The sequence below is a fragment of the Alistipes communis genome, assembly GCF_006542665.1.
GTDB lineage: Bacteria > Bacteroidota > Bacteroidia > Bacteroidales > Rikenellaceae > Alistipes > Alistipes communis.
In genome coordinates, this window is record NZ_AP019735.1 from 2,996,401 (window position 1) to 3,054,071 (window position 57,671).

Sequence of the window (57,671 nt, forward strand, 5' to 3'; positions counted from 1 at the left end):
CAACATGCGCTCTTCCCGACCTTGTTCGTGCTGATCGTCCCGACCTATCTGCCCAACCTGATGCTCAACTATGCGCTCAAAACGGTGCAGCCGACCGTTTCGAGCATCTACACCTACCTGCAACCCGTGCTGGCCATCGCCATATCGGTGGCAATGGGGCTGGACAAGCTGCACCTCGACACGGTGATCTTCGCCCTCGTGATCTTCACGGGCGTGGCGCTGGTGCTGCGTTCCTACGCCGCGCATCCCGACGCGCCCGCCTCGCGGACGCACTGAGAGGCCCGGCGGCTCCGCCGTTCTACCGCGAACCGATCCAGAGGAAGACCATACCGACGAGGATCAACGCCAGATCGATCGCCTTGGCGCGCAGGTTGCGTTCGCGGAAGAGCAGCGCGCCGAATCCGAACGAGACGACGACCGAGCCGCGGCGGATCATCGAGACGACCGAAATCATCGCTTCGGAGTCGCTCAACGCATAGAGATAGCAGAGATCGGCCGCCGACAGAAAAAGCGAAATGAAGGGAATGGCCCAGCTCCAATGGAAGGGCGTCGTACGCCTCCGGCGCGGCCACCAGATCAGCAGCACGGCCGCGGACATCATCCAGAACTGATAGAAGGTATACCAGCTCTGCACGAAGACAGGGTCGAGCCGGCGCGTGATGAACTTGTCGTACAACCCGCTCGCAGCCCCCAGCACGGCGGCCGCGGCGATGCAGTAGATCCAGACGTCGTGACGGAAATCGACCCCTTCCCTGCGGCTCGACCGGCTTAGCAGAAAGAGCGATCCTATGGCCAGCACCACGCCGACCCACTGATACCCGTTGAGCCGCTCGCCGAAGATCAGCATGGCCCCCACGAGCGTCATCACCGGCCGTGTGGCGTTGATCGGCCCGACGATCGTCAGCGGCAGATGTTTGATGCCGAAATAGCCGAATACCCACGAAGACAGCACGATGCACGATTTCAACACGACGAGCAGGTGAGCGTGCAGATCGCCCGCAGGACAGCGCAGGGGCGTCGCGTCGAACCATCCCCAGCCGCCGGCCGTCGAGAGGATCGTCGGCAGGAACAACAGCGACGAAAAGAGGGTATTGAGCAGCAGCACCGGCAGCACGGCATTGTCGCGCAAAGCCTGCTTCTTCGCCACGTCGTACAATCCCAGCAGCAGCGCCGAGGTAAAAGCCAGCAGCAACCACATGGGGCGGCTACATCAGGTCTTCGCCGTAGACGGCGCCGGGCAGGTCGTGGAGGTTGTAGCGCGACGCCATCGACATGCCGTAGGCACCGGCCGACTTGATCGTCAGCAGGTCGCCGCGCACCGAACGGCGCAGGCTCACGTTCTCGTCGAACCGGTCGGTCGACTCGCAGGCCGTGCCGACGACCGTGTACTTGTCCGTGCGGTCGGTTTCGGCCGTGATGTTTTCGATGTTGTGGTAGGAGCCGTAGAGCGCGGGGCGGATCAACTCGGTCATCGAGGCGTCGACGATCAGCAACTTGCGCCCCGTGGCGGTCGTCTTGTTGAAGAGCACGCGCGTGATGAGTTCGCCGCACTCGCCGACGATCGACCGGCCGAATTCGAAATGCACCTCGCGGTCGCCGACCCGCAGATGGTTGTGGACGATGGCGAACAACGACGCGAAGTTGGGGATCGGCTCGTTTTCGGGCATGTCGTAGTTGATGCCCAGACCGCCGCCCACGTCGACGAAACGGAACGAAAAGCCCAGCCGTTCGAGGTTCTCGACGATGACGTTGACCTTCTGGCACATGTTCTCGAAGACGTGCAGTTCGCGGATCTGCGAACCGATGTGCAGGTGAACGCCCACGATGCGCAGGTGTTTCAGCGAACGGATCCGCTCGGCATTGTCCAGAATCTCTTCGTAGGAGATGCCGAACTTGCTGTCGGCCTGACCCGTATCGATGCAGTGGTTGGTCTTGGGATCGATGTCGGGATTGACGCGCAGGGCGACCTCCACCGTACGTCCCGCCTCGGCGGCCATCGCGTCGAGCACGAGCAGCTCCTCGATCGACTCGCAGTTGATCGCCATGATCTCCTGCTCGATGGCGTAGCGCAGCTCCTTGTCGCGCTTGCCCACGCCGGCATAGACGATGCTCTTCGGGTCGAAACCCGCCTCGATCGCCTTCTGCACCTCGTTGCCCGACGCGCAGTCGACGCCCAGCCCGTATTCGCGGATGATCGCAAGCAGACGGTCGTCGTAATTGGCCTTGATCGCGTAGTGCACCTTATAGTTGTACCGTTTCGACTCGTTGACCACGCTTTCGAGCGTCTGGCGCAACAACTCCGTGTCGTAAAGGTAGAAGGGGGTCTCCATGTCCCGCAAGCGGGAAGCGATACGTCTGCTTAACATAATCCGAATCTATTTAAATTAACTAACCTGCAATCAATTGGGCGATCACGAAGAGCGCCAGCGTGAGACTCGCCAACCCGTTGAGCGTGCCGAAGGCGATGCCGATGTTGCGCTGGCGCGAGGGGGTCACCAGCAGATGTTCCGCCGCGAGAATGGCCACGAACAACGCCTCGCCCGTCCACAGCAGCGCCCCCTGCGGACAATAGCTGCCGAACCACAGGAGCGCGCCCACGCTGACCGCATGGAGCGCCACGCTGATCGCGAGCGCCGTGCGCAGCGAAAACCGCTGGGGAATGGAGTGCAGGCCGTGCGCGCGGTCGTAGTCGGCGTCCTGCAAGGCATAGATGATGTCGAATCCCCCGCACCACGTCAGCACGAGCAGCGCCAGCACGCACGGCTCCCAGTCGAAACGCCCCGTCAGGGCGATGTAGGCACCGACGGGCGCGATCGAGAGCGACAGCCCCAGCACCAGATGCGCCGCCCAGGTGAAGCGTTTGCAATAGCTGTAACCCATGATGACGGCCAGCGCCACGGGCGACAGCAGCGCCGTCAGGCGGTTGATCGTCGCAGCGCACGCCACGAAGAGCAGAGCGTTGACCGCGACGAACGTCAGCGCCCGGCGGGGCGAGATCACGCCGGCGGGAATCTCCCGACCGGCCGTGCGGGGATTCGCGGCATCGATGCGCCGGTCGGCCCAGCGGTTGAATCCCATGGCCGTATTGCGTGCGAAGACCATGCACAGCACCACCTGCACCAGCGGCACGCACCACCACAGCGGTACCGGATAGACCTCCGCCAGCGCATATTTCCACATGGCATAGGCAAAGGCCATGAGCGCGAAGGGCATGGCGAAAATCGTGTGCTGGAACTTCACCAGACGCATATAGTCGGCAAATCGGGGCATTTCCGTAAGGGTTAACTCCGGCAAAGGTATGCAAAATAGCGATTCGGACGACCGTTCGACGGAAGAAAATCGCGCGGAAGGCCGGAAAAGACCGCCGGCATTTGGCGATTTTAAATCCGTATCGTATCTTTGTCGTGGATAAACCGCCCGCAGCGACGGCCCCGACCGAACCGATATACGCGGTTCCGCGATCCGGCCCGCACGCCCCGAAGCGGGAGAGACAAAACAAGCGGATTTACATGAAGAACATACGCAATTTTTGCATCATCGCCCACATCGACCACGGCAAAAGCACGCTGGCCGACCGGCTGTTGGAAAAAACCAACACCCTGAACCAGCGCGAGATGCAATCGCAGGTACTCGACGACATGGACCTCGAACGCGAGAAGGGCATCACCATCAAGAGCCACGCCATCCAGATGGAATACGCCGCGCGCGACGGCGAGCGGTACGTGCTCAACCTGATCGACACGCCGGGACACGTCGACTTCTCCTACGAGGTGTCGCGCGCGATCGCCTCGTGCGAAGGGGCGCTGCTGGTGGTCGACGCCACGCAGGGCATCCAGGCACAGACGATTTCGAACCTCTATCTGGCCGTCGGGCACGATCTGGAAATCATCCCCGTACTCAACAAGATCGACGTCGACTCGGCGATGATCGACGAGGTGACCGACCAGGTGATCGACCTGATCGGTTGCAAGCGCGAAGACATTCTGCTCGCTTCGGGCAAAACGGGCCAGGGCGTCGAGGAGATACTCGAAGCCATCATCGCCCGCATCCCCGCACCGAAGGGCGACGACAACGCCCCGTTGCAGGCGCTCATTTTCGACTCGGTATTCAACCCCTTCCGGGGTATCATCGCCTATTTCCGTGTCTTCAACGGCTCGATCCGCAAGGGCGAGCACGTCAAATTCATCAACACCGGCGCTGAATACGACGCCGACGAGGTGGGGGTGCTCAAACTCAAAATGTCGCCGCGCGACGAGATCCGCTCGGGCGACGTGGGCTACATCTGTTCGGGCATCAAGAACTCGGCCGAGGTGAAGGTCGGCGATACCATCACGTCGGTGGCGCGCCCCAGCCGCGAGGCGATCGCCGGCTTCGAGGACGTCAAGCCCATGGTCTTCGCAGGCGTCTATCCCGTCGTAGCCGACCAGTACGAGGATTTGCGCGCCTCGCTCGAAAAGCTGCAACTCAACGACGCCTCGCTGACCTTCGAACCGGAGAGCTCGCTGGCGCTCGGCTTCGGCTTCCGCTGCGGATTCCTCGGACTGCTGCACATGGAGATCATCCAGGAGCGTCTCTACCGCGAGTTCGACATGGACGTCATCACCACCGTGCCCAACGTCTCGTACCGCATCACCACCACCTCGGGCGAGGAGTTGGAGGTACACAACCCCTCGGGACTGCCCGAAATCACGAAAGTGGCCAAGATCGAGGAACCCTATATCCTGGCGCAGATCATCACCAAAGCCGACTTTCTGGGCAATGTCATCAAGCTCTGCATCGACAAGCGCGGCGTACTGAAAAACCAGACCTTCATCACCACCGACCGCGTGGAGATCAATTTCGACATGCCGCTGTCGGAGATCGTCTTCGACTTCTACGACAAGCTCAAATCGATTTCGAAGGGCTACGCCTCGTTCGACTACCACCGCACGGGCTATCAACTCTCGAAGCTGGCCAAGCTGGACATCCTGCTCAACGGCGAGCCGGTCGACGCGCTCTCGTCGCTCATCTACGCCGACCACGCCTACGACTTCGGCCGCAAGATGTGCGAAAAGCTCAAGGAGCTGATCCCGCGCCAGCAGTTCGACATCGCCATTCAGGCGGCTATCGGCGCCAAGATCATCGCCCGCGAAACGGTGAAGGCCGTGCGCAAGGACGTGACGGCCAAGTGCTACGGCGGCGACATCTCGCGCAAACGCAAGCTGCTCGAAAAACAGAAGGCGGGCAAGAAGCGGATGCGGCAGATCGGACAGGTGCAGGTACCGCAGTCAGCCTTCCTCGCCGTGCTGAAAATGGACTAACCGGCGTCTCCGGCCGCCGCGGCCGGCGCGATACCATAACACGCCTTCGCTATGAAAAAGACCATCATCGATCTCTTCGAGGATTCCGTCGGGAAATACGGCGGGAAAACATTTCTGCTCGAAAAACGCCACCACAGGTTCGAGCCGACGACCTATGCCGAAACCCGCGAACTGGCACTCGAAGTGGGTGCGGGACTGGCCGCCTCGGGCATCCGCCCGGGCGACAAGGTAGCCATCCTGGCCGAGGGCAGCAACGCATGGATCATCTCCGAACTGGGCCTTTTCTACGCCGGAGCCGTCAGCGTCCCCCTCTCGGTCAAGCTCGAAGAGTCGAACGACCTGCTCTTCCGGCTGCGGCACGCCGAAGTCAAAGCGCTCTTCGTCTCCAAACACCAGCTGCCCAAGATCCGCCGCATCCGCGCCGAACTGCCGCAGATCGAGCTCGTCGTCGTATTCGGCCACATTGCGCTGGAAGCGGGGGAGACGGCCTACGGAACGCTCCGAAAACTCGGCCGCGACTACCTCGCAAAACACCGCGAGGAGTTCCTGAAAATCGGGCAGGCGATCCGCAACGACGATTACGCCACGATCACCTACACCTCCGGCACGACGGCCGATCCCAAAGGCGTGATCCTCACGCACCGCAACTATACGGCCAACGTCGAGCAGTCGCTCACGCGCATCGACATCCCGCCGTACTACCGCACGCTCATCATTCTGCCGCTCGACCATTGTTTCGCCCATGTCGTGGGATTCTACATCATGATCGCCTGCGGCGCCACGGTGGCCACCGTGCAGATCGGCCGCACGCCGATGGAGACGCTCAAAAACATACCGGTCAACATCCGCGAAGTCCGGCCGCACTTCCTGCTGTCGGTTCCGGCGCTGGCCAAGAATTTCCGCAAAAGCATCGAATCGTCGATCCGCGCCAAAGGCCGCATGACCGAAGGGCTGTTCCGGCTGGCGTTGAAGACGGCATACGCCTACAACGGCGACGGTTACCGCCGCGGACGCGGCTGGCGATGCGTCCTGCGACCTGTCGTAGCACTGTTCGACGTCACGCTCTTCCGCAAGGTGCGCAAAGCCTTCGGCGGAGAACTGCGTTTCTTCGTCGGCGGGGGAGCGCTGCTCGATGCGGAACTGCAACGTTTCTTCTACGCCGTCGGGATGCCGATGTTCCAGGGCTACGGTCTCTCGGAAGCGACACCCGTCATCTCGACCAACTCGCCCCGGCCCCGCAAATGCCGCTTCGGCTCGTCGGGCACGCTGGTACAGCCGCTCGACTGCCGCATCCTCGACGAAGAGGGTCGCGAGGTTCCTCACGGTCAGAAAGGCCAAATCGTCGTCCGCGGCGAGAATGTCATGGCCGGTTACTGGAAAAACCCCGAAGCGACGGCCGACACCGTGCGCGACGGCTGGCTCCATACGGGCGACATGGGCTACCTGACCGACGACGGATTCCTCTATGTGCTGGGACGTTTCAAAAGCCTGCTGATCGCCTCCGACGGCGAAAAATACAGCCCCGAAGGCATGGAGGAGGCGATCGCCGACGCATCGCGGCTGATCGACCAGATCATCGTCCACAACAACCAGAATCCCTACACGGTCGCCATCGTCGTTCCCAACCACGACGAACTGCGGCGGCGTTATCAAACCTGCGGGAACGATCTCGCCGCATTGGCGCGGGAGGTCGCAGGCGAGATCGACGCTTTCCGTGCGGGTGGAGTCCATGCCGGCGAATTCCCCGACCGCTGGCTGCCGTCGGCCGTCGCCATCGTCGACGAAGCGTTTACCGAGCAGAACGGACTGGTCAACAGCACGATGAAGGTCGTTCGCAGCAGGGTAGAGGAGCACTTCCGCGACCGGCTGGATGCGCTTTACACTCCCGAAGGAAAACGTCCCGACAGCGCACAGAACCTCGCTTCGCTGAAAAAACTGGTGGAATAAAGCCTCCCTTACCGAAATACGGGGACGGATCGTTGCGGTTCGTCCCCGTTCGGTTTACCGGCGAAGCCTGCCGCACACGATCCGGCGGCGCGACCGCTCCCAGAACAGGAATAGCCGTCCGGCAAAAATTTTACGACATCGGACCGTCCCGTCGCAACAGCCGGTCTTCTCACGCCCCGTCCCGACAGACCGCGACATCGTACAAAAATTATGTGTCGAGAGACGGATTCTACCCGCAGGAACGGTACAACAAGATAACACCATACGATCGATTCAGATTTTTTTTTCGGGCGACGCCCCATAAAAATGCGAAACCAGTTGGAGATTCACCGTTTTTTTATTACTTTTGTCCTGCTTTCGGAGTTTTTCCATCGAAAAGTGACATGCAATGCGGGAGTAGCTCAGGGGTAGAGCATCAGCTTCCCAAGCTGAGGGTCGCGGGTTCGAATCCCGTTTCCCGCTCCGGGCTTCTTTGAAGGAAGAAGTAAATCGAGTAAAAAACCTTATGTATCAGCGATATGTAAGGTTTTTTCGTTTTTAGGCGATGTATTCGAGCGCATAAAAAAGCAGGTTACTCAGACCTAAATCGTGACCTGTTTCGCTCGAACCGAAAAGAGGTCACGATTTACGACCGATGCGTTGAATTACATCGTTTTGCGTCCAATAATCTCTATGCTGCATACGTTTAACCGATTCAACCCATGCAGCATGATGAAACGCACGACATTCAGCGTGGTCTTCTTCTGCAAGAAGACGAAACTCACGAAGAAGGGCAAAGCACCGATCTATGCCCGAATCACGACCTCCGGCCAAATTTCCGAAATCCACACGCAGTGTCAGGCCGTACCGGAATATCGGAACCAGCGTTTGGAACGCGGTCTCCACGCAGTTACCGCAAGGTATTCGCCCGAAAAACACGATCACCGAGCAGATCGAGAATCTGAAAGGGCAGCAAGAAACGCTGCCGGTAGATGTTAGATATTACAGCTTTGCAGGCGCAGTGGAAGGCCGTGCGGACGGACTATGACGCCATCGACGAACAATGACGAAAGAAGAAAGAGGAGCCGGCGAAAGCCGAGGAACCTGCGCAGCCCCGCCGCGGGATCGAAGCCGGCAAACTCAAAGGTATGGACGTAGATGCCACGGCCGAAGCCGTCGAGCGAATCGGAACGTTGTTCCACGATCCGAACCCTTGCAATACGAAAAGCAGATCACAGACTCGCAGGGGATAATTGCCGACAAGTACCAGCGAATCGGAAAACTGCAACAAGAGATTAAACGATGCACACCGGATATGAGAAAGAGGTCGCCAACCTTAAACAGAAGGCACAACAGCTATTGAAAACATCCGTCCGCATCGATAACCTGTTCCCGCACGAAAGGGACTGTCGAAATGGGAAAACTATTGCAAGACCATCGGGCCGAGCGGGGTCAAGTTCACAGCAAACGCAACAGACGCCCCGTGGTTCGAACAGCAACAAAAGGAATTTGACCAGAAAATCGGAACCGACATCGAACGAGCGGAGGAAAGGCCGGAAATGGAGATTTCACCACAAAGCGGGTCGGAACGAAAAGGCTGTCCCGCTTTCATTTTTCATTCAAACAAATGGCCCCAAATTGAAATAACATTGTTCAGAATCAATATTGATTTTCAGAATTTTTTTACCGAAATTTGCTTTCGCAACAGCTCGAAAAAAAAAGAAGACGGCAATTGCATTTTCCGGATATGTTTTCTACATTTGCATTGACATATTGGAACCACGGAAAGTGTAAGTTTATTCTTGACTGGACGAACGTAGGAAATTCATCAGTGAAAAGAATAGGCGAATATCTTCTTACGTCGTATCCTTCGGGGTATAGGCGTGGGGCTGTTGCTTATTTTTTCACGAAGGTAATCCTACGACCTGTCCAGTTGAAATAAGTTTTCGGCACCACGCTTTTCTTTTTGTTAAAGCCGCCGAGGTGCGGACGGCATTTTTCGAAACTTATGAAAAAATTGATTTTGTTGGCGTGCATCATATTGTGCGCCGGGAGTGCGTCGGCACGACGTGTGGGCGTCTACTGCTTCTTTGCCGACGGAGCGAATGCCGTCTATGAAGACGAGAATCTCAAAGTCATGATCGGAATCGACGGCGGACACCCCTGTTGGATAGTGGCAAACAAATCGGACCGAACGCTCTACATCGACAAAGGAAATTCATTTTCTTACAAAAACAATACGCCGACTTGCCTTTTCTCCAATGCATCCTACACGAGCGGTAAGGAGAAAAACTCGGGCGTCGGAATCAATCTGGGAAGTGTCGCCAATGCTGTCGGAATCGGAGGGATTGCCGGAACACTCATGAACGGCATGAACGTCGGCGGAGGACGTACTACACAAAATTCGACGACGATTCAAGAACAGCGTGTGTTAGCACTCGCCCCTAAGGCGGTCTACAAACTTTGCGATTGGACAATCGATGCTTCCGACTTCGCCCAGATAGGCTTCCGCCCCCGTAAAATCGGCCGGACATGGCATTTCGAGAATACGAACACGCCCTATTCGGTACGAGGCGTATTGCGTTATTCTCAAACGGAAGATTTCGCGGAAACACAGGATATAACAGTGTCGAACTATGTTAACGACATTGTGCTGGACAAACGCCAAAGCCTCCGTAAATTCAAAAAGGCCCGAGTCGTCAATAATCCTATTTATGCAAATCGTAGTTTTTGCGTTTTCCTTGAAGGGCAAAATTACGCTGCAACCGCATACCTCGTCGGAGGCTGCCTCGCTGTTGGAGTCATTGCAGGAGCAGTAGCAGCGTCCGCCTAATTCGAAGGTAGAGAGAGGTAGTTTAAGTCAACATATAAAACTCTTTATCTTCCCGATTACCTCCTGAGACAAAAATATAATACGGAAACCTCCAAAAACAGATCGGTTCAAAACGATTAAAATTATTTCCATCCATAAAAACAAATTCTTATTCTTATAACCCGTCAACGGAATCGAATCAGCGTATTTAGTTCCGTCGGCGGGTTATGGAATAATATCCGGCGAACGAATATTCCTGTTATCGTGATTAGTTATCCAGAGCGGTAAAGCACGGCGCTAACGGAAAGATGAACCGTCGCCAAATCATATAATCAGCAAGTAATATCCGTCAAACGGCTGTTTCAAAGAAACAGCCGTCGACTGAGCAAGAGGAGGGGGGGGGTGATAATTCTTCGAAAATCAAGATTCGGGAAACAGTCGGACAAGAAAACGCAAAAAAGCAGAGTTTACGACTGCGTTTCCATATCGTCACCTGTCCGATTTTACGAACGTATTCATACTATACGGACATTTATTTGCGCCCTATTCCACCGCGATAGGTTAAGATATTTACAGACCGCCACCCTGAATTTCAGGGTCGTCGGACGCACCGCCCCTTCCAAATCCGAAAAACACCGAGACCAGCTTCCGTCGCCAACCGTTATCGCGTATCAGCTACGATGCCCAGTCCCTGCGCCTCGCACCACAGCCACGCCTTCGTGTCGGCCGTCTTCACCACCTCGAATTCGGCACTGCCGGCTTTCAGAGCGAACCCCGTACCCTCGTAGCGTGCGACTATCGTCACGCCGCTCTGTGGACGGGAAGAGAAGGTGCACGCCAGCACGCTGCTCTGCTCCGTATTCTGGATGCGGAGCGTCGTTCCCTCGCTGTCACGCACCAGCTGATCCGCTGTGCGGCAGAATACCCGCACGGGCACACCGTCGCTGTAAAGTCCGTATTCGGTCGCCGCAGCGAGAAATGCCTCGCACTCGGGTGAACCGTTTTCCACGGTCTCACCGCCCTTCTCGCAGGCGGTCATCACTGCGGCGACCGCTAAAACAGCCGCAATTTCCATGCGGAACGCTATATTTCCCATCACTTATTCTACTTTGATATACTTCGTTATAATCTCCGTGCGACCGCCGTCGGTCACACGTAACTCGACTTCATGTTCGCCGGCCGCAAGCCGCACGACGCTCTCGGTAGTCGCCTCGCCGTCGACCGCCCAGCTCAACTGCGCCTCGTCGGAGACGTTGATCGCTTTCAGCAATACAGGCGCTCCGACGGCATACTCCGACTGCAAAGCCATGCCTGCATAACGGCCGCTCTGTGCCGCCGTCGTGAAATAGGCGATCCGATAGCTCCGCTCCGCCTGGCCGGAAAGCTCGGCGATCCGTACGACATAGTCCTTTTGCCGTTCCAGATCATCGATATCGAACTGCGCCTCGGCGACCGTCTCCGTACCGATATAGAAAGCCGAATCCATCGGCCGCCACTGCACGCGCCACGCTTCGGCTTTCGAAGCACTCCACGTCACGAAGGCCGAACGCTCGAATGGCTGCACGGCAACCTCGAACGTCCCGTCGCCCCGATCGAACTCGTCGGATCGGAGCAGCGGCACTTCGAGCAGCGTCATGCCCTCCGTTACCGTCGCCGGCACAGCCTGCACCGGATACCCCTCGCATGTGAGCAGCAGCGAATAGTCGCCTGCCGTCACTTCGTCCACCTCACTGGTGAAGCAGCCGTCGTCACCGCTGACGAAAGTCGCGACTCGCTCGCCGGCGGCGTCGGACATCTCGATCGTCGCACCGGCCGCTGCCTCGCCTTTCCCGTTACATACACGACCGCGCAGCATCCGTCCGTCGACCACCTCTATATCGAACGCCGCAGCCGCACCAGTCGATCCGGCAACGGCACGTACGGTTGTCATACCCGCCCGCAGGCAATGCACGACACCCTCGCCGTCGACCGAAGCGACCGTTTCGTCGGAACTGCTCCACGCCAGCTCCCCGACGGCACCGGAGGGCATCACGATAGCACGCAGGAGAATCGTGTCGCCCGCAACTGCCCGCTCGCGCCCCTCGATACGAACTTCCTCGATACTTCCTTCGGCCATACGCACCGAGAAACGGATGACGCCCTCCGGGGATTCCGAGATGTCGTACAGCTCGGCCGCCGGCGAGGCTCCCGACCAGCTCTGCGCTGCCGGCCGGCTGGCGGCCGAGAACTCCGTGTTTCCGGTCTCGCCGGGATAGGGCATGAACGCCTCATAGCCGTCACCCGAATCGGGACGCGCCGTCACGAGGCGGAAACAGGGATGGCCGGCCACGTCATTAGGCATATTGTAAGTCCAACGGTCGCGGGCCGAGTATCCTTCGACGATCCGCTGCGAACGGTCGACGTGGTAAATCAACATGCCGTGTCCTTTGAGCGCTCTGTCCCATCCCGTCTGCTGACGGTTTTCGAGCAGGAAAAATTCACCTTCGGTATCGGTCGCAATCAGGTAGGCCTCGTTTTGCTGAATGGGATTGAGTTCGTAGTCACCCGAACGGGTGAGCGTCGTCGGGGTCAGCCATCCCGCCATCATGCGCTCCATCGCCGTGAGCGACGGCGGCGTGCGGCCTCCGTCGTTCCGACTGCCCTGACACATGAGCGACCAGTTGAAGACGCCGACTCCCGTACCGAAATCGCTACCGTTCGTATCGTAGAAATCGGGCCAGCCGAGCACATGACCGAACTCGTGGCAGAAGGTTCCGATGCCGGCCATGCGGCTGTCGAAATCGGGCGAACCGCTCAGCTCCGACGTACAGGCGTAGACGCACAGCTCCTTGCCGCCGAGCATCTCGCCCGGATAGGATATTTCACCCCGGTGCGGCCACACGGTATTCATACCGCCGCCGTCGGATTCGTTGTGACCGGCATAGTAGACGAAGACGTTGTCGATTTTACCGTCATTGTCGAAATCGTACTGAGAGAAGTCGACGCCGGCACGCTCCGCCTTGCGGCAGGCCTCGATAATCATTCGTTCGGCATTCTCGTCGCGATAATCAGTATTGGCGCCGTAATAAGCGACGGGATGGTCGAGCGTCACAGGACCCACCACGTCGAAGGTCGGGCGGAACCGTCCTCCCGAGTTATCGAGGTAGTAGTCACGCGCACTGCCGAGCGCTCCGTTGTCAGAATACCCCTCCTCATTGAGCATCCGTTCGAAAGCACGCTGCGGATCGGGCACCGTGAAACCGACGTCACTGAACGCCGCCAGAATCACCACCGAACGGATTTCGCCCGTCGTAGGGAATCCCGTTTCCAGTCCGGCGCGCGTCTCGCTGCGCAGCATACGCGCGCGAGCGCGCAACGCCGTCGCCACCACGCCCGGGCGCAACGTCTCCAACAGCAGGCGTTCGTCGGCTGTGCGGCGGCCGCGCTCAGACACGCGGACATTGCTGCGCACGGGACGGCCGTCACGCTCGACCAGATAATAGTAGAAACCATCGGGACCTTGATCGACGGAATAACCATCGGAGGTGACAGCATAGTGGAAAAACTCGTCGCCGCAAATTCGCAGCGACAGCGTCGTGCCGTCCGCCTGCCGCACACGGGCAAGCCTGCCGGTATCCGCCGCCCATAGCGATGTCGGCACGCATATCATCGCGACGGCCAGCACGCATGTCGCAAACCGTACAATCGTTTCGTTCGCTCGATTCATAAATGACGATACATGATAGCAGCACGAGGAGTGCCGCATCGGTTCGAGTAGCTAATGTACGAAAAAAATTTGAAACGAACGTTTTTTATGATTTTTTATTATATTTGTGCGAAACGCATACCGACGCGACACCTCTGCCGGCGGTCGTCCCCAATGCCTGCGGAGAGTATGCGTTCCGTGTCCCTTGACAATATCTTCATATATTATATGTTATGAACAAACTGTACCCAAATCACCGGAGAACGTGGCGCCGCACGGTGACCCGTCTCTCCCTGAACGGCCTTGTTTCGTTATCGGCCGTTACAGGTCTGTTTATCGCCCCGTCATGTTCGACGACCGAACCGGAGGGGGGGGGTGTTGAAACGAACCTGCGCATCACACTGGCGCCGAGCATTACGACGCGCGTCACCGGAACGGCCTTCGACGAGGAGGACGCTATCGGCCTGAGCGTCGTGCCGTGGAGCGATGGCCGCGAACAACCTCTTTCAAGTTCACGCTGGGAAGACAACGTGAAGTTCGTCTACCGCGACGGACAATTCGTTTCATCGGCAACTGCCTACTTCCCCGATGCCACGACGGCCAATACCTTCTACGCCTACTATCCCTATAATCAGACCGGATTCCGGTCCAATACCTCGTCGCTCGCCGTCGCTGTCGCGACCGACCAAAGCGACGCCGCGAGCCGCACGGCTTCGGACTGGATGGTCGCTGTCACGCGCAACGTGAAGCCGGACGGGCAGGCTGTTCCCGTCGCATTCCGTCATATCCTGAGTCTCATGCAGATCCGTATGACGGCAGGCGACGGCGTCACTGCCGACGAGCTGCTCGAAGCCGAGGTGCTCCTCAAAGATTTTTGCAGTACGGCACTCTACGATGTCGATGCCGAGACATTCGGCGAGCCGGCCGACGTGACCGACATCCGTCCCTACGGCACGACGCGAATCGAGGGCGACTACGTCACCGGCCTTTCTGCCGTCGTAGTCCCGCAGACACGCGAAGCGGGCGAGACGGTCATCTATTTTACGTTCAAAGGCAAGACAATGGCCTACAAACCCAGTTCGGAATTCACCTTCGAGCCGGGCAAGAGCCATCTCTTCACCGCTACAATCGGCATGACGCCGCAGGGGCCGACGCTCGCCGTCAGCGCCCAAATCGACGATTGGCAGGAGGGCGGCGTCATTACGGGCGATGCCTCCAAACCCGAGTTGCCCTCTGTCAGCGACTACGATGGCAACACCTATCCCGTCATCGAAATCAACGGCGTGAAGTGGCTCGCCGCCAACCTCCGCACCACGCACTACAACGACGGCACGGAGATACCGGTCGTCGACGGCGGCACGGACGCATGGGACGCACTGACCGCGCCCGCCGCCTGCATCACGGAGAATAACGCGGACTATCGTGAAAAATACGGTCTGCTCTACAACTATTATGCGGTCGAGAAGGGCGACCTCTGCCCGAAAGGCTGGAAAGTTCCCTCCAAAGAGGAGCTGGGGCTGCTGCCGTTCAACGACGAGAAAGGTGCCTATTCGCTGATGGCGCCCGACGAGAATTGGAGCAGCGGTTACAATCCGACCAATACGACAGGCTTTTCCGCATTGCCGGCCGGCATGTCCGTCGGCAACGGCTGGATGACGGGCGACGCCTACTTCTGGAGCTCGACCTGCGACGATACGCAGACCTTTCCTGCATCCTATCTCTATCTGGCGATGTATTCTGGTATAGACACGCATTACAAATACGCAGGCATGTCCATCCGTTGCATCGAAGACGAAGATGTTCCGGAACCCGAGCCGGAACCCGAACCGACAGAGACGGTCAAGGACTACGACGGCAATGAATATCCCGTCGTGAAAATCGGCGACTTCTATTGGATGGCATCCAACCTCAAAACACAGCATCTGAACGACGGCACGCCGATTCCCGTCATCGAAGGCGGCTGCTCCGCATGGGACGGACAGACCGAGCCTGCCGCATGTATCTTTATGAACAAGAGCGAAAATGAGGAAAAATACGGTCTGCTCTACAACTTCTATACTGTTGCAACTGGGAAACTCTGTCCCGAAGGCTGGACAGTGCCCGACTGGGAGCAGACGGACGCTTTGCCTTACGGTTCTATTGCTCAGAATGTCGCCCTGATGGCACCCGACGATAACTGGACGGCACTCGCCTCCGACCCGACCAATACGACAGGATTCAGCGCACTGCCGGGCGGCAACTCGTCGTGGGCCTTCTGGGAAAGAGGCAGCGCCTATTTCTGGACATCCTACACAAGCGACAGCGGGCCGGCCAGTTTCACGCTCGGCGGAACGACCATGATTTCTCAGTCGTATTACGAAAGCGCCGGCTTGTCTGTCCGCTGCATAAAAAAGGCCGAACCCGAACCAGAGCCCGAACCCGCAGCGACGGTCAAGGACATCGACGGCAACGAATATCCCGTCGTGGAGATCGGCGGCCTAACGTGGATGGCTGCAAACCTCAAAACACTGCATCTGAACGACGGCACCGAAATTCCTATCGGCAAGGGACAGGAGGCATCGTGGGATACCTTTACGACTCCTACTGCCTGCGACTTCATGGACAAGACCGAGAACCGAGCCACTTACGGTCTGCTCTATAATTTCTACACCGTCGACACAGGCAAAATCTGCCCCGAAGGATGGACGGTACCCGACTGGGACCAGATGCAGTCGCTGCTCGACGCCGTACCCAAAGCGGCAGATCTTATGGCGCCCGACAGCCGGTGGAACCACTACAATCCTACCAACGCTTCCGGATTCGGCGCCCTGCCCGGCGGCATCCAATCCTATTATTATTGGCTGACATCCGATGCCGGCATCTGGACATCCTATAAAGGAGACGATAGCCCCGGATACCTCTATCTGTCCAACATGCCCTACATTGCGCAATCCTACCTCTACTCGGGCATGTATGTCCGCTGCATAAAATCAACGAATACAAGCGATTTATGAAACGATACAGCTATCATTTGCAACTACTCGCCCTCGCATGGGCGGGAGTCCTGCTCGTCGGCGCCACAGCATGTGGCGACGGCGACGATCCGAACGAAACGCCGGAGCCGCCCGCCACGCAGCCTATACTCATCGACGGCAAGTTCTCCTCATGGAACAGTACGTCGGCCGACGGCATCTTCGACGACGGTGCAGCCATCGGTCTCTTCGCCGTCGAGGGCGCATTCACGGCCGATGCACCGCGCTACATCAACAATGCGCGTCTCACGTTGAAGGAGGGCCTGTTCCGAAGCGCAGCCTCACTCATGCTCAAACCTTCGGCCGGTACGCTGGCAGCCTATACCCCTCATGCCGACCGGATGCCCCTCGCCGGCACGACGGCGACCGTCACGGCTGCGGCCGACCAATCGGCCGCAGCAGACTTCGCCGCTGCCGATTTCATGGCCGCGACGGCACTCGTTCCAGCCGACCAGCAGGGAGCCGTGCAGATGACTTTTCACCGCATGTTCTCGCGCATCGACCTTTCGTTCACGACGGCTGGAGAACCCACGCTCGATGAGTTGGCCGATGCCAAGGTCACTTTGACGTTAGACCTGTCCGCCGACGTGGACTTCGCGACGGGTAGCGTTACGGGATCGTCGAATCCACAAACAACGACACCCAATGGCACGCTGGTGCCCGACGGATCGACGATCAAGGGACTTTCGGCCATCGTCGCACCGCAGCGGATCGCAGCCGACGAAGCGGTGCTCAATCTCAAAGTCGGAACATTCGAAGCCTCCTACCCGTTGGGCAAGGAACTGACGCTCAAAGCCGGTATGCAGTACGACTTCGCCATTACGGTGGGGCAGGCCGTACCGGATATTACCGTCACGGTGGACGTCACCGAGCATGAATGGACGGAGGGTACGTCGGTCGAGGAGACTGTCGAAGTCGACGACAACATGCCCAAGTCAATCACCGACATCGAGGGCAACAGCTATCCCGTCGTGAAAATAGGCACGCAATATTGGATGGCCGCCAACCTCGCCACGACTCGGTATAACGACGGTACGCCCATCACGCGAATGGACGACGCCGAAATGTGGACGAACAACGGAACGACTCGCACGGACGCCTACTGCTACCCGAACGGCGAGTCGGCCAACGTCGAACGCTACGGTCTTATTTACAATTACTACGCGGTAGCCACCAACAAACTTTGCCCCGAAGGGTGGCATGTGCCCACCATCGATGAAATCCGCATGACCATCGAACTGTTGGGCGGTGAAGATATCGCCGGCGACAGGATGAAGAGCGACTCGGGCTGGAAATACAAGGGAGAAGAAAACCCCGCTTATCAGGGTACCAACAGCAGCGGCTTCAACGGGCTGCCTGCCGGTTCGCGCGAGGATAACGGCGCGTACTGGCAATTCGAAAGCTATGGCTATTGGTGGAGCAGTTCAGCAGTGGGGGCTTCACAGGCCAATGGGTTCTATCTCTACTACAACCGCCCGACAGTGTATGTCACCTCGCCGCAGCAGCGAACCGGCTACTCCGTCCGTTGCATCCGTTACAGAAACTAAACACCGCACGATTATGGACAAAAAACAATATAATAGCATTTGGGCAGGTTCGTTAGCCTTGCTCCTGCTTGCAGGCAGTTGCAGCAAGAGCGATGAAACAGCGGCGCCGGAGCCATCCGACGGTCGGATTGTCGTCCGCGCCCTTGCGTCGGACAGCGGGCAGGCGCCCTCGTTCGACCGCTTCGGTCTTTACATTGTACAGAAAGCGGCCGAGGGTTCAGAGGCGCTCGCCGGCGAACGCCTCCATGCGAACGTGGAGTTCACTCGCTCGGGCGACACCTATGTCTCGACACCCGCCATTGCGTTTCCAGGAGCAAAGAAGTTGCGGTTCGACCTCTACGCCTACGCTCCCTACCGTGAAACCGCACTCGAAGCCGGCGCCGTCACGTTGCCGCTGGCGCTCGCTGCCGACCAACAGGACGACGCAGCCTACACGGCAGCCGACCTGCGCTTCTCCAAGCGGACAAACTACGCTGCCGTCACGGGCGACGTGGCGATGGAGTTCGACCATGCGATGAGCCGTATCGACATCGTACTCAAAGCCGGTTACGGTTATACGCTCGACGACTTCGCTTCGGCAGGGGTCGTTCTGAAAGGGTTGAAGAACGAAGGTGCGTTCTCATTCGTCGACGGCGGCAGCACGACTTCCGGTGCGGCGGCCGACATCGCGCCGCACGGTACACTGACGCGGCAGGACGATTGTTTGGAGGGATTGTCGGCCATCGTCATTCCACAGAATGCCGCAGCAGGCGAACCGCTCGTCGAAATTACGGCGAACGGCGAACGCTTCGAGTATTCGCCTTCCGAAACGTTCGTCCTGCAAAGCGGTAAACGTCACACGCTGACGCTCGTGCTAAGCCGATCGTTCGAAGGCGTCACCGTACAGACCGACGTCACCGTCACCGACTGGCTGCCCGGCGGCGAGGAGTCGATGAACGGCGAGGAAATTCTGCCGCCGACGGGCACGACTGTCGAGGATGGCGACGGCAATAGTTACGGCATCATCCGCATCGGACGTCAGTATTGGATGGACGAGAACCTTCACACGACCAAATACAACGACGGCACCGCCATCGCCCATATCACCGACGGCAAGGAGTGGATGGCTGCTATCGAAGGCGCCTATTGCAGTTACGACAACGACGACGCCAACGCCGCACGTTACGGCTTGCTTTACAACCGCGCTGCCGTGAGCACGCACAAACTCTGCCCCGAAGGGTGGCACGTGCCCACCGTCGACGATTGGAACAAGCTGGGTTCCGCACTGGGCGGTACGCTCAACGACTTCGACTCCTGGGTCGGCATCGCCTCGAAACTCAAAGCGACGGCAGGCTGGCCTGCGGGCGAAAAGGCTACCGACGAGAGCGGCTTTGGCGGACTGCCCGGCGGTGCGTTCCGCGCCGACCCCAACGACACGGCGACGGCCAAGTTCTACTACGCTGAAACGAACGGCTATTGGTGGAGCGACAGCGACTTCTCAGGCGAAATGACCTATTACTACGGTCTGCGCACGCAGGGGGACAATCTCGACCAATACGTCGGTGACCGGTGCAGTGGGATGTCGGTTCGCTGCGTTCATGATTTTTAACCCTCAAACGAACACGTTATGAAAACAAGAGATATAGTGTTTTATACGACCCTCGCCGTAGCGGCGCTTGCAATGGCCGGCTGTGAAAAGTCGAACGACATGCCACAGGAGAGCGGCCCCGGACTCCCTGCGGAAATCCGCTTCGCGCCGGCCATCGTGCCCTTGACCCGTGCGACGGGCACCGCATTCGAGGAGGGCGACACCGTCGGCATCTACTGCGTCGAGTCGACCGACGATCCGGCCGCAGCCATTGTCGGCGAACGGTATATTGACAACAAACAGCTCACGATGACGGCGGGAACGCTCACCGGAACCACGCCCTGTTTCTGGCCGACGGAGTATACGGGACTCTCCGACTTCTACGCCTACTTCCCCTATAACGAAAAGGGGTTGAGCGACGACAAGCAGAGCTATGAGATTTCCGTTGCGCTCGACCAGAGCGACGACGAGGCTTTCCGCACGAGCGATCACATGCTCGCCCGTGCCCAGAATACAGCGCGCACCGAGAAGGCGATTCCGCTCGACTTCAAGCGTCTGATGTCGCTGCTCGATTTCGTGCTGCTGCCCGGCACAGGTTACGACGACGTCGACGGGATACTCGCCGCCGAGGTGCAGGTAATGAACATGGCGCAGGTGGCCAACGTCGATTTCGTGACGGGCGAAGTGTCATCGCCGGCCATCAAGGCCAACATCACGCCGCACGGATCGTTCCGCGCATCGGACGGCAAAGCCGTCGGCGTCGAAGCCATCGTCCCGCCGCAGCACATCGACGCCCGCAGCTACCTGTTCAACGTTCGTATCGGTGAGCGCAACTTCCGCTGCACGACCGACAAGGAACTGACCTTCGAAGCAGGCAGGCGCTACACCTTCACGCTGACAATCAACCGCGCCGCAGCGGGCGGCGAGGTTGCACTCTCTCCGACGATCGAGGACTGGACGCCCGGCACTGCATCGAGCGAGGAGACTGTCGAGGTCGACCCCGACCTCGATGCGAAAGTCGTCCGCGACATCGATGGCAACGAATACGCTATCGTGCGCATCGGCACGCAACAATGGACGGGTGCCAATCTGCGCACGACGCATTACAACGACGGTACTCCCATCACCCTGCTCGAAGATCAAGAAGCATGGGCGCAGTGCGAAAACAGCGAGGAAGCGGCCTACTGTCTGTACGACAACGACGCAACCAACAGCGAGCTCTACGGTATGCTCTACAACTGGCATGCGGCGAACACCGGAAAACTCTGCCCCGAGGGATGGCACATTCCGTCGGTTGAAGAGTGGAAGACACTCTCCGACTATCTGGGCAGCAACGCCGGCGCCATGCTGAAATCTACGTCGGGATGGAGCGACACATGGGGTGAATCGAAGCCCGAATATCAGGGCACCGACGACTACGGTTTCACCGCCCTGCCGGGCGGCGCCCGCAAATGGAACCAGTTCGAGACTCTCGGTTCGAAAGGGACATGGTGGACGACCGACGCCGTTCCTGACTATCCATTGTCGGCTTCCTACGCCCGTCTGGATGCCTCCGACCAGATTCTTTCGACCGGCAGTTCATGGGGCAAGGAGACGGGATGTTCGATTCGCTGTCTCAAAGATTAAACGTTAAACGAAAAGAATCATGAAAAACGAACTCATCATATTTGCGGCTGCGATCGCATTGCTGGCTGGATGTTCCAAAGAGGAGGGAGCTCCGGCGGCCGAACGTCCCTGCATTCGCCTCTCGACAGGCGTCGAGGCCGCCACGCGCGCGACGGATGTCGCATTCGAAGAGGGCGACAACTTCGGCCTCATCGTCCTCAGCCGCACGAGCGAGACAGCACCGTCGCTCGACGGCGCACGTTACCTGAACAATGGTTTGTGTACGCAAACAGCGGAGGGCGTCGAAATGCCGACAGTCAAATACCCCGAGAAATCGGCCGATTTCTACGCTTACTATCCCTACCGCGAGGAGTTTACCGCGGGGAGCAGTTTCACGTTCACCGTGCAGAGCGACCAGAGCGCAGGCCGCAACTACACGAACAGCGACCTGATGAGCGCCGTACGGCAGAATGTTGCCCCGACGGCCGATGCCGTCGAACTGATCTTTTCGCACCGGCTCACACGGCTCGACATCGAGCTGATGCCAGGCGAAGGATTCGCTGCGGCGGATGAGTTGAAGGGAGCGACAGTTACGGCCAAAAACGTCAAGAGCAGTTGTCTGTTCAACCTGAGCGACGGTTCTGTGAGCGAAGCCGGCACACCGGCAGATCTAACACCGCGAGGCAACGGCGCGAAGGTCACCGGCGAGGCAATCGAACCGATGCAACTCATCGTCGTTCCGCAGACGCTCGCCGCCGGCGAGATACTCTTCGAAATCGCGCTGGGCGACGAGACATTCTTCTATGCGCCCAACGAGGAGCTGGTGCTCGACGGCGGCAAATACTACCGCTTCGAGATTCGCCTCAACCGCACGAATGTCTCGGCTACCAGCATCCGCATCACCTCGATGCCGCTGTAACGACTCCGCCGCAGGCAGTCGTTCGATACACGCTTCCGAAAAATATCCCGTCCCGAATGGACGGGATATTTTTATGAAACCATACGCCTTCGGGTTCTTGTTTACCGTTTCGTATTCTTCCCCCGTTCTTCGCCTAAAATCGCAGAATGACAATCCGCGACCGCATGGTCGGGCACAGGAGGCTTTTGACTATTTTCATCAACCCGAGCGAACTGCAATGACCGAATGCAAACACATCAGATTTGCGAATTCAAAATCGGCGTATTGCAGTACCTCGCTTATTTTCTCCGGCGAACGGTTCCGCTTCGGAATCGCTTTCATCCGGATTGCCGGAGAACGGACGACACGGCCGCCTTCTTGCAACGTCGATCGGCGATAGCTACATCCTCCCATGCCGATGCGAAGTATCCGGAAACTGTCCCTTCCGGCAATGAAACTCATGCAGGCAATCCGCTACTTGCGTTGCCGGCAATCTCTTGACCAATATCACATAGAGTCTCAGCAGCTCCCTGAGTTTCCGAGGAATCACGACACCGGTAAGACGGTCGGAAGGGTAGTGCAGATAGTGGCGGAAAGTGTTCTTTCCGATACCGAACAGCTCCCGAACGATGAGCGAGTAGCATCGGCTGTGGCACCGGCAGGCGTCGCCGGGTTCGTAAAACAACGAATCGACATACCGAACGACGGCGATGCGGTAGAGACAATGTTTGTCCGTGAAGACTGCGCTCCCATGTCGGAGCGTCTTTTGTTTTGAGTTTTTCATGATGGCATATTGTTTGAAATGTTCGTTTCAACAATATGCGCGGTCTTGGCTCGCCAATCGTGAATTCAAAAGGTCTGGTAATCCTAAAAGCGACAAAAACTCGCCAAGAACCGCGCATATAACGGCCCTTAGCTGTTCATCTTTGTCGCTTAGTTTACCAGACCTTCTGATTGAATAAACAGCTGTCGAAATAGTCTATATCATAAATCTGATACTAAATTAACAAACATATTTCAAAATACAAAATTATATTGCTATTTAATTGCCCTCAATCAAATCCAGGGTCGCCGAGCCAAGCTGTCGTACAATATCGACGGAGTTCTGCTTCCGTGCATCCGGTCGTTCATCCGCCTCATTTATCCGGCAGGGATACTTCCAAACGTACGCTCGTACGTCAGCGGCCGGCGCCCGCCATCGAACGATAACCAGTTGCCGCTGTCGACATAGGCAATGCATTCACCACATACGGCAGCGCAAAAGCCGGCACCTCGGCCGGCGATGTTTCCGGCAGTTTCGTCAGGCCGCCTTCGGCTGCCCTTTCTTTTCCCGTTCGCCCGAAGGACTCCGCTTTCGAGATCCGCGTTTGGCCCCAGATTTGGAGTTTCGATCGAAGTCGTCCGCCGCTGACCCGACGGAATTTCCATATCGCAGATTTACCGGTAGCATAAACTCAAAATGATCAAAGGCTCTATCTTCATGTTCATATCCTCCTTCATGGCGCTGTTTCCTGTGGCGAATCCCGTAGGGGCGGGATTTCTCGTGAACGGATTCTTGTCGGGACTCGACCAGAAGACCCGCATGTCCATCATCCGAAGAATCGTCACCGACTACCTGCTGGTCGGCCTGGGAAGTCTGGCCGTCGGGCATTTCGTACTCGCGCTCTTCGACCTGTCGCTGCCGATCATCCAGTTGGGCGGCGGCCTGCTCATCTGTCGCACGGCGCTGCAATGGCTCGGCGACTCCGACGCTTCGGCCGGCCGCGTATCGAAAAGAAACGCCGACCCCATCAGTCTGCGGGCGGTCGAATCCCGGATATTCTATCCCATTACCTTTCCGATCAGCATCGGCCCCGGCAGCGTCTCGGTCATTCTCACGATGATGGCTTCGGCCAGCATCCGCGGCGACTGGGTCCGTAGCCTGCTCAACTACGCGATCATCGCCGTCGTCATCGTATTGATGTGCTCGATCCTCTACCTGTTTCTTACACAGGGACAAAAGATCATCCGAAAAATCGGCGACAACGGCAGCATCGTCATCAATAAAATGGTCGCGTTCTTCACCTTCTGCGTCGGCATCCAGATCGTGGTGACGGGCATCGCCAAAATATTCCACCTGACGGCACTGTAAACCGCCGGAAAATCATTCGTCGTATGGACTCGCAGCTCTTACTGAACAACGTCGAAATTTTCAACGGAAAGGACGCACGCACCTTCTCCGGCAACCTCCTGATCCGGAACAATCGGATCGAGACGATCTCGGCCGCTCCCATCGAAACGCCGTCGGAAAGGCCCGTCACGGTGATCGACGGAAAGGGACGATTTCTGATGCCCGGTCTCATCGATGCGCACTGGCACGCCTATCTGTGCTGCAACACGATGACGGACCTGCTAGCAGGCGATCCCTCGTATACACATCTCATGGCAGGACGGGAGGCTGCGGAGACCCTGCAACGGGGATTCACCGCCATCCGCGACGCCGGAGGTCCCGTCTTCGGACTCAAACGGGCCATCGACAGCGGGACGCTCCGGGGCCCGCGCATCTATCCGAGCGGAGCCATGATCTCCCAGACCTCGGGACACGGCGATTTCCGAATGATCTATGAACACGCCCACGGAGGTTGCGGCTGCGAAATGGCGCACGTCGAACAGATCGGAGCCTCGAAAATCGCCGACGGCGCCGACGCCGTGACGGCAGCCGTCCGCGAGAACCTCCGGCAGGGCGCATCGCAGATCAAACTGATGGCCGGCGGCGGTGCCGCATCGCTCTACGATCCGCTCGATGTGACCGAATTCTTCGAGGAGGAGCTCCGTGCGGCAGTCCGTGCTGCCGAGGATTGGGGCACCTATGTGATGGTTCACGTCTACAACCCGCGGGGGATCGCCCGGGCCCTGAAAGCCGGTGTGCGAAGTATCGAACACGGGCACCTGATCGACGAGCCCACGATGGCCCTGCTGGCCGAAAGCGGCGCATGGCTCAGTATGCAGGCCTTCGCCGTCGAGGACAACACCTATCCGTCGCCCGTCCAGCAAGCCAAACACCTGCAAATCTGCAACGGAACGGATCGGACATACCGCCTCGCCAAAAAACACGGCGTAAAATTGGCTTGGGGAACCGACCTGTTGTTCGATCCCGCCAATACGAAAAATCAGAATCACGGGATCGTCAAGTTGCAGAAGTGGTTCACCAATTTCGAAATTCTCAGAATGGTTACTTGCGACAACGCCCGTCTGCTGGCGCTTTCCGGCGCACGCAACCCTTATCCCGGCAATCTCGGCGTTATCGAAGAGGGTGCGTTGGCCGATCTTCTGGTAATCGAGGGCAATCCGCTCGAACGGATCGAAGTACTGGAAAATCCGCACGACAATCTCCGCGTCATCGTCAAAGACGGAGTCGTCTGCAAAAACACGCTCTGATTCGAAATCTGCCCGCCGCACCGCCCTCGGCGGCACGCACTCTCAGCGTGATCCCGCACCTCCGGCGAAGGACTTCACCCAAAAGTACGATACGAACCGAATCTCGATGTTCGTCAGCGAAATCCCCGCACGGTACGGATGAGCCGCGGAGCTATCCGAAAAGCCGCAGGGCGATCTCCGCACAGGCTTCGGCGTCGGCCAGTGCATGGTGGTGGCGTTCGAGCAGGTATCCGCAGGCTGCGGAGACCGTATGGAGCTGATAGTTGGGCAACCCTTTGATCCGACGGCGCGAAGCGCTCAACGTACACAGGAAACGGTAGTCGGGATAGGGTAGTCCGTAATGGGCGTGGACAGCCCGCAGACACCCCTCGTCGAAGGGCGAGTTATGCGCCACAAGCGGCAGTCCCTCGATTCGCGGAGCGATCTCGCCCCACACGTCGGGAAACGACGGTGCATTCTCGGTATCGCTGCGCGTGAGACCGTGGATCGCCGTAGTGAAGGCGGAGTAATAGTTGGGGTAGGGACGGATCAACCGGTAGATGCTCTCCGACGGACGGCCGCCGCGAACGACGACCACGCCTACGCTGCATACGCTCGTGCGCTGCCCGTTGGCCGTCTCGAAATCAATCGCCGCGAAATCCCTTATCCGCTCCATTTTTTCTTAACTATCACAATCGAAAGAAGGCCGGAATCGCCCCGGCCTCCACTATCCGATACACCCCCGCAACAGGCGAAGGCGCTCGTTCGCTCAGCGCATCTTCACGCAGCGAACCTGCATACCGCCGGCGGCATACTGCAACGCCGCACCCTGGAACGACGAGCCTGCACGCGTGCCGTTGATGTCGAACGAGAAATCCATCGCATAGGCCTCTTTGCCTTCGCCCGTCGAACTCCAATAATACCCCGTCCACGGAGTCGGACGCACCTCGTTGTCGTTCATGTTGGTCAGCGCGCCGGTGTAGAAACTGCGGCGGCCGGCTCCGGGGAAGAAGGCTTCGTTCGTACCGTCGCTCAATGTGAAACCGTAATTCTTCTCCAGCTCGGGCGAAATAACGTCCTTGATATGCAGAGCGGCGAAGACCTCTTTCGAAGGCACCTTCCAGCCTCTCGGACACGGGTCGTTATTATTTTTCTCCGTCCCCCACAACGACACATCGGCCGTCTGGAGCCAATTGTAGCCGCTCTCCTTCGTACCCGTGATGAAGGTCATGGCATGAGCCGAGGCATAACCCGCCGACCCCCGCTCGGCATCCGTCGCGGCGTATTCGGGATAGACGCGCAGATTCTGGCTGTCGTAGACCTGCGCATCGGCCGAATCGGCCATGTTGTAGTAGCGCGGCCCGACGAACGGATCTTTGCGCCCCCACTGGTAATAGACACCGTACGAAGCCAAAATATCCTCTTCGGATGTGCCCGAAACGACGCCTGCACCTAAATTGCGCTTCATCATCACCTCGCCGCCCAGTTCGACCTGCTCGTCGGCAGGATCGAACTCCGCGCACCACAGGTGCCACGACCACAGCAGATTGCCCGCCGCATCGAAAGCGCCGAGGAGAGCGTTTCCGTGATTGAAAAACTCCTTCTCATCGTCGTCGGTGCCGATCGCATGATAGAAATAGGCCTTGCCGTCGACCAGCTTCGGGAATTCGATCACCTTGTAGGGCGTCTCCCACAGGATCGCCACGCTGGCGGGCGACATCGTCGCTTCGGTATCCTCGCCCTTGCGGGTCACGTCGATGCAGTAGCGTGCATTCGACTTGTTGATGATGTAGCAATTGGAGGGTTGCCCCGTGAGATCGACCGTCTCGGCGAGCGAAACATAGAGCGAAGTGGAAACGCTCGATCCGCCGGACGAACGTCCCGTCAGATAGACGGTTCCGAATCTGACGTTGGTATTCTCCTCCTCTTCTTCCTCCCCGTCGGCCAATGTCTTCGGGTCGTCGGGAAAGGTCGTCGGCGCAGTCACGGAGATGCGGCGTTCGTTCATGTCGACCGTCACCGACCAGCCCTGAGGAACGGTCGTCGGGGTCACCGACGAGATGTTGATCGCCGTAAAGCCCAGCGACGTCGTACCGCCCGGCTCCTCGACGAAAGCGCCCCGTTCGTTGAGGAGGAACGAGTAGGTCTCGCTGTCCTTTTTACACGATTGAAGCAGCACCGTCGCAACGACGAACAGCCCCACGAAGATTTTCACTGTCAGATTTTTCATTTGTATAAAGCGACTCGTTATTTTCCAAAATATCTGCAAATATACCAAAAAGCGGAGAATAATCCGCTACACCCGCCGAATTATTTACGGTTAGGAATAATTCTTGCCCGTTGTAGGAACGTTCGAACGGCCGGAATTAGTATATCGCCGGTACGTTACCGACACCTATTCCGATGGACTCTCTCCGGAAAACACGTTTCGGAAACATGCCGGCAGCCGATCCGGCGTCCCGAGGACGCCGCAATGCGAGGAGGGCGGGATTTCCTGCCGGCACGACCGTATAAACCATCCAACCATGCCTTCCTCCCGCTCGTATATGAAAAAGATCGACATCGAAAAAGGATCGAAACGGGCCGACGCCCGATTCCGCATCACCGTCGAAGAGACGGGCCCCTATCTGATCTACGGACAGCCGCCGCTGGCCCAGCAGTTCATCATGCCCGACGCCGAGGGCGAAAGCTGGTACTTTCAGCAGGGTGCGCACTTCCCGACCGACGACGAACCGACGGCGCTGTGCCGCTGCGGCGCCTCGAAGAACAAGCCCTACTGCGACGGAGCACACGTCCACGCGGCGTGGGATCCGCGCCTGACGGCCGACGACGCTCCGCTGCTGGACAACGTCGAACTGACCGAAGGCGAGACCCTCTCGATGACCGACAACCCCAAATACTGCGTCTTCGCACGTTTCTGCGACGCCAAGGGGCAGGCGTGGAATCTGGTCGGGCAACCGGAGAACGACGAGGCGCGCGAACTGGCCATCCGCGAGGCTTCGATGTGCCCCAGCGGCCGGCTGATGGCGTGGGACAACGAGACCGGCACTCCCTACGAATTCCGCTTCGAGCCGTCGCTGGGACTCATCGAAGACGTCGCCATCGGAGCCAGCAGCGGCCTGTGGGTGCGCGGCGGAATTCCCGTCAGCCGCGAATCGGGCGAGACCTACGAGATCCGCAACCGCGTCGTGCTGTGCCGCTGCGGCGCGTCGCACAACAAGCCCTACTGCGACGGCACGCACGCCTCGATCCGGTTCAACGACCGGCTCGAAGGGACTCCCGAAGGCGAAACCCTCCCCGAAAAAGTCTACTGATCGGCGCGGAGGAACGTCCGACGCCCCGGCCCCCACGATTCACCCCTGCCGGAACATTCCGGCAGGGGTGATTTTCATTCGCGGAATCATGCGGTTCCATGTTGCAGTCCGCCGCTTCGTCTCTGCCGATTTACCTTCGGCGGCTCGCGCAGAGCGCAACTTCCAAAGCTGCATTCCGTTTTCACGTCCGGATAAGGGGAAGCCTCTTTCCGAACGAAATGAAGTTCAAAAACGGAACTTATCCTTTTTTGGGGATTCTCCCGCTCGCACGGCACATTGACCTGGCACTTGCCGCAGCCGAAGCGCAGCGCATACTTCTCCCGCAGCGTGTCGAAATAGGAACAGCACAGATGATGCGACTTGCCGTGTTCGAGCGAAATGGCCTGTGCCGGACAGTTGCGCACACAGGCTCCGCACATCGAGCAGTAGTCGTAAAGCCCCGTGTAGCGGCGTTTCGTGACGGGCAGCGGGGCGTCGGTCACGACACTGCCGAAACGGCCGCTCACCCCGCGTTCGGTGATGAGCCCCTTCGAAAGCGAAAACGTCCCCAGCCCGCAGACGTAGGCCACGTGCCGCTCCGACCAGTTGCTCGTGAAACTGAGCGACTTGTCGGCGATTTCGGCATTGGTTCCGGCCTCGAAAACATACCGGAACCCGGCGCTCGCATAGGGAGCGACGGCCCTGTAACCGCGCTCGCGGAACCATCGTTCGAGGAAACGGTTCACCTCCGTAAGAAAAGCCTGCCCCTCCACGCGCGCATAGAGCCAGCCGTTGCCGACATCGACCGCATCGCGTTTGTTGCCCTCCACGACGAAATCGCTGAACGGGGCGAAATAGGAGACCACGCTCACGGCCTCCGGCAGCCACTCCTTCGGCGTGCGGAACAGATGTCCGACGGCCTCCGGACGCTTCATCTCTTCCCATTCGGGATCATCGGCCGAACCGACCCGTACGAGCGGCGTATCGTAGAGCCGCTGCCCGACATCGGACGGCACGAGCGCCATCGCCTCGTCCACATAATTGCGGGGCGATTCCCGGATATACGTTTCGAGCGCGGATGTAAGTTCCTCAACCGACATGTCGCAATCCCCGCGGCAAACGGGTCTCCTATTTTTTATCGACGGGCTTCGAGATCGCTTCGCGCATGGCCGTATCGGCCATGACGTTTTTCATCTTGTAGTAGTCCATGATCCCCAGATTGCCATTGCGGAACGCCTCGGCCATCGCCAGCGGCACTTCGGCCTCGGCCAGAATCACCTTGGCACGGGCGTCCTGCGCCTTGGCGCGGTTTTCCTGCTCCAACGCGACGGCCATCGCGCGGCGCTCCTCGGCTTTCGCCTGGGCGATGTTCTTGTCGGCCTGTGCCTGATCCATCTGCAACTGCGCACCGATGTTCTTGCCCACGTCGATGTCGGCGATATCGATCGAGAGGATTTCGAACGCCGTACCTGCATCCAGTCCCTTATCGAGTACCACGCGCGAGATCGAATCGGGATTCTCCAACACGACCTTGTGGCTCACGGCCGAACCGATCGACGAGACGATACCTTCACCCACACGTGCCAGCACGGTCTCCTCGCCGGCACCGCCGACCAATTGTTTGATATTGGCACGCACCGTCACGCGCGCCTTGGCGATCAGCTGGATACCGTCTTTCGCCACGGCCGCCACGGGAGGGGTGTTGATGACCTTCGGGTTGACCGACATCTGCACCGCCTCGAACACGTCGCGGCCCGCCAGGTCGATCGCCGTAGCCATCTTGAAGTCGAGCTGAATATTGGCCTTCTGCGCCGAGACGAGCGCATGGACGACATTGGGAACGTTGCCGCCCGCCAGGAAATGCGCCTCCAACTCGTTGGGATCGAGCGAAAGCCCCGCCTTCGTACTCTCGATCATCGACGAGACGATCACCGAGGGCGGCACCTTGCGCCAGCGCATCAAAATCAACTGCAACAGGCTGATTCTGACGCCCGAAACCAGCGCAGAGAACCACAATCCCACCGGAATGAAATAAAATATCAACCACAGCGCGACGAGGCCTGCAAAGACCGTGATCGCGATAATTCCCGTTTGATCCATCTTGAACTATTTTTAGATTAGTAAATTCATACGGAGGGTTCGTCGGCGACCTTGCGCACGACGACGTTGAAATTCTCGAACCCGACCACCTCGACCGTGCTGCGCTGGTCGATATAGACATCGGTCGACTTGGCCTCGTAAATCCTGCCGCCGATCTCGACCTTGCCCATCGGAGCCAGGCGCGAGACCGCCACGCCGCGGTCGCCCGCCTTCACCTCGTTATCGGGAAGGGGCATACTCGACGACTCGATCTTCTGTTTCAGCGAGAAGCGCTGCCACGTCTTCGAGCGCAGCGAAAGCACCGTAGCCACGAACGACAACGCCAGAATGATCAGCACGACGATACCGCCCGTGAAGGGGCCGTAATCGGCAAAAGCCGTATAGATCGCGCTGCCGTAGCAGACCAACGCGAACAGCGCACCCAGCGAGACACCCGGCAGCAACACCAGTTCCGCCACCAGAAACAGGACACCCAATAAGATCAGGAGGATAATGAGCCACATAGATTGAGAGGTTTAGTTTCTGGAAAGATAATCGATTTTTTCGAATTATTCAACTATTTCCGCAATTTTCACCTCCAACGACGCATTCTGCTGCATCACCGCTTCGGCGACCTTGTCGGCTACGGCCTTGTCCGCCAGCGGCCCGACGATGAAATGCCGGCCCGCACGCGAAATTTCGGATTCGCCGGCCACGGCCTGCACCGCCGCGCGCAACTCCTCCGGAAAGCCGTCCAGCCCGCCGATCTCGACGCGGAACATCGGGGCATTGCCCTGCTCGGCCGCATCGGCCAGGTTGGTGCGCTCGCCGTCGTTCCATACGACGATCTCAGGACGACGGAATCCCTTCTTCTTCATCTGCTCCTGCGCCGCACGCGCTTCGTCGAGCGTACGGTACCCGCCGGCATAGTAGGCGTATTTCCCCTCGACCTTTTCGTATCCGAGCGGATAGGCGCCCTTGAAGAGGTAACCGCCGTTGGTGCGGTTCGTATAGGTGCCGAGCAGAATCCGGTAGATCGTTCCACGCTCGTAGACCTTTACCTCCGGAATGTGGTGCGAGGCGTTGTATTTGGCCGGCGTGACGAACCCGATCGGCTCGTATTCGAGGAACATGCGCTCTTCGATGAAGAGTTTCGGCAGCCGGTAATCGACGATTCGCAGGCCGGCGGCCGCGCGCGCCAGCGAATCGCGCGCCGCGGTCAGCCCCAGCGCTCCGGCCAGCTCCGTCTCCACGTCGACGAGCGCCCGTTTCTGCAACAGATAGTCGGTCAGTTCGTCGGCATAGTAACGTCCCCGCTCGGAGGCCATCTGCTGCCGCACGCCGGCCAGCTGCTCCTCCGTCTTGGCGAGCAGGTCGTCGCGTCCCAACCTGTCGAGCACGTAGGCGTAGGCGTAGTTCTTGTTGTCGTAGACCGCACCCCACACCCGTTGCAGCGAATCGCACAAGGAGCGGTTGAGCGATTGCAGGGTACGGTAACGTTCGTACAGCACGGCGGCCGGCGTCTCGGCCGTGATCGTGTCGTAGGAGATCTTCAACTCTTCGATCGCTTCGTAGTTCGCCGCACAAGCCGCCGCCAAGTCGAATGCCGTGCGCTCCCTGCGCTGCGCACTCAGCAGTGCCCGATAGTCGGCCTGCGGAAGCTGTTCGCGGAAATAGGCGTTGTGCACCAGATCGGCCGTCTGCAACGAATCGGGCAGGGGAGTACCCGCCGCACGGCCGGCCGTCGTCGTCGACGGACTGCTCAAGTCGAGATTCGCCAGCACCCAATCCTGTTCGACCGTATTAATCCGATCGGTCAGCCGCCCCCGTTCGGTGCGGATCGAAAAGAGCTGCTCCTCGCACCGCAGAATCTCGGCCGAATAGACCGCCCGCTGCGCCGGATCGTCGCGCAGCTGTCGACGCACCCGGTTGACGACCATCGTCACCGAATCCTCGCGCGCCTGCAACGACGCCTCTTCGCGCAGCATCTCCATATACTCCGCATTGCCTTCCAGTCCCGCGATACGCGCCGTCACCTCCTGCGCCGAGGCTTCGGCGGCACCCACTGCGACCAACACCGCCAAAAGGAAAAATCCTTTACGCATCATCTCCACCATTTTAGAAAAAACAACTGCACGAGTCCGAAAATCTCCAAACGACCCAGCAACATCAACATCGTATTCGAAAACTTCATCACGGCCGGCAGGTCGGAGTAGTTGCCCAGCGAGCCGACCATGCCGAATCCAGGCCCCACGTTTCCCATACAGGCCACCGACGACGAGAAACTCGTCTCCATATCCACTCCGCACATCGTGCCTACGACCGTTCCCGCGAGCAGCGCCAAAAAATAGGCCACGATGAACACCACCGCCGTCGAGGCGATCTTGTCGTCCAGCACGTTGCCGTCGATACGCACGCGCACCACGGCGTTGGGATGCTGCTGTAAAGAGAAACGCAATCGCAGGGTCTTTATTGCCAACAGGAACCGGTCGGTTTTGATACCGCCCGTCGTCGAACCGGCACAGCCGCAGACGATCGAAACGGAAATCAGCAGCACGATCGCCGTCGCCGGCCAGACGGTGGTGTCGGCCGTAGCGAATCCCGCCGTCGAAATCAGCGACACGACCTGAAAAGCCGCATAGCGCAACGCCCCCGCAACGGTGTCGTACACCCCGCCGAAATAGAGGCTGCCGGCCACGACGACCGTCACGACGGCCACGATCGAAAGATACCACCGCGTCACCTCCGAATGGAAAATATTGTTCCGGCGTCCCGTCAATGTAGCGAAAAGCACGCCGAAATGGATACTGGCCAGCAACATCGTCACGATCAGGATCGATTCCACGGCCACGCTGTCGAAATACCCGATGCTGGCGTTCTTCGTGCTGAATCCGCTCGTTGCGACGGCCGACATGGCCTGCGTCAGCGCGTCGAACCAGTTCATGCCCGCCAGTTTCAACGCCAGCGTCGAACAGAACGTCAGCCCCAGGTAGATGAACAGCAGGATCTGGGCGATCATCGACGCCTTGTAGTGGTAGTTGTGCTTGGCCATCGACGACAACTCGACGTTGGTCAGCAGCGCCTTGTTCGTCCCCAGCGAAGGAAGAATCAGCAGCGCGAACATCACCACGCCGACACCGCCCAGCCACGTCGAACACGACCGCCAAAAGAGCAGCCCGCGCGGCAGCGCCTCGACGTCTTTCAGGATCGACGCACCGGTGGTCGTATAACCCGACACGCTCTCGAACCAGGCGTTGACGAGCGAGAACTCTCCGCCCCACATCAGATAGGGGAACATCCCCACGACGCTGGCCACGATCCACGATCCCACGACGATACAGTAGCCCTCCTTGCTGCTGAGCTGTTCGGTGCGGTCGACGAAGATGAGCGGGAAAGCGCCCAGCAAGGCCGTCAGCAATGCCGAAAGCAGCAGCGGGTAGTACCCGGAGTCGGTATGGCTGACCAGCGACACGCCGGCCGAGAGGAGCATGAACAGCGCCACGACCAACATGATGATTCCCACGTATCGCAATACGACGCCCAGTCTCATCGTTGTTCCGGTTTCGTTTTCCTGGCCAGCTGGATCACGTCGTCGATACGATCCTTCAACTCGGCCACCTCGTCCTTGACTTCGGCCTTGATCCTGAACGGAAGACCGAAACGCAGATAGTCGCCCAGACTCTTATTCATCGCCAGCACCGGACGCACCAGATAAGCCGAAACGAAGTAATAGAGCATCAACACGATAGCGATCATCACCAGCAGCGAGATCAGCACCGGCGTCACCGCACGGTAGGCGTTGCGTTTGAGCTGCTCGGTACGCGGGGCCAGCGAACTCTGGGTCGAGATCATGTAGTTCTTGATCGAACCGGTCAGTTTGTCGTAAGCCTTCGAATAGGCTTCGGCATACCAGCGCGCGCCGTCGAAATCCATTTCGACGCTCTTCATCGACAGCGAGTCCTTCCCCCCGCGCAACTCCAACCTTCCCGAAACCTCCGACGTCATGCGCTGCGCTTGCAGACGCAGGAACTCCTGCGTAAGGCGCTGCACGTTCATGGCCGACACCGAAAGCGTGTCGAGATAAGCCTGCTCGACCGCCTCCCGACGGACGACCTCCAACGTGCGGGCCATTTCGGCGATGCTGCCCATGAGCACCGTATCGTAATCGCGTTGCCGGAACACGATGCTGTGCACGACGGCCTTGTTCTGCCGCGCAGCGGCATCGAGCATGTCTTTGGCAAGTCCCAGATTGCGCTCGCTGGCACGCAGAATCTCCTCCGTGTCGGAGCTCACGCGCCGGAGCTCGAACAACGAGACCAGCCCTGCGAAAAAAAGCAGGACCACGACGCTGAGAAAACTCACCAACACCCGTTTGCGGATTCCTTTCATCTTTCAATGAAAATTTGTAGCAAAGATACGATTAAGCCGAGAGCAATGCAAATTTATTTGCAATTGCCGAGGCGGAGTATTTAAGGCGAAGCCAAAGATACGAAAAGTCGAGCGCAGAAGCAAGCGTTAGCTTGATTATGCCGAGACAAAGTATCTAAGGCGAAGCCAAAGATTACAAACGCTCCGTTTCGCCGTTATCGCGCACGATCTCCCCCGCAAGGTCGTGCATACCGTCCATCGCCCCCAGCCTGACACGACAGATCCGGTTGATAAAGGCCCGCTCGTAAGGTGCTTTGACGCGGATGTAGTTGCCCGTAAAACCGAACATCATCCCGCCGCGCATCGTACTCTCGAAGAGCACTGCCGACTCGGTGCCCTCGGTGCGCCGGCAGAAATCGCCGTGCAGGCGGTCGCACAGCGCTTCGAGCCGTTTCACCCGCTCAGAGGCCACCGACGCCTGCACCTTGCCGGGCAGGTCGACGGCCGGCGTACCGGGCCGCTCCGAGAAGGGGAAAATATGGAGGAACGCCGGAGCGATCCCCGTCAGAAAATCGTAGGTCGTCCGGAAGTCGGCCTCCGTCTCGCCCGGGAAACCGACGATCACGTCGATGCCGATGAACGCATCGGGCATCCGCCGGCGCACGGCGGCGATCCGATCGGCGAAGCGCGCCGTCGTATAGCGTCGGCGCATCAGGCCGAGAATCCGGTCCGAACCGCTCTGCAACGGAATATGGAAGTGATGCTGGAATTTAGTTGACGAGGCACAAAAGTCAATGATTTCGTCCGTTAGCAAATTAGGCTCTATCGATGAAATTCGATAGCGTTCGATCCCCTCGACCGCGTCGAGCGCCCGCAGAAGATCGATGAACCGCTCGCCGGTCGTCCGGCCGAAATCGCCGGTATTGACGCCCGTGATGACGATCTCGCGCTGACCGGCCTCGGCGATGCGGCGCGCCTCGGCCACTGCCTCGGCGATCGGCAGGTTGCGGCTCGCACCGCGGGCATAGTGGATCGTGCAGTAGGAACAGCAGTAGTCGCATCCGTCCTGCACTTTCAGAAAGGCGCGCGTACGGTCGCCGCCGGAGAAGGCGGCGAAGAAGCGCGTCAACTCCTCGGTCGTGCAGGAGGTGACGATCTGCCGCCCCTTGGCACCCAGTTCGACCACCCGTCGATATAAATCTCCCTTATCGTTGTTGCTCAACACGATGTCCACCCCGTCGATCGCCGCGATCTCCTGCGGTTTGAGCTGGGCGTAACATCCCGTCACGGCAATGATCGCTTCGGGATTGCGCCGATGCAGCCTGCGGATCAGGTTGCGGCATTTCTTGTCGGCGTGTTCGGTCACCGAACAGCTGTTGATTACGCAGATATCGGCTTCGGCCGTCGGGGCCACGCGCTCGAAGCCCCCTTCGGCAAACTGCCGGGCGAGCGTGGAACTCTCCGAGAAGTTGAGCTTGCAGCCCAACGTATGAAAACTGACGCGTCGTCTCAGCATCTTTACAATTCGTTTTTCCTGCCGGCGAAATTACAAAAAAGCGTGCGAAAGTCGAATAAAAACCGTAAATTTGCGTTCGTTTATCGGCAATTATGGATTTTTTCTACGATATCGCCCGCTACGCCTATCTGCACAACGCGCTCGCGGCCTGCATCCTTTCGGGCATCGCCTGCGGGATCATGGGCACCTACGTCGTCTGTCGCCGCACGGTCTTTCTGGCGGGCGGCATCACTCATGCGTCGTTCGGCGGGCTGGGCATCGCCTTCTATCTGGGACTGAATCCCATTGCCGGAGCGCTCGTCTTCGCCGTTCTCTCGGCGCTCGGCATCGAATGGGCGGGCAACCGCGGCCGCATCCGCGAGGATTCGGCCATCGGCATCATCTGGTCGGTCGGCATGGCGCTCGGCGTACTCTTCATGAGCCTGCGTCCGGGCTACACGTCGGGCGATCTGGCCGGATACCTCTTCGGCAGCATCGTGACGGTCTCGGGCGCCGACGTCGCGGCGCTGGCCGCGCTCACGGCGCTCGTCGTCGCCGGCGCCGCGCTGTGGCTGCGTCCGGTGATGTACGTCGCCTTCGACCGCGAATTCGCCCACAGCCAGGGCATCGCCACGCAGACCGTCTCCTATCTCATGGCGGCCCTCACGGCCGTCACCATCGTGCTGGCCATCCGCGTCATGGGCATCGTGCTGCTCATCTCGCTGATGACCGTCCCCGCCGTGACGATGAACACGCTCTCGAAATCCTTCCGCACGATCGCCTTCGGCTCCGCCGTGCTCGGCGCACTGGGCGGAGTGGCCGGCCTGGCGGTCAGCTACCAGTGGGAACTGCCCTCGGGCGTGGCCATAATATTTGTCCTCACCGCGTCGCTTATTGTGGCAAAACTATTATCTTTGCGACACGAAAGCGCCAAAACCCGCCGCGGATGAAAACGATTCACAAGCTCGTATTGAAGTCGTATCTGGGACCGATGTTCCTGACCTTCTTCATCGTGATGTTCGTCCTGATGATGAATTTCATCTGGCGGTATATCGACGAGCTGGTGGGCAAGGGGCTCGACGCCGGCGTCATCATCGAGCTGATGAGCTACGCCATGGCCAACATGATTCCCATGGGCCTGCCGCTGGCGATGCTGCTGGCGGCGATCATGACGCTGGGTAACCTGGGCGAAAACTACGAATTGCTGGCGATGAAGTCGGCGGGCATGTCGCTGCCGAAAATACTCAAACCGCTCATCATCGTGGTGGGCATCATCGCCATCGGCAGTTTCTTCGTGGTGAACAATCTGGTTCCCTATGCCAACAAGAAGATGCTCAGCATCCTCTACGACATCCGCCAGCAGAAACAGGTCATCGAATTCCAGGACGGGCTCTTCTTCAACGGCATCGAGGACATGAGCATCCGCGTCGGCAAACAGGACCCCAAGACCCACCTGCTGCGCGACGTGCTGATCTACGACAACCGCAACATCAACGGCAACATGACCACCACGGTGGCCGACTCGGGCTACATCCGCCTGTCGGACGACAAGAAATACCTGCTCGTCACGCTCTTCAATGGCGAGACCTACGAGCAGACGCGCAACTACCAGTGGTACAGCAAAAGCGCGCTGCGCCATCACATCTTCGAGAAGCAGGACGGCGTCATCCCCATGGAGGGTTTTGGTTTCGAACGCTCGGACGCCAACTTCTCGAACCAGAGCACGACCAAGAACATCGCCCAGCTCGACCGGGCGATCGACTCGCTGGAGCTGACGGTCAATTCGGCCACCACACGCTCCTACGAACCGCTGCTCAGGGAGCAGATCTTCGCCAACGACAACCAGGTGCTGCCCCTGCCCGACAGCGCACGCATCGACAAAAGCGGATTCCGCGACGCCCTCATCGCCGACTCCATCGCACGGCTCGGCCTGCGCGACCGGGACAAGGTGTGGGGCATCGCACGCGCCAACGCCAAGAACTCGCGCGGCCTCTTCTCTTTCGACGAATCGACGGCCAAGGAGGCGCTCAACCAGCTCTACCGCAGCAAGATCGAGTGGCACCGCAAGATTTCGCTTCCGATCTCGATCATGATCTTCTTCCTGATCGGCGCACCGTTGGGCGCCATTATCCGCAAGGGCGGCCTGGGAACGCCGATCGTCATCTCGGTGATCTTCTTCGTCATCTACTACATCATCAGCATCTCGGGCGAAAAGGCTGCGCGCGAAGGCAACTGGGAAGCCTTCTACGGCATGTGGCTCTCGTCGTTCATCCTCGCCCCGATCGCCGTCTACCTCACCTACAAGGCGACCAACGACTCGGTGCTGCTCGACGTCGACTGGTACACCGGACGTATCAAATACTACAAGGAGAAGTGGGGGATCCATACTCCGAAATGGATGTCGGCGCTCGCCGGCAGGTTCAAACGCAAACCCGAAGAGAATAAATAAAATACGAGTGCAAATTATGGCTAAGAACGCTATTTTCAATACGGTCGAAGAGGCTATCGAGGATTTCCGCGAGGGCCGGATCGTGATCGTCGTCGACGACGAAGACCGCGAAAACGAGGGCGATTTCATCGTCGCCGCCGAGAAAATCACCCCCGAAATCGTCAATTTCATGCTCTCCAACGGCCGCGGCGTGCTCTGCGCACCGCTTTCGGAGTCGCGCTGCGAGGAGTTGGAACTGAACATGATGGAGGAGAACAACACTTCGCTGCTGGGGACTCCCTTCACCGTGACGGTCGACCTGCTGGGGCAGGGTTGCACCACCGGCGTCTCGATCCACGACCGCGCCGCCACGATCCGTGCGCTGGCCGATCCCGCCACCCGTCCGTCGGATCTGGGGCGTCCGGGCCATGTCAATCCGCTACGTGCCCGCGAGAAGGGGGTGCTGCGCCGGCCGGGACATACCGAAGCGGCCGTCGATCTGGCCCGTCTGGCCGGATTGCAGCCCTGCGGCGCTCTGATCGAGATCATGAACGAGGACGGCTCGATGGCCCGCCTGCCGCAGTTGCTCGAAGTGGCGAAGAAATTCGACCTGAAAATCGTCTCCATCGCCGATCTGATCGCCTACCGTCTGCGCGAAGAGTCGATCATCGAACGGGGCGTGACGGTCGACATGCCCACCAAGTGGGGGATGTTCCGCCTCACGCCGTTCCGCCAGAAGAGCAACGGGCTGGAGCACGTCGCCCTGACCAAGGGCGAGTGGACGGAAGAGGAGCCCGTGCTGATCCGTATGCACTCGTCGTGCGTCACGGGCGACATCTTCGGCTCCTACCGCTGCGACTGCGGCGAACAGCTCCACGAAGCCATGAGCATGATCGAGCGCGAAGGCAAAGGCGCGATCGTCTACCTCAACCAGGAGGGGCGCGGCATCGGCCTGTGCAACAAGATCAAAGCCTACCAGTTGCAGGACGAGGGGCTCGACACGGCCGAAGCCAACCTGCGGCTGGGATTCCGCGTCGACGAACGCGATTACGGCGTCGGGGCCAGCATCATCCGCGAGCTGGGGATCAAACACATGCGCCTGATGACCAACAACCCGCTCAAACGCGCCGGACTGGAAGGCTACGGGCTGCACATCGACGAGATCGTGCCGATCGTCATCGCGCCCAACAAGTACAACGAGCACTACCTCGAAACCAAGGAGGTGCGCATGGGGCATACGCTCGGCCTGTTCAAAAAGAAGTAAGCCGATGCGCCTGCACCACCTCGCACTCTGGAGCCGGAGGATCGAACTCCTGCGGGATTTCTACACGACCTATTTCGACGGCCATGCGGGCGAAAAGTACGAAAACCCCGCCAAGGGTTTCGAGTCCTATTTCGTCACCTTCGCCGACGGCGTATCGCTGGAACTGATGCGCCGCACCGACGTCACGGCGCCCGACGCCGCACAGCATCTGGGGCTTGCGCACTTCGCCTTCGGCTGCGAGAGCCGCGCCGAGGTCGACCGGCTCACCGAACGGCTGCGCGCCGACGGCCATCCCGTGCTGAGCGAACCCCGCACCACGGGCGACGGCTACTATGAAAGTGCGGTCGGCGACCCCGACGGCAACCTTGTCGAACTCGTATACAAAGCATGACATGATGAATCCGAAAACGCTGCGCATCGTCTTCATGGGTACGCCCGAATTCGCCGTCCCGTCGCTCCGGCGGCTCGTCGCCGAAGGGTACAACGTCGTCGGGGCGGTCACCGTCCCCGACAAACCGGCCGGCCGCGGCCGGCACCTGCGCGAAAGCGACGTGAAGATCGCCGCCCGCGAACTGGGAGTGCCCGTATTGCAGCCCGAAAAGTTCCGCGATCCGGCATTTCTGGATGCCTTGCAGGCGTTGCAGCCCGATTTGGGAATCGTCATCGCCTTCAAGATGCTGCCCGAAGTCGTCTGGGCGATGCCCCGTCTGGGAACCTTCAACCTGCACGCCTCGCTGCTTCCCGAATACCGGGGGGCGGCCCCGATCAACTGGGCCATCATCAACGGCGAACGCGAAACGGGTATCACGACGTTCCTGCTCAACCACGAAATCGACAAGGGGGCGATCCTCGCGCAGGAGCGTGTCGCCATCGCGCCGGAGGACAACGTGGGAACGCTCTACGAACGGCTGATGCTGCTCGGCGCCGAACTGGTCACCGCGACCGTCGACCGCATCGCAGCGGGGGACTGCACTCCTGCGGAGCAGATGCACTTCGACGAAAGCCGCCTGCACCCCGCACCGAAGATCTTCAAGGAGGACTGCCGCATCAACTGGCGGCAGCCGGGCGAGCGCATCGTAAACCTCGTGCGGGGACTGTCGCCCTATCCGGCCGCATGGACGCCGATATTCAAGAAGGGGGAGCCGAGCGATACGGCCAAAATCTTCGCCGTGCATTTCGAACCGGGCGGGGTAGTACAGCGGCCCGGCACCGTCGAGACCGACAAGCGCACCTACCTCGCGGTCGCCTGCGCCGACGGCCGCATCGTCGTCGACGAATTGCAGATCGCCGGCAAACGCCGGATGTCGGCGCGCGACCTGCTGCCGGGTATGCGCGACCTCTCGGATTACTCCTTCGGGGAGGAGGCAGCCGAAGCCTGACGCCAGCGGCGGTAACGGTCTACGGGCCATACCGCCGCAATACCGACCACGGCACCGACCGTCGCCTCCGAGAAGCGCAACAGTCCGTTGGCCAATGGCGACAGGTCGGGGGAACGTTCCGAGACGATCAGTACGATGATAAGCGTGATCGTAGCCATTTTGCCGTTGTCCGGCACCTTGAACATCATGCAAATCACCTCTTCCAATACGACGGCGACGACCATTCCTGCCGGCGAAAAGCGGAAATTCACCAGATAGACATAGGCCACGACCGCACCGATGAAGGTGCCCAGCACCCGCAGCCACCCCTGCTGAACGGCGTGGCGGATATCGGGTTGCTGTTGCACGACGATCGCCGAGACACAGGCCAGCATCGCCCCCGTCAGGCTCGACGCTTCATGGAAATGCGACGTAATCGCAAAACCGAGCAGGTAGGCGAGCGTGACGGCGACGGCTTTCGCAATCACTTCGAGCGGCTGCACGCGGTGCAGTATCTCCCACGGTGTAATCATCTCTCCCGTCCCCACGGCAAGAAACGCACCGGAAAACTCCTGTCCGTCCCGAAATCCGCTCCGAATCCCGAAAAACCGCCGCTCACCGTGTCCGGTACCGAATGCCGATCGCTGAAAAAACTGCCGAAAACGAACCTTTTCATTAAGCCGAGCACAGAGACCAACGCTGTTCGGGCCATATCCGCCCTCGCGGATCGCACCTTCGGACCTGACGCCGACCGGCGACAAACACTGAAAATCCCTGTCGCAGTCCGACTGCCGCCACCAGAAGATATTACCGAAAAAGCCGCGCCTGCTCAGAAATTGAGCAGGCGCGGCTTAACTTATCGCCTGAAATCTTTGTAAATGGTACAATATCTCGGATTCAAACTATCGTAAGCAACAATACAGGAATCCCCCTCCCGAGGCGGTTTCATGGAAAAGGTTTCAATCCGAGGATAATAACCAACACCTCTTTTATAAATTTTGCCGTCATGTTTATATATTAAAAACACCGAAACACGTCCTGGTCTTCCTGCTATTCCACTAATATATGCAGTGGTATATTTTGCATGTTCTCGAAGAGATCGGTCAATATCTGGACCTTTGATACAATAAATCCACATGACAAATATAATACCTGCACATCCCAGTATTATCGCCGCCGTATTCATTATTTTAGCTTGAATTCGCTCTATTTCTTTTTTCTCCAATTCAGTCATTTTCATAGTCGCAGTTTGTTATACCATCGAACCATTATATGCAGGGAAGTTACGAAAACTCCGCAATATTTCCAAACCGCTCAGGATATTCGTCGTCAATATCGTAACGGCCTCCCAACCTCCGAAGCATCGTAAAAAGACGAACGTAGCAAGCCGACGGGCTTGCCGCGTTCGTCTTTTTCTGACAGGGGAGGGCTTACTCCTCGACCGGCTCGAACTGGTCTTTGCCGACACCGCACAAAGGGCACACCCAATCTTCGGGAATATCCTCGAACGCCGTTCCTGCGGCAATACCTCCGTCCGGGTCACCCACGGCAGGATCGTAAATCCATTCGCAGACCGTGCAACGATACTTTTTCATACGCTTATTCTTTTGAATTCGATTTGTTTCCAACAAATGTAGCATCATTTTTCGGAAAAACCAAATCGGAAATCCCGATACCGCCATCAGCAGAAACAATCGCCGTACCAAACCGCCCAAACAGGAGACCTCTTTCCGCCGATGAGGCGCGCCCCTTCACGACGACCGCCCGTTCCCCACACTCCCGTACACCGACGCTCCGAAAGTCCGCTTCCGCCATCGTCCCCGGACAATCGCCGTCCGCTGTCCGAGCGACCGCATCCGTCCGATATAACCCGCATACTATTCATCGGCGAAATAGCGGACAAAAGGCTATCGAAAATATTCGTCGAAATATTTCCCCCCCCCGAAAAAATTTTCCTACATTTGTCCGCCCTCTCTCCGATAATGTCGAACCAAGAAGACCCGAACTATGCACAGATTCCGCCTCATCCTACTGCCTCTATGCCTCTTTGCGACGGCAACGGCAATCGGTCAGACCGTCACCGGCCGCATCGTCGACGAGCGGCAGCAACCCGTCGCAGGGGTCGCGGTCGTCATGCAGACGCCCGACTCGGTCTATGTCGACGCCGTGGCGAGCGACCTCGAAGGGCGGTTCGCCATCGCATCCGGCGTCCGTCCCTACCGACTGCTGTTCCAGCATCTCAGCTACGACCCGCTGACGGTGGAGCGTTCGGGCGACGACGCCGGCACCGTTACGCTGACCGAAGCGACGAACCTCGTGGACGAAGTGGTCGTCCGGGGCGAACGCCCGCTGGTGAAAGTCGAGCAGGGGCGCCTGAGCTACGACCTCCAAGTCGCCGCACAGGGCAAAATCGCCGCCAACGCCTACGAAGCCCTCACCAAACTGCCCGGCGTGAGCGAACGCGACGGGGCGCTCACGCTCGCCGGCGCCGCCGGTGTGACGGTCATCCTCAACGGAAAACCCTCGACGATGACGGCCGAACAGCTCGCCGCACTGCTCAAATCGACCCCGGTCGAGCAGGTGGAGAAGGTCGAGGTGCTCTACGCCGCACCGCCGCAGTACCACATTCGCGGCGCGGCGATCAACGTCGTGCTTCGCCGCCGTTTCGGCCGCTCGTTCTCCGGCCAGGTCAACGGCACCTACGAGGGCGGCTACTACCACTCGTGGGGAACGGGAGCGAGCGCCGTCTATTCGACGCCGACACTCTCGGTCGACGCGCTCTACCGCGTCGGCGAAGCCCGTTCGATGCGCAAACTGCCGCTGACCTCGCAGCACACGGTCGGCAGCGACACGTTCGACATCCGGCAGGAGCAGCGCCTTGCCGACGACAACCTCACGCACAACCTCCGCACGGGGCTTTCGTGGAAAACCTCCGAAAAAAGCCATATCGACCTGGCCTACACCGCATCGTTCACCCCGTCGGGCAAAGGCGACATCTCGGCCACGGGCAACTACGTCGCAAGCGACTCGCATATCCGCGACGACGCGGCGATGCACAACCTCGCGCTCTCCGCCTCCACGGGTTTCGGAATGCAGATCGGGGCCGACTACACGCATTACAACACCACCAGCCGGCAGGAGATGTCGCTCCTGCCGGCCGACGGCGCACCTTCGTCGTTCCGCACCGACGCCGGACAGTGCATCGACCGCCTCTCGCTCTCGCTCGACCAGAGCCACGACCTCGGCCGGCAGTGGACACTCGACTACGGCGCCCGCTTCGTCTATGTCCGCGACAACGACTACCAGTATTATACGTCGGAAGAGGCGATGAGCGACCGCGACACCGACCTGCGGCTCGACGAATACACCTACGACCTTTATGCGGGTACGAGCCGGAACTTCGCATCGGGCGTCTCGTTTTCGGCCTCGCTCACAGGCGAATACTATCGCCGCAACGGCTACGACCGCTGGGCGTTCTTCCCGCAGGCCTCGCTGAGCTGGATGGCGTCGGCCGACCATATCCTGCAAGCGGAGTTCTCCTCGGACAAAAGCTATCCTTCGTTCTGGGACATGTCGGGCGCCGTCACCTACCTCGACGGCTATGCCGAGGTTCACGGTACGCCCGGCCTGCGTCCCTCGTCCAATTACGGTCTCACGCTGACCTACGTCCTCAAACAGAAATACATTTTCCAGCTCTTCGGCAACCACCGCGTCGACGCCTTCACCCAGTCGGCCTATCTCTCTCCCGACCGTCCGGCGCTCATCTACCAGACGTTGAACTGGGACTATATGTCCTCCTTCGGGGCGCTGGCCGTCGTGCCGCTGCGTATCGGCGAACGGTTCACGTCGCGCATCACGCTTTCCGGATTCGATTACCTGCTGCGCAACCGCGATTTCTACGGCATGGACTACAAACGTTCGAAATGGGTGGGATACGCCGCTCTGGACAATACGCTGCGCCTCTCGCGCAAACCCGATCTGGCGTTCGAGTTCGGAGGGTACTATCAGTCCGAAGCGATCCAGTGCACCTACGACATCGGCGCTTCGTGGCGCCTCGACGCAGGGGTGAAATGGACGTTCGCCGCCGGCAAGGCCGAGCTGAGCGTCAAGGGCAACGACCTGTTCGACAGCATGACGCCCGTCTCGGAGGTCGATTTCGGCGAACAGCGTCTGCGCATGGGCAACGACTTCCACACGCGCAACGTGACGGTCAACTTCGTCTACCGCTTCGGCGGCTACAAGGACAGGGAACGCAAGAAGGTCGACACCTCGCGATTCGGCCACTGAAAAAGGGGTGGCCTAAACTATTTTCAAGAAATAATCGTATATTTGCAACAGTGAGAGATTTATAACACCATTTGCCTATGAATAGATAACCGCAGCATCTTTTTTGATTTTCCGTACCGTCCACGCACGAAAAGCGCCGGTACATACATATAAAAGCGTTAGCTTTATTTCTTGTCTTCTGAAACGTCGCAACTTTCACAAGCAGCCAAGAGTAAGGCGTAAACGCTCACGTTTCTACGTGGGCTTTACTCTTTATTTGGCTGCAAGGTATGCGACACCTCAGAAGACAGATAAAAGTTTTGTCCCACGTTTTTTATGTACCTGTTCCAACCCAATACCAACCACGCCGAGGGGACACGGCCTTATCTGCATAAATCTATGAAACAGTTCATTACATTGATCTGCGCAGGGCTGTTAATGAGTTCTTGCGCCACTATTTTCTGCGGTTCAAAAACCAAAGTCACTTTCGACGGTGAGATTTCCGAAAAGGCCACCCTGACCATCGACGGAATGAAACACACCAACGTCACGTTCCCCTATACGACCAAAATCCGCCGAAGCTTCGACGAAACGGTCGTCAAGATCGAATCGCCGAACTACACGGCCGAACCGATCATCATCAACAAGAGTTTCAACGCCGTATCGGTCATCAACCTGCTGAATATTCTCGGTTGGGGTATCGACGCCGCGACGGGCGCCATCACCAAACCGGAATTCAAATTCTATCAGATTGATTTCCAACCCAAAGAGACGACGGCCCCGAATCAAAAGTAACCCATTCCGTAGCGTCGTTTTCCGACCGCAGCCGGCGGGGGATATTTTCCAAGCCGCAGTTGGCGAGGAGCCGCCCTTCTCGCCTCTGCGGACTGCCGTTTCCGGCCACGGCCGAAGAACGCACCACGACAAAGTAACGATTGCAAACATCCTCCGCCAAAACGACGTCCGGCCGCTCCGATAAGGAGCGGCCGGACGCATTCCATAGAGGGTTCGTCAGCGTACCTGCCGGATGATTTCGGCACCGTGGCGGATCGCCTTCTCGTTCTCGGGCAGCATCTTCCATGCCCGCTCGGGCAGCGACTTTTTCAGGCCGAGCGCCACGTTTTCGAGCGTCACCACGGGACATACTTTCAGGTATCCGCCCAGAATCATCGTGTTGAACAACTTCGAATTCCCCAGCTTGGCCGACTCCTCGGCGGCGTTGATCGTATAGATACGGATGTCGGTGCGGGTAGGGTGGTGCGTGATGCCGTTCGTGTCGTAGATCAGCGTACCGCCCGGGCGCACCTTCGCCTCGAACTTGTCCATCGACTGCTGGTTGAGGATAATGGCCGTATCGTATTGGTAGGCGATCGGCGACGAAATCTTCCGATCCGAGAGGATGACCGTCACGTTAGCCGTACCTCCGCGCATCTCCGGCCCGTAGGAAGGCATCCACGTCACCTCGAAATCCTGCATCACGCCGGAGTAAGCGAGAATCTTTCCCATCGAGAGGACGCCCTGTCCTCCGAATCCTGCAATAATTAACGTCTCTTTCATACCCTTGGATCTTACTCGTTAGACTTGATGTCGCCCAACGGATAGTAGGGCAGCATGTTCTGCGCGAGCCACTCGTTGGCCGCCACGGGCGACATCTTCCAGCCGCTGTTGCACGTCGAAACGACCTCCACGAGCGAGAACCCCTTGCCTGCCATGGCCGTCTCGAACGCCTTGCGCAGAGCTCGCTTGCATTTGCGGACGTTGGCCGGCGTGTGGACGCTCTGGCGCGTGATGTAGGCCGTACCGTCGAGGTGCGCCATCATCTCGGCGATCTTGTAGGGGTAGCCGTTCAGCCGCGGGTCGCGGCCGTAGGGCGTCGTCGCGGTTTTCATGCCCAACAGCGTCGTGGGGGCCATCTGCCCGCCCGTCATGCCGTAGATGGCATTGTTGATGTAGACCGCCACCACGTTCTCGCCGCGTGCGGCGGCATGGATCGTCTCGGCCGTACCGATCGCCGAAAGGTCGCCGTCGCCCTGGTAGGTGAAGACCATGTTCTCGGGATGCAGCCGCTTGACGGCCGACGCGATGGCCAGCGCACGGCCGTGCGCCGCCTCGATCCAGTCGATGTCGATATAATTGTATGCGAAAACGGCGCAGCCCACGGGCGAAACGCCGATCGTGCGGTCGGCCATGCCCATCTCCCCGATCACCTCGGCCACCAGCTTGTGCACCGTGCCGTGGCTGCAACCCGGGCAGTAGTGCATCACGTTGTCGGTCAGCAACGGCGACTTGCCGTAGACCAAATTCTCCTGCTTTATTTCAACTTCCGCCATTGTCTTACGCTTTAATCAGTTTCTCTTTCAACGCCGCGAGCACCTCGTCCGGCGAATAGATCATACCGCCCTGACGGCCGTAGTGCTCGACGGGTACGGCGCCGTTCACGGCCAGCCGTACGTCCTCGACCATCTGGCCGGCGTTCAGCTCGACACTCAGGAACCCCTTCACCCGTGCGGCCAGTTCGGCGATCGGACGGGTCGGGAAAGGGTAGAGGGTGATCGGACGCAGCATTCCCAGCCGAATCCCTTCGGCGCGCGCCATTTCGACCGTCGCCGAGCAGATGCGGGCCGACGAGCCGAAGGCCACGATCACGTAGTCGGCATCGTCGCACGCAAGGGCTTCGTACCGCACCTCGTTCTCCTCCATGGCCTTGTACTTGGCCTGCAAGCGCAGGTTGATCTTCTCCATCGCTTCGGACTGCAATTCGAGCGACGTGACGACGTTGCGCGGACGGTCGGCGGGCTTGCCGTAGGTCGCCCAGTCGCGGCACTCGGCGGCGATCTCCTCGTTCGTCTTGCGCGGGCGCTGGGGTGCGAGCACCACCTTCTCCATCATCTGACCGATCGCCCCGTCGGCCAGAATCATCGCCGGATTACGGTACTTGAAAGCCAGATCGAAACCCAGCGCCACGAAATCGTGCATCTCCTGCACCGACGCGGGCGCCAGCACGATCAACCGGTAGTCGCCGTGGCCGCCGCCCTTGCAGGCCTGGAAATAGTCGCCCTGCGAGGGCTGGATCGTACCCAGACCGGGGCCGCCGCGCTGACAGTTGACGATCAGGCACGGCAGTTCGGCGCCCGCGATGTAGCTCAGCCCTTCGGCCATGAGCGAGATGCCGGGCGACGACGACGAGGTCATCACCCGCTTGCCGGTGGCCGCACCGCCGTAGACCATGTTGATCGACGAGATTTCGCTCTCGGCCTGCAAGACGACCATGCCCGTCGTCTCCCACGGTTTGAGTTCCATCAGGGTCTCCATCACCTCCGACTGGGGCGTGATCGGGTAACCGAAATAAGCGTCGCAACCGTAGCGAATCGCCGCATGGGCGATCACCTCGTTGCCTTTCATCAGTTTTATCTCTTTCTCTGCCATGTCTATTCGAATTTTTGCCGGTATACCGTAATACAACTGTCCGGACAGATGATCGCACACGAAGCGCAGCCCGTACAGGCGTCGGGGTGCGCCATCATGCACATGCGATACCCCTTGTTGTTGACTTCGACCGAAAGGGCCAGCACGTCGCACGGACACGATGCCACGCAGACGCCGCAACCCTTACAGCGTTCTTTATCAACGACAATCGTTCCTTTTATCTTTGCCATAATGCCGTTTTGAGTTAAGTTTCTTACAAATGTAGCAAAAAATCGCCCTCTTTGTTTCGATTCTCCGAAAAAATCGCGTCCTGCCCGTCGAACGGCAACCGCCCCGCATCCGCCGGAAGAGGCGGAGGGCAGCAACGGATATTCCGCAAAAAATACTATCTTTGCAATCGTTTTCAGCGACATAGGAAGCCATGAATCCGACACCATACCGACATGCGGCAGACCGGATCGTCTCCCGAATCGCCGTTCCCGTCCTGCGGGAACCGGTCTTCTTCTGCTTCATGCTGCTGACCTTCGTATGGCCCCAGCTGACGAGCGACCTGTTCCGCATCGAAGCGACGCATTGGGAGATACTCGGACTCTACATCGCCTATGCCTATGCGGCGACGCTGCCGCTCGGCATACTCGGCGGCAAAGCCCGCCGCTGGTACAAAGCGGCAGCCTACACGCTCGCCTATGCCGTTTCGATGGCCGAATGCTTTCTGCTCGTCTTCTTCCGCACCTTCATCACGCCGTCGCTCATGAGCATCGCCACGGATACCGATCCGGCCGAAAGCGCCGAATTCATCGAGTGCTACCTCTTCACCGGACGCTTCGCACTCTTCCTCGCGGCTTGGAGCCTCGTCGCAGGCATCAACCTCCTGCTGGAAAAGGTTTCGCAGGCCCGGCGCACCGCACCGATGCCCCATGCCGGCCTGCGCACCTGCCTGCTGACGACCGTACTGGCGGGGGGGGAATTTTCGGACTGACATCCAACGCCTCCGCCTTCGAATCGGCCTGGCGGCTCTCCCGCATACACGACCGGCATGAGCTGCACGAATTGTTACGCGAAGACCCTGAGCTCTGTCTCGAACGCCGTTCGGCACCCGAACGCCTGTTTTTCAGTCTGCGGATGCAGGCCTTCGACCGCAACGCGATCGGGAGCCTGCACGAAGCGATGGAGTCGATTGCGATCGACTCCTGCACGTTCCGCTCTCCGGAAATCGTCCTCATCCTCGGCGAATCCTACAACAAACACCATGCAGCATTGTACGGGTACCCGCTGCCGACGACGCCCCGACTGTCGCAGGAAGAGGCGGCGGGCCGTCTCTATCCCTTCACCGACGTGGTATCGCCGGCCAATTTCACGGTGAAAGCCATGCATCTGCTCTTCTCCTTCGCCAGCCAGGACCGGCAAACGGCGTGGTGCGACACACCGCTATTCCCCGCTCTCTTCCGGCGTGCGGGTTACGATACGCTGATGTTCGACAACCAGACGACCTTCACGCTCGAAAACGACGACGTGTGGGATCAGGAGATCCGCCATTTCCTCTACCATCCCCGGCTCTCCCCGCAGCTCTTCACGCATTGCAACGCCGACAAATACCCGTTCGACGAAGGACTGCTCGCCGATTTCGACCGACAAGACCTTCGCTTCCGCAATCCGCACCGGCTCACGATCTTCCACCTGATGGGCCAACACGTGGCCTACCGCAACCGCTTCCCCGCCGAAGCGGGTTATTTCACGGCCGACAGCATCCCCGAATATTCGACCTCGGGGCTGCGGCGAAGCCGCGACGAACGCCGCATTGTCGCCGACTACGACAACGCCGTCCGCTACAACGACCGTGTCGTGGGAGAGATCCTCGACCGTTGCCGCACACGCGACGCCGTGGTCGTCTACCTCTCCGACCACGGCGAGGAGGTGTTCGATTACGCCCACCGCAACGGACGCATCCACGATGCGACGCTCTCGCCCGACTGCTGCCGTCACCAATACGAGATTCCCTTCATGATCTGGATGTCGGACCGCTATCGGGCCGCACGTCCCGAACTCGCGGCGGCGATCGCCCGTGCGGTCGACCGGCCCTACATGACCGACGACCTGCCGCACCTGCTGCTCGATCTGGCCAGCCTCTCCTGCCGTTGGTTCGACCCGACGCGCAGCGTCGTCAACGACCGTTTCGATGCCTCGCGCCCCCGATTGCTGCGCGACGACAAGGTGGACTACGACCTCATCATGCGGCAGGCGAAGGGCAGTGCGGAAACGAACAAGGGTGCCTGATACACTCTCAGACCCCCTTGTCTATCTCCTTGCGGAACCGGCGGATCGCCCGCCGGCGCTCTATTTTCCCTCCTCGAAGGAATGGATCACCACGCCCGAACGCAGTTTGGGTTCAAACCACGTCGTCTTGGGCGGCATGATGTTGCCCGTATCGGCGATGTCGATCAGCTGTTTCATCGAAACAGGGTAGAGTGCGAAGGCGACCTTCATCTCGCCGCTGTCCACACGCCGCCGCAACTCGCCCAATCCGCGGATACCGCCCACGAAATCGATCCGTTTCGAGGTACGCAGATCCTTTATATCCAACAGCTTGTCCAGCACACGGTTCGACAGCACGGTCACGTCGAGCACGCCGATCGGATCGTCGTCATCGTAGGTGCCCTCCCTGGCCGTCAGGCTGTACCACGCGCCGTCGAGATACATCGCGAAATTATGCAGACGGGCAGGGCGGTACACCTCGCCGCCGATCTTCTCCACCTCGAAATCCGTCCGCAGCGCCTCGACGAACTCCGCGGGCGTCATGCCGTTCAGATCGCGGACCACGCGGTTGTAGTCGATGATGCGCAGCTGGCTCGCAGGAAAGGTCACGGCCAGAAAGAAGCAATACTCCTCGTCGCCCCGATGGTTCGGATTGCGGAGCATACACTCTTCGCCCACACGCGCCGCAGCCGCCGTACGGTGGTGGCCGTCGGCGACGTACAATGCCGGTATATCCTTGAAAATCTCCGTAATGCGGTCGTTCACCTTCCGGTCGCGGATGACCCACAACCGGTGGCCGAAACCGTCCTCGGCCGTAAAGTCGTAGTCGGGCGCAGCACCCTTCACCACGCCCTCGACCAGCGCATCGATCTCGGCGTTGTCGGGATAGGCGAAGAAGACCGGTTCGATGTTGGCCCGCTGGCAACGCACGTGCTTCATGCGATCCTCCTCCTTGTCGGGACGTGTCAATTCGTGCTTCTTGATCGCACCACTCCGATAATCCTCGAAATGGCAGCACATCGCCAGTCCGTACTGCGTCCGTCCGTCCATGGTCTGCGCATAGACGTAATAGTGTTCTTCCTCGTCCTGTTGCAGCCAGCCCCGTTCGCGCCACAGACGGAAATTCTCGACCGCACGGTCGTAGACCTCCTCGGCATGTTCATCAGCGATCGGATCGAAATCGATCTCGGGTTTGATGATGTGCAGCAGCGAACGTTCGCTCGCTTCGGCTTTGGCCTCCGCCGAGTTGAGCACGTCGTAAGGCCGCGAAGCGACCTCGGCGGCATGTTCCTTCGGCGGGCGGATTCCCCGGAAAGGTTTGATTCTTACCATAGCGTACAAGATTAAAAGACGGGGCGAAAGACGACCCGCAGGCCGCGTTCCGCCCCGTCGTGAATCGAATTACCTGTTGACCTGGAAACGGGTGTCGCCCGTCTTGAAGAAATCGACGATCTGCCGCGCCGCAGCCAGTCCGGCGTTGATATTGGCCTCGGCCGTCTCGGCACCCATCTTCTTGGCCGTGGCGAAGAAGCGCTTGCCGAACTTCCCGGCCATCTCGGCCTGCGCATCGGGGGCGATGTCGGTGATGTATTTCAGATCCTCCCGCTCGGTCATCGCACGCACCACGCCGGCTTCGTCGATCACCTCCTTGCGGGCCGTATTGACCAGCGTCGCGCCCTTGGGCATCGACATCAGCAGCTCGTACCCGATCGAACCGCGCGTCTGGGCTGTCGCCGGAATATGCAGCGACAGAAAGTCGGCCGCCTCGTAAAGCTCCCCGACCGAAGCGACGCGCTTCACGCCGTCGGCCTCGAACAATGCGTCGTCCGTCACGAACGGATCGTAGGCGATGACGTTCATTCCCATCGCCTTGCCCTTGCGGCCGACGAGCTTGCCGACGTTGCCGTAGGCATGGATGCCCAGCGTCTTGCCCTGAATCTCCGATCCCGTGCCGGGCGTAAAACCGTTGCGCGCCATGAAGATCATCATCGCAAGGGCCAGTTCGGCCACCGCATTGGAGTTCTGCCCGGGGGTGTTCATCACCACGATCCCGCGGGCCGAAGCGGCTTCCAGGTCGACGTTGTCGTAACCGGCGCCGGCACGCACCACGATTTTGAGATTCTTCGCGGCGGCGATCACTTCGGCCGTCACCTTGTCGCTGCGAACGATCAGGGCGTCGACATCGGCCACGGCGGAGAGCAGCTCCGCACGATCGGCGTATTTTTCCAGCAGGGCCAATTCGTACCCCGCCTCTTCCACAATGCCGCGAATGCCCTCCACCGCCTTTTTAGCGAACGGCTTCTCGGTTGCAACCAATACTTTCATATCTTTGAGTAATGACGTGAAATAAATTCGTTTCTCTTTTTTCGCCTCGTATGTGTAGGGAACGATCGTCGGACACATGGCCTATTTGCCGTGTTTGCGGGCGAACTCCTGCATGCAGGCCACCAGCGCCTCGACGCTCTCTTTCGGAAGGGCGTTGTAGCACGAAGCGCGGAAACCGCCCACCAGACGGTGTCCCTTGATGCCCACCATGCCCTGCGACTTGGCGAACTCCAAGAACTCGGGCGCCAGCTCCTCGTAGCCCTCGGCCATGACGAAGCAGATGTTCATCAGCGAACGGTCCTCCTCGGTCGCCGTACCCACGAAGAGGGGGTTGCGGTCGATCTCGTCGTAGAGCAGCGCCGCCTTCTCCTGGTTGCGGCGGTAGATTTCGGGCACGCCGCCGATCGATTTGAGCCAGTTGAGCGTCTCGGTCAGCGCGTAGATGGCGAACACGGGCGGCGTGTTGAACATCGAGTTGTTGGTCACGTGCGTGCGGTAGTCGACCATCGTGGGCAGATCGCGCTGAATCCGGTCGAGCATATCCTCGCGGATAATGGCGAACGTGACACCCGCCGGAGCGAGATTCTTCTGCGCGCCGCCGTAGATCATGGCGTACTTGCTCACATCGCGCGGACGGCTCAGGATGTCGGAACTCATGTCGGCGATCACGGGCACCGGCGAATCGAGGTCGGCCGTGTACTCCGTACCGTAGATCGTGTTGTTGGTCGTGATGTGCAGGTAGTCCAGATCGGCGGGGATGTCGAAGCCTTTGGGGATGTAGGTGAAATTCCGGTCCTCGGACGAGGCGACGACTTCGGTCTGGCCGTAACGCTTGGCCTCCTTGATCGCCTTCTTCGCCCAGACGCCGGTATTGACGTATCCCGCCTTGGTGTTGAGGAAATTGGCGGGCACCTCGAAGAAGTGGGTGCTGGCGCCGCCGCCGATGAAGATGATCTTGTAGTTATCGGGAATATCGAGCAATTCGCGCAGCAGCGAATCCGCCTGAGCCATCACCTCGTCGAACTCCTTCGAGCGGTGTGAAATCGAGAGAATCGACAACCCCGTCCCGTTGAAATCGAGGATCGCCCGGGCCGTCTTCTCATAAACGACTTCAGGCAGGATCGAAGGTCCTGCGTTAAAATTGTGCTTTTTCATAGTCTGATGATTTAGATAACTGTTACTCCGATAACACAAAGGTAAGCAAAAAATGAGAATCCGCAACCACGACGGCCCAAATATTTTCAGATAATTCGCCGGCAGCCATTTTTCGAACGGAATCCTTCCCCGTTTCGCATTTGTTTACTATTTTTGCAAAAATTTACCTCGACCAATGATCAGATCCATGACCGGTTTCGGCAAGGCCGAAAGGCTCGCCCCGAATAAGAAATTCAGCGTCGAAATCCGCTCGCTCAACTCCAAACAGCTCGACCTGAGCATCAAAATGCCCTCGGCGTACCGTTCGCTCGAACCCGAAATCCGCACGCTGGCGACAAAGGCGTTGCAGCGCGGCAAGGTCGAAATTTTCGTCACGGCCGAGAGTACGGCTGTCGAGACTTCGGCCCATATAAATAAGGAGCAGTTCCGCGCCTACGTCCGCCAGTTGAGCGATGCGCTCACCTATGCAGGTATGGAGGCTTCGTTCGACGCCATGATGCAGTCGGTGCTGCGAATGCCCGACGTGGTTTCGACGCCTAACGAAACGGTACCCGAAGAGGAGCACGCCGCGCTGCTGGCGGCGGCGGGGGAGGCCGTCGCCCGGCTCGACGACTTCCGCTTGCAGGAGGGCGCCACGCTGATCGCCGACCTGCTGCGGCGCGTGGACAAGATCGAAGGCTACAAGGAGGAGGTAGTCCCCTACGAAAAGGCGCGCACCGAGACGATCAAGGCCCGCATCCGCGAGAATCTGGCGCAGCTCGACGTCGAGGTCGATTCGAACCGGCTGGAACAGGAGATGATCTTCTACCTTGAAAAGCTCGACATCACCGAGGAGAAGGTACGCTTGCAAAACCACTGCCGCTATTTCCGCGAAGTGGCTGCCGACGAGGAGACGCCCGGGCGCAAACTCGGTTTCATCGCTCAGGAGATGGGGCGCGAAATCAATACGATGGGCTCGAAGGCCAACGAGAGCAACATCCAGATTCTCGTGGTAAAGATGAAGGACGAGCTCGAAAAAATCAAAGAGCAAGTACTCAATATTTTATAACGGTCAACCCGAAGCAGAGCTTAATATCCGGTCTCATGGGAAAACTCATCATCTTTTCGGCTCCGAGCGGTTCGGGCAAGACGACCATCGTGCGCGAGTTGCTCCGACGGATTCCCCAGCTGGAATTCTCGATCTCGGCCACTTCGCGCGCACCGCGCGGTACGGAGCGCGACGGCGTGGACTACTATTTCCTCTCGCCCGACGAATTCCGCCGGGCGGTCGACGAAGAGCGTTTCGTCGAATGGGAGGAGGTCTATGCCGGCACCTGCTACGGCACGCTGCGCAGCGAACTCGACCGCATCTGGGGGAAAGGGCATACCATTCTGTTCGACGTCGACGTGCTGGGAGGGATCAACCTCAAACGCATCTTCGGCGCCGACGCCTGCTCCGTCTTCATCATGCCGCCGTCGATCGAGGAGCTGGAACGCCGGCTCGAACTCCGCGGCACCGATGCTCCCGAAGTGATCGCCAAACGGGTCGCCAAAGCGGAGTTCGAACTGACCAAGGCGCCCGAATTCGACCACGTCGTCGTCAACGACGTGCTGGACACGGCCGTGGCGGAGGTCGAACGCATCGTGCGCGACTTTCTCAGCTAAACCGATCGAGTCGTGAAACACGTCGTTCTCTATTTCGGTTCGTTCAATCCCGTCCATCGGGGGCATATCGCATTGGCCGAGTGGGTAGCCGAGCATGTCGGCTGCGACGAGGTGGTGCTGGTCGTCTCGCCGAAGAACCCGCTCAAAGCGGACGATTCGCTCGCACCCGAGCTGAACCGTTTCGAAATGGCCGAACTGGCCTGCGCCCGCTCGCGTTTCCCCGAACGGATCAAACCCTCGGTCATCGAATTCCTGCTCGAAAAACCCTCCTACACGATCGACACGCTGCGGTACCTCTCGCGGAACTACGGCGGACAAATGCGTTTTTCGGTACTGCTGGGCGCCGACCTCGTCCCGCAGCTCGAACGCTGGCGAGACTACCGCGAGATCCTCGACGGCTATCCGCTGCTGGTCTACCCGCGCAGGGGCTTCGAGACGACGCAATACCTCGACCGGATCACCCTTCTGAACGAAGCGCCGCTGTGCGACTTCTCCTCGACCGAGGTGCGCCGCGCATTGGAACAGGGCGACGACGCATCGGCGATGCTCACGCCCGAAGTGCTGGCCTAC

51 protein-coding genes and 1 tRNA gene (2 of these 52 only partly in view) are annotated in these 57,671 nt (G+C 59.1%); 27 read left to right on the plus strand and 25 right to left on the minus strand.

Annotated features, from left to right (window positions below; genetic code table 11):
- Positions 1 to 276 carry the 3' end of a DMT family transporter gene (locus FMF02_RS12225; RefSeq protein WP_141413340.1) on the plus strand. The gene continues 636 nt to the left of window position 1, outside the view, so only the last 276 of its 912 coding nucleotides appear in the window; its start codon lies off the left edge, out of view; it ends in the stop codon at positions 274 to 276.
- A gap of 22 nt (positions 277 to 298) precedes the next feature.
- Here the strand turns inward: FMF02_RS12225 and FMF02_RS12230 are convergent, their stop codons facing one another.
- From FMF02_RS12230 to FMF02_RS12240, 3 genes are read right to left on the minus strand one after another with little or no spacing between them, the layout of a single operon-like run.
- Complete coding sequence (locus FMF02_RS12230; protein WP_019129467.1) at positions 299 to 1,198, minus strand: DMT family transporter; 900 nt, start codon at positions 1,196 to 1,198, stop codon at positions 299 to 301.
- A 7-nt stretch (positions 1,199 to 1,205) separates the two neighbouring features.
- Positions 1,206 to 2,366, minus strand: coding sequence for a diaminopimelate decarboxylase (lysA, locus tag FMF02_RS12235; protein ID WP_026074708.1), 1,161 nt, complete (start codon positions 2,364 to 2,366; stop codon positions 1,206 to 1,208).
- A gap of 22 nt (positions 2,367 to 2,388) precedes the next feature.
- Positions 2,389 to 3,270: a UbiA-like polyprenyltransferase gene (locus tag FMF02_RS12240; protein ID WP_141413341.1), complete on the minus strand. Its 882-nt coding sequence runs from the start codon at positions 3,268 to 3,270 to the stop codon at positions 2,389 to 2,391.
- A 239-nt stretch (positions 3,271 to 3,509) separates the two neighbouring features.
- Here FMF02_RS12240 and lepA point away from each other — a divergent pair, with 239 nt between their 5' ends.
- The 4 genes from lepA (at position 3,510) to FMF02_RS13925 (ending at position 8,225) form a co-directional block, all read left to right on the plus strand.
- Positions 3,510 to 5,300, plus strand: coding sequence for a translation elongation factor 4 (gene lepA, locus FMF02_RS12245; RefSeq protein ID WP_019129464.1), 1,791 nt, complete (start codon positions 3,510 to 3,512; stop codon positions 5,298 to 5,300).
- 51 nt (positions 5,301 to 5,351) lie between these two features.
- Positions 5,352 to 7,247 carry an AMP-dependent synthetase/ligase gene (locus FMF02_RS12250; protein WP_141413342.1) on the plus strand — a complete coding sequence of 632 codons (1,896 nt, stop codon included), beginning with the start codon at positions 5,352 to 5,354 and terminating at the stop codon, positions 7,245 to 7,247.
- 390 nt (positions 7,248 to 7,637) lie between these two features.
- Positions 7,638 to 7,709, plus strand: a tRNA-Gly gene (locus FMF02_RS12255).
- Between the two features lie 249 nt (positions 7,710 to 7,958).
- On the plus strand, positions 7,959 to 8,225 hold the full coding sequence (locus FMF02_RS13925) for a hypothetical protein (RefSeq protein WP_244611655.1): 267 nt from the start codon (positions 7,959 to 7,961) through the stop codon (positions 8,223 to 8,225).
- Here the strand turns inward: FMF02_RS13925 and FMF02_RS12265 are convergent.
- Entirely contained in the window at positions 8,222 to 8,428 is a 207-nt protein-coding gene (locus FMF02_RS12265) for a hypothetical protein (protein WP_141413343.1), read from the minus strand. The genes FMF02_RS13925 and FMF02_RS12265 overlap by 4 nt on opposite strands.
- Before the next feature lie 806 nt (positions 8,429 to 9,234).
- Here FMF02_RS12265 and FMF02_RS12270 point away from each other — a divergent pair.
- Positions 9,235 to 10,059 (plus strand): hypothetical protein, encoded by an 825-nt coding sequence (locus FMF02_RS12270; protein ID WP_141413344.1) that lies wholly within the window; start codon positions 9,235 to 9,237, stop codon positions 10,057 to 10,059.
- A gap of 640 nt (positions 10,060 to 10,699) precedes the next feature.
- Here FMF02_RS12270 and FMF02_RS12275 read toward each other — a convergent pair.
- Both FMF02_RS12275 and FMF02_RS12280 read right to left on the minus strand, forming a co-directional pair.
- A complete protein-coding gene (locus tag FMF02_RS12275) occupies positions 10,700 to 11,113 on the minus strand; it encodes a hypothetical protein (RefSeq protein ID WP_141413345.1) in 414 nt (137 codons plus the stop codon).
- 24 nt (positions 11,114 to 11,137) lie between these two features.
- Positions 11,138 to 13,744 (minus strand): M6 family metalloprotease domain-containing protein, encoded by a 2,607-nt coding sequence (locus FMF02_RS12280; protein WP_162502309.1) that lies wholly within the window; start codon positions 13,742 to 13,744, stop codon positions 11,138 to 11,140.
- A gap of 212 nt (positions 13,745 to 13,956) precedes the next feature.
- Between FMF02_RS12280 and FMF02_RS12285 the strand changes: the two genes are divergently transcribed.
- From FMF02_RS12285 to FMF02_RS12320, 8 genes are all read left to right on the plus strand, one after another.
- Positions 13,957 to 16,716, plus strand: a complete 2,760-nt coding sequence (locus FMF02_RS12285) for a fimbrillin family protein (RefSeq protein WP_141413347.1) — start codon at positions 13,957 to 13,959, stop codon at positions 16,714 to 16,716.
- Positions 16,713 to 18,281: a fimbrillin family protein gene (locus FMF02_RS12290; RefSeq protein ID WP_141413348.1), complete on the plus strand. Its 1,569-nt coding sequence runs from the start codon at positions 16,713 to 16,715 to the stop codon at positions 18,279 to 18,281. The genes FMF02_RS12285 and FMF02_RS12290 overlap by 4 nt, the downstream gene beginning before the upstream one ends.
- 13 nt (positions 18,282 to 18,294) lie before the next feature.
- The gene (locus FMF02_RS12295; protein WP_162502310.1) at positions 18,295 to 19,869 is read left to right on the plus strand and encodes a fimbrillin family protein; all 1,575 of its coding nucleotides are present in this window, start codon (positions 18,295 to 18,297) and stop codon (positions 19,867 to 19,869) included.
- A gap of 18 nt (positions 19,870 to 19,887) precedes the next feature.
- Entirely contained in the window at positions 19,888 to 21,474 is a 1,587-nt protein-coding gene (locus tag FMF02_RS13815) for a fimbrillin family protein (RefSeq protein ID WP_141413350.1), read from the plus strand.
- 19 nt (positions 21,475 to 21,493) lie between these two features.
- Positions 21,494 to 22,372 carry a fimbrillin family protein gene (locus tag FMF02_RS12305; protein ID WP_141413351.1) on the plus strand — a complete coding sequence of 293 codons (879 nt, stop codon included), beginning with the start codon at positions 21,494 to 21,496 and terminating at the stop codon, positions 22,370 to 22,372.
- Between the two features lie 430 nt (positions 22,373 to 22,802).
- Positions 22,803 to 23,126: a hypothetical protein gene (locus FMF02_RS12310; RefSeq protein WP_019129453.1), complete on the plus strand. Its 324-nt coding sequence runs from the start codon at positions 22,803 to 22,805 to the stop codon at positions 23,124 to 23,126.
- A 684-nt stretch (positions 23,127 to 23,810) separates the two neighbouring features.
- Positions 23,811 to 24,482 (plus strand): MarC family protein, encoded by a 672-nt coding sequence (locus tag FMF02_RS12315; protein ID WP_034779305.1) that lies wholly within the window; start codon positions 23,811 to 23,813, stop codon positions 24,480 to 24,482.
- A 23-nt stretch (positions 24,483 to 24,505) separates the two neighbouring features.
- Positions 24,506 to 25,768 carry a metal-dependent hydrolase family protein gene (locus FMF02_RS12320; RefSeq protein WP_141413352.1) on the plus strand — a complete coding sequence of 421 codons (1,263 nt, stop codon included), beginning with the start codon at positions 24,506 to 24,508 and terminating at the stop codon, positions 25,766 to 25,768.
- Between the two features lie 151 nt (positions 25,769 to 25,919).
- Here the strand turns inward: FMF02_RS12320 and FMF02_RS12325 are convergent, their stop codons facing one another.
- Together FMF02_RS12325 and FMF02_RS12330 are read right to left on the minus strand one after the other, a co-directional pair.
- A complete protein-coding gene (locus FMF02_RS12325; RefSeq protein WP_026074706.1) occupies positions 25,920 to 26,414 on the minus strand; it encodes a 3'-5' exonuclease in 495 nt (164 codons plus the stop codon).
- A 102-nt stretch (positions 26,415 to 26,516) separates the two neighbouring features.
- Positions 26,517 to 27,977: a fibrobacter succinogenes major paralogous domain-containing protein gene (locus tag FMF02_RS12330; RefSeq protein WP_141413353.1), complete on the minus strand. Its 1,461-nt coding sequence runs from the start codon at positions 27,975 to 27,977 to the stop codon at positions 26,517 to 26,519.
- A 316-nt stretch (positions 27,978 to 28,293) separates the two neighbouring features.
- Between FMF02_RS12330 and FMF02_RS12335 the strand changes: the two genes are divergently transcribed.
- Positions 28,294 to 29,061 (plus strand): CDGSH iron-sulfur domain-containing protein, encoded by a 768-nt coding sequence (locus FMF02_RS12335; protein ID WP_141413354.1) that lies wholly within the window; start codon positions 28,294 to 28,296, stop codon positions 29,059 to 29,061.
- A gap of 86 nt (positions 29,062 to 29,147) precedes the next feature.
- On the opposite strand, the gene FMF02_RS12340 is transcribed toward FMF02_RS12335, so the two are convergent.
- From FMF02_RS12340 to mtaB, 7 genes are all read right to left on the minus strand, one after another.
- Positions 29,148 to 30,140, minus strand: coding sequence for a 4Fe-4S binding protein (locus FMF02_RS12340; protein WP_141413355.1), 993 nt, complete (start codon positions 30,138 to 30,140; stop codon positions 29,148 to 29,150).
- A 28-nt stretch (positions 30,141 to 30,168) separates the two neighbouring features.
- Positions 30,169 to 31,140 (minus strand): flotillin-like protein FloA, encoded by a 972-nt coding sequence (floA, locus tag FMF02_RS12345; RefSeq protein ID WP_141413356.1) that lies wholly within the window; start codon positions 31,138 to 31,140, stop codon positions 30,169 to 30,171.
- 26 nt (positions 31,141 to 31,166) lie between these two features.
- Positions 31,167 to 31,643: an NfeD family protein gene (locus tag FMF02_RS12350; protein ID WP_141413357.1), complete on the minus strand. Its 477-nt coding sequence runs from the start codon at positions 31,641 to 31,643 to the stop codon at positions 31,167 to 31,169.
- A 45-nt stretch (positions 31,644 to 31,688) separates the two neighbouring features.
- Positions 31,689 to 33,227: an SPOR domain-containing protein gene (locus tag FMF02_RS12355; RefSeq protein WP_244611579.1), complete on the minus strand. Its 1,539-nt coding sequence runs from the start codon at positions 33,225 to 33,227 to the stop codon at positions 31,689 to 31,691.
- Positions 33,224 to 34,669 (minus strand): TrkH family potassium uptake protein, encoded by a 1,446-nt coding sequence (locus FMF02_RS12360; protein ID WP_179952765.1) that lies wholly within the window; start codon positions 34,667 to 34,669, stop codon positions 33,224 to 33,226. Before FMF02_RS12360 ends, FMF02_RS12355 begins: the two co-directional genes overlap by 4 nt.
- Positions 34,666 to 35,508 carry a hypothetical protein gene (locus FMF02_RS12365; protein ID WP_141413359.1) on the minus strand — a complete coding sequence of 281 codons (843 nt, stop codon included), beginning with the start codon at positions 35,506 to 35,508 and terminating at the stop codon, positions 34,666 to 34,668. Before FMF02_RS12365 ends, FMF02_RS12360 begins: the two co-directional genes overlap by 4 nt.
- Positions 35,509 to 35,680: 172 nt before the next feature.
- Positions 35,681 to 37,003, minus strand: a complete 1,323-nt coding sequence (gene mtaB / locus FMF02_RS12370) for a tRNA (N(6)-L-threonylcarbamoyladenosine(37)-C(2))-methylthiotransferase MtaB (protein WP_141413360.1) — start codon at positions 37,001 to 37,003, stop codon at positions 35,681 to 35,683.
- 92 nt (positions 37,004 to 37,095) lie between these two features.
- Here mtaB and FMF02_RS12375 point away from each other — a divergent pair, with 92 nt between their 5' ends.
- Genes FMF02_RS12375 through fmt form a run of 5 tightly spaced genes read left to right on the plus strand, consistent with a single transcriptional unit; the run spans position 37,096 to position 42,053 of the window.
- Positions 37,096 to 37,932, plus strand: a complete 837-nt coding sequence (locus tag FMF02_RS12375) for a metal ABC transporter permease (protein ID WP_141413361.1) — start codon at positions 37,096 to 37,098, stop codon at positions 37,930 to 37,932.
- Positions 37,929 to 39,431: an LptF/LptG family permease gene (locus FMF02_RS12380; RefSeq protein ID WP_019129439.1), complete on the plus strand. Its 1,503-nt coding sequence runs from the start codon at positions 37,929 to 37,931 to the stop codon at positions 39,429 to 39,431. The genes FMF02_RS12375 and FMF02_RS12380 overlap by 4 nt, the downstream gene beginning before the upstream one ends.
- A gap of 16 nt (positions 39,432 to 39,447) precedes the next feature.
- Positions 39,448 to 40,674, plus strand: coding sequence for a bifunctional 3,4-dihydroxy-2-butanone-4-phosphate synthase/GTP cyclohydrolase II (locus FMF02_RS12385; RefSeq protein ID WP_019129438.1), 1,227 nt, complete (start codon positions 39,448 to 39,450; stop codon positions 40,672 to 40,674).
- 4 nt (positions 40,675 to 40,678) lie between these two features.
- Entirely contained in the window at positions 40,679 to 41,065 is a 387-nt protein-coding gene (locus FMF02_RS12390) for a VOC family protein (RefSeq protein WP_141413362.1), read from the plus strand.
- Positions 41,066 to 41,069: 4 nt separating this feature from the next.
- Positions 41,070 to 42,053: a methionyl-tRNA formyltransferase gene (gene fmt, locus FMF02_RS12395; RefSeq protein ID WP_141413659.1), complete on the plus strand. Its 984-nt coding sequence runs from the start codon at positions 41,070 to 41,072 to the stop codon at positions 42,051 to 42,053.
- On the opposite strand, the gene FMF02_RS12400 is transcribed toward fmt, so the two are convergent.
- The 3 genes from FMF02_RS12400 to rd form a co-directional block, all read right to left on the minus strand.
- On the minus strand, positions 42,020 to 42,565 hold the full coding sequence (locus FMF02_RS12400; protein ID WP_141413363.1) for an FUSC family protein: 546 nt from the start codon (positions 42,563 to 42,565) through the stop codon (positions 42,020 to 42,022). The genes fmt and FMF02_RS12400 overlap by 34 nt on opposite strands.
- 323 nt (positions 42,566 to 42,888) lie before the next feature.
- Positions 42,889 to 43,272 carry a hypothetical protein gene (locus FMF02_RS12405; protein WP_141413364.1) on the minus strand — a complete coding sequence of 128 codons (384 nt, stop codon included), beginning with the start codon at positions 43,270 to 43,272 and terminating at the stop codon, positions 42,889 to 42,891.
- A gap of 190 nt (positions 43,273 to 43,462) precedes the next feature.
- Positions 43,463 to 43,627 carry a rubredoxin gene (gene rd, locus FMF02_RS12410; RefSeq protein WP_019129434.1) on the minus strand — a complete coding sequence of 55 codons (165 nt, stop codon included), beginning with the start codon at positions 43,625 to 43,627 and terminating at the stop codon, positions 43,463 to 43,465.
- A gap of 412 nt (positions 43,628 to 44,039) precedes the next feature.
- Here rd and FMF02_RS12415 point away from each other — a divergent pair, with 412 nt between their 5' ends.
- Both FMF02_RS12415 and FMF02_RS12420 read left to right on the plus strand, forming a co-directional pair.
- Positions 44,040 to 46,319 carry an outer membrane beta-barrel family protein gene (locus FMF02_RS12415; protein ID WP_141413365.1) on the plus strand — a complete coding sequence of 760 codons (2,280 nt, stop codon included), beginning with the start codon at positions 44,040 to 44,042 and terminating at the stop codon, positions 46,317 to 46,319.
- A 378-nt stretch (positions 46,320 to 46,697) separates the two neighbouring features.
- Positions 46,698 to 47,093 carry a hypothetical protein gene (locus FMF02_RS12420; protein ID WP_141413366.1) on the plus strand — a complete coding sequence of 132 codons (396 nt, stop codon included), beginning with the start codon at positions 46,698 to 46,700 and terminating at the stop codon, positions 47,091 to 47,093.
- 216 nt (positions 47,094 to 47,309) lie between these two features.
- On the opposite strand, the gene FMF02_RS12425 is transcribed toward FMF02_RS12420, so the two are convergent.
- From FMF02_RS12425 to FMF02_RS12440, 4 genes are read right to left on the minus strand one after another with little or no spacing between them, the layout of a single operon-like run.
- On the minus strand, positions 47,310 to 47,855 hold the full coding sequence (locus FMF02_RS12425; RefSeq protein ID WP_026074704.1) for a 2-oxoacid:ferredoxin oxidoreductase subunit gamma family protein: 546 nt from the start codon (positions 47,853 to 47,855) through the stop codon (positions 47,310 to 47,312).
- Between the two features lie 11 nt (positions 47,856 to 47,866).
- Positions 47,867 to 48,628, minus strand: a complete 762-nt coding sequence (locus tag FMF02_RS12430; RefSeq protein ID WP_026074703.1) for a thiamine pyrophosphate-dependent enzyme — start codon at positions 48,626 to 48,628, stop codon at positions 47,867 to 47,869.
- A 4-nt stretch (positions 48,629 to 48,632) separates the two neighbouring features.
- On the minus strand, positions 48,633 to 49,724 hold the full coding sequence (locus FMF02_RS12435) for a 3-methyl-2-oxobutanoate dehydrogenase subunit VorB (RefSeq protein ID WP_019129430.1): 1,092 nt from the start codon (positions 49,722 to 49,724) through the stop codon (positions 48,633 to 48,635).
- Positions 49,725 to 49,726: 2 nt separating this feature from the next.
- On the minus strand, positions 49,727 to 49,954 hold the full coding sequence (locus FMF02_RS12440) for a 4Fe-4S binding protein (RefSeq protein ID WP_019129429.1): 228 nt from the start codon (positions 49,952 to 49,954) through the stop codon (positions 49,727 to 49,729).
- Between the two features lie 191 nt (positions 49,955 to 50,145).
- Between FMF02_RS12440 and FMF02_RS13720 the strand changes: the two genes are divergently transcribed.
- Both FMF02_RS13720 and FMF02_RS12445 read left to right on the plus strand, forming a co-directional pair.
- The gene (locus FMF02_RS13720; protein WP_162502311.1) at positions 50,146 to 50,703 is read left to right on the plus strand and encodes a hypothetical protein; all 558 of its coding nucleotides are present in this window, start codon (positions 50,146 to 50,148) and stop codon (positions 50,701 to 50,703) included.
- A 71-nt stretch (positions 50,704 to 50,774) separates the two neighbouring features.
- Positions 50,775 to 51,998 carry a phosphoethanolamine transferase gene (locus tag FMF02_RS12445; RefSeq protein ID WP_162502312.1) on the plus strand — a complete coding sequence of 408 codons (1,224 nt, stop codon included), beginning with the start codon at positions 50,775 to 50,777 and terminating at the stop codon, positions 51,996 to 51,998.
- 60 nt (positions 51,999 to 52,058) lie between these two features.
- Here FMF02_RS12445 and FMF02_RS12450 read toward each other — a convergent pair whose 3' ends face one another.
- The 3 genes from FMF02_RS12450 to serC all read right to left on the minus strand — a co-directional run bounded on the left by FMF02_RS12450 (position 52,059) and on the right by serC (position 55,457).
- Positions 52,059 to 53,309, minus strand: coding sequence for a DUF1015 domain-containing protein (locus FMF02_RS12450; RefSeq protein WP_141413368.1), 1,251 nt, complete (start codon positions 53,307 to 53,309; stop codon positions 52,059 to 52,061).
- A 69-nt stretch (positions 53,310 to 53,378) separates the two neighbouring features.
- The gene (locus FMF02_RS12455) at positions 53,379 to 54,302 is read right to left on the minus strand and encodes a 3-phosphoglycerate dehydrogenase (protein ID WP_141413369.1); all 924 of its coding nucleotides are present in this window, start codon (positions 54,300 to 54,302) and stop codon (positions 53,379 to 53,381) included.
- Positions 54,303 to 54,383: 81 nt separating this feature from the next.
- Positions 54,384 to 55,457, minus strand: coding sequence for a 3-phosphoserine/phosphohydroxythreonine transaminase (serC, locus tag FMF02_RS12460; RefSeq protein WP_141413370.1), 1,074 nt, complete (start codon positions 55,455 to 55,457; stop codon positions 54,384 to 54,386).
- A 187-nt stretch (positions 55,458 to 55,644) separates the two neighbouring features.
- Between serC and FMF02_RS12465 the strand changes: the two genes are divergently transcribed.
- The 3 genes in view from FMF02_RS12465 to nadD are tightly spaced (at most 35 nt apart) and all read left to right on the plus strand, a layout consistent with a single transcriptional unit that may run on beyond the window.
- Positions 55,645 to 56,505 (plus strand): YicC/YloC family endoribonuclease, encoded by an 861-nt coding sequence (locus FMF02_RS12465; protein ID WP_019129424.1) that lies wholly within the window; start codon positions 55,645 to 55,647, stop codon positions 56,503 to 56,505.
- Between the two features lie 35 nt (positions 56,506 to 56,540).
- Positions 56,541 to 57,101: a guanylate kinase gene (gene gmk / locus FMF02_RS12470; protein WP_141413371.1), complete on the plus strand. Its 561-nt coding sequence runs from the start codon at positions 56,541 to 56,543 to the stop codon at positions 57,099 to 57,101.
- Between the two features lie 12 nt (positions 57,102 to 57,113).
- On the plus strand, positions 57,114 to 57,671 hold the 5' portion of the coding sequence (gene nadD, locus FMF02_RS12475; protein ID WP_141413372.1) for a nicotinate (nicotinamide) nucleotide adenylyltransferase. It continues 255 nt past the right edge of the window; only the first 558 of its 813 coding nucleotides appear in the window; its start codon is at positions 57,114 to 57,116; the stop codon falls past the right edge of the window.

Coding starts and splice junctions, on each gene's coding strand:
- FMF02_RS12230 (WP_019129467.1), bottom strand. CDS start 1,198: ATGTGGTTGCTGCTGGCTTTTACCTCGGCGCTGCTGCTGGGATTGTAC.
- lysA (WP_026074708.1), bottom strand. CDS start 2,366: ATGTTAAGCAGACGTATCGCTTCCCGCTTGCGGGACATGGAGACCCCC.
- FMF02_RS12240 (WP_141413341.1), bottom strand. CDS start 3,270: ATGCCCCGATTTGCCGACTATATGCGTCTGGTGAAGTTCCAGCACACG.
- lepA (WP_019129464.1), top strand. CDS start 3,510: ATGAAGAACATACGCAATTTTTGCATCATCGCCCACATCGACCACGGC.
- FMF02_RS12250 (WP_141413342.1), top strand. CDS start 5,352: ATGAAAAAGACCATCATCGATCTCTTCGAGGATTCCGTCGGGAAATAC.
- FMF02_RS13925 (WP_244611655.1), top strand. CDS start 7,959: ATGAAACGCACGACATTCAGCGTGGTCTTCTTCTGCAAGAAGACGAAA.
- FMF02_RS12270 (WP_141413344.1), top strand. CDS start 9,235: ATGAAAAAATTGATTTTGTTGGCGTGCATCATATTGTGCGCCGGGAGT.
- FMF02_RS12275 (WP_141413345.1), bottom strand. CDS start 11,113: ATGGAAATTGCGGCTGTTTTAGCGGTCGCCGCAGTGATGACCGCCTGC.
- FMF02_RS12280 (WP_162502309.1), bottom strand. CDS start 13,744: ATGAATCGAGCGAACGAAACGATTGTACGGTTTGCGACATGCGTGCTG.
- FMF02_RS12285 (WP_141413347.1), top strand. CDS start 13,957: ATGAACAAACTGTACCCAAATCACCGGAGAACGTGGCGCCGCACGGTG.
- FMF02_RS12290 (WP_141413348.1), top strand. CDS start 16,713: ATGAAACGATACAGCTATCATTTGCAACTACTCGCCCTCGCATGGGCG.
- FMF02_RS12295 (WP_162502310.1), top strand. CDS start 18,295: ATGGACAAAAAACAATATAATAGCATTTGGGCAGGTTCGTTAGCCTTG.
- FMF02_RS13815 (WP_141413350.1), top strand. CDS start 19,888: ATGAAAACAAGAGATATAGTGTTTTATACGACCCTCGCCGTAGCGGCG.
- FMF02_RS12305 (WP_141413351.1), top strand. CDS start 21,494: ATGAAAAACGAACTCATCATATTTGCGGCTGCGATCGCATTGCTGGCT.
- FMF02_RS12310 (WP_019129453.1), top strand. CDS start 22,803: ATGAAACTCATGCAGGCAATCCGCTACTTGCGTTGCCGGCAATCTCTT.
- FMF02_RS12315 (WP_034779305.1), top strand. CDS start 23,811: ATGATCAAAGGCTCTATCTTCATGTTCATATCCTCCTTCATGGCGCTG.
- FMF02_RS12320 (WP_141413352.1), top strand. CDS start 24,506: ATGGACTCGCAGCTCTTACTGAACAACGTCGAAATTTTCAACGGAAAG.
- FMF02_RS12330 (WP_141413353.1), bottom strand. CDS start 27,977: ATGAAAAATCTGACAGTGAAAATCTTCGTGGGGCTGTTCGTCGTTGCG.
- FMF02_RS12335 (WP_141413354.1), top strand. CDS start 28,294: ATGAAAAAGATCGACATCGAAAAAGGATCGAAACGGGCCGACGCCCGA.
- FMF02_RS12340 (WP_141413355.1), bottom strand. CDS start 30,140: ATGTCGGTTGAGGAACTTACATCCGCGCTCGAAACGTATATCCGGGAA.
- floA (WP_141413356.1), bottom strand. CDS start 31,140: ATGGATCAAACGGGAATTATCGCGATCACGGTCTTTGCAGGCCTCGTC.
- FMF02_RS12350 (WP_141413357.1), bottom strand. CDS start 31,643: ATGTGGCTCATTATCCTCCTGATCTTATTGGGTGTCCTGTTTCTGGTG.
- FMF02_RS12355 (WP_244611579.1), bottom strand. CDS start 33,227: ATGATGCGTAAAGGATTTTTCCTTTTGGCGGTGTTGGTCGCAGTGGGT.
- FMF02_RS12360 (WP_179952765.1), bottom strand. CDS start 34,669: ATGAGACTGGGCGTCGTATTGCGATACGTGGGAATCATCATGTTGGTC.
- FMF02_RS12365 (WP_141413359.1), bottom strand. CDS start 35,508: ATGAAAGGAATCCGCAAACGGGTGTTGGTGAGTTTTCTCAGCGTCGTG.
- mtaB (WP_141413360.1), bottom strand. CDS start 37,003: ATGCTGAGACGACGCGTCAGTTTTCATACGTTGGGCTGCAAGCTCAAC.
- FMF02_RS12375 (WP_141413361.1), top strand. CDS start 37,096: ATGGATTTTTTCTACGATATCGCCCGCTACGCCTATCTGCACAACGCG.
- FMF02_RS12380 (WP_019129439.1), top strand. CDS start 37,929: ATGAAAACGATTCACAAGCTCGTATTGAAGTCGTATCTGGGACCGATG.
- FMF02_RS12385 (WP_019129438.1), top strand. CDS start 39,448: ATGGCTAAGAACGCTATTTTCAATACGGTCGAAGAGGCTATCGAGGAT.
- FMF02_RS12390 (WP_141413362.1), top strand. CDS start 40,679: ATGCGCCTGCACCACCTCGCACTCTGGAGCCGGAGGATCGAACTCCTG.
- fmt (WP_141413659.1), top strand. CDS start 41,070: ATGAATCCGAAAACGCTGCGCATCGTCTTCATGGGTACGCCCGAATTC.
- FMF02_RS12400 (WP_141413363.1), bottom strand. CDS start 42,565: ATGATTACACCGTGGGAGATACTGCACCGCGTGCAGCCGCTCGAAGTG.
- FMF02_RS12405 (WP_141413364.1), bottom strand. CDS start 43,272: ATGAAAATGACTGAATTGGAGAAAAAAGAAATAGAGCGAATTCAAGCT.
- rd (WP_019129434.1), bottom strand. CDS start 43,627: ATGAAAAAGTATCGTTGCACGGTCTGCGAATGGATTTACGATCCTGCC.
- FMF02_RS12415 (WP_141413365.1), top strand. CDS start 44,040: ATGCACAGATTCCGCCTCATCCTACTGCCTCTATGCCTCTTTGCGACG.
- FMF02_RS12420 (WP_141413366.1), top strand. CDS start 46,698: ATGAAACAGTTCATTACATTGATCTGCGCAGGGCTGTTAATGAGTTCT.
- FMF02_RS12425 (WP_026074704.1), bottom strand. CDS start 47,855: ATGAAAGAGACGTTAATTATTGCAGGATTCGGAGGACAGGGCGTCCTC.
- FMF02_RS12430 (WP_026074703.1), bottom strand. CDS start 48,628: ATGGCGGAAGTTGAAATAAAGCAGGAGAATTTGGTCTACGGCAAGTCG.
- FMF02_RS12435 (WP_019129430.1), bottom strand. CDS start 49,724: ATGGCAGAGAAAGAGATAAAACTGATGAAAGGCAACGAGGTGATCGCC.
- FMF02_RS12440 (WP_019129429.1), bottom strand. CDS start 49,954: ATGGCAAAGATAAAAGGAACGATTGTCGTTGATAAAGAACGCTGTAAG.
- FMF02_RS13720 (WP_162502311.1), top strand. CDS start 50,146: ATGAATCCGACACCATACCGACATGCGGCAGACCGGATCGTCTCCCGA.
- FMF02_RS12450 (WP_141413368.1), bottom strand. CDS start 53,309: ATGGTAAGAATCAAACCTTTCCGGGGAATCCGCCCGCCGAAGGAACAT.
- FMF02_RS12455 (WP_141413369.1), bottom strand. CDS start 54,302: ATGAAAGTATTGGTTGCAACCGAGAAGCCGTTCGCTAAAAAGGCGGTG.
- serC (WP_141413370.1), bottom strand. CDS start 55,457: ATGAAAAAGCACAATTTTAACGCAGGACCTTCGATCCTGCCTGAAGTC.
- FMF02_RS12465 (WP_019129424.1), top strand. CDS start 55,645: ATGACCGGTTTCGGCAAGGCCGAAAGGCTCGCCCCGAATAAGAAATTC.
- gmk (WP_141413371.1), top strand. CDS start 56,541: ATGGGAAAACTCATCATCTTTTCGGCTCCGAGCGGTTCGGGCAAGACG.